General features: G+C 40.1%; 59 protein-coding genes and 5 tRNA genes (2 of these 64 cut by a window edge). 48 read left to right on the forward strand and 16 right to left on the reverse strand.

What is annotated here, in order from left to right:
* From BUA96_RS12930 to yidC, 4 genes are all read left to right on the forward strand, one after another.
* Positions 1–15, forward strand: the final stretch of a protein-coding gene (locus BUA96_RS12930) for a pentapeptide repeat-containing protein (RefSeq protein WP_072983697.1). It extends 552 nt beyond the left edge of the window; only the last 15 of its 567 coding nucleotides appear in the window; its start codon lies off the left edge, out of view; the stop codon is at positions 13–15.
* A gap of 2 nt (positions 16–17) precedes the next feature.
* A complete protein-coding gene (locus BUA96_RS12935) occupies positions 18–260 on the forward strand; it encodes a DUF3820 family protein (protein ID WP_084673160.1) in 243 nt (80 codons plus the stop codon).
* Between the two features lie 108 nt (positions 261–368).
* Positions 369–2,009, forward strand: coding sequence for a CTP synthase (locus BUA96_RS12940; protein ID WP_072983701.1), 1,641 nt, complete (start codon positions 369–371; stop codon positions 2,007–2,009).
* A gap of 101 nt (positions 2,010–2,110) precedes the next feature.
* Complete coding sequence (yidC, locus tag BUA96_RS12945; RefSeq protein ID WP_072983896.1) at positions 2,111–3,976, forward strand: membrane protein insertase YidC; 1,866 nt, start codon at positions 2,111–2,113, stop codon at positions 3,974–3,976.
* 82 nt (positions 3,977–4,058) lie between these two features.
* Here yidC and BUA96_RS12950 read toward each other — a convergent pair whose 3' ends face one another.
* Positions 4,059–5,024 (reverse strand): fasciclin domain-containing protein, encoded by a 966-nt coding sequence (locus tag BUA96_RS12950; RefSeq protein WP_072983897.1) that lies wholly within the window; start codon positions 5,022–5,024, stop codon positions 4,059–4,061.
* Positions 5,025–5,213: 189 nt separating this feature from the next.
* Here BUA96_RS12950 and mnmA point away from each other — a divergent pair, with 189 nt between their 5' ends.
* Together mnmA and BUA96_RS12960 are read left to right on the forward strand one after the other, a co-directional pair.
* Entirely contained in the window at positions 5,214–6,413 is a 1,200-nt protein-coding gene (mnmA, locus tag BUA96_RS12955; RefSeq protein WP_072983703.1) for a tRNA 2-thiouridine(34) synthase MnmA, read from the forward strand.
* Between the two features lie 6 nt (positions 6,414–6,419).
* Positions 6,420–7,355, forward strand: a complete 936-nt coding sequence (locus BUA96_RS12960) for an NAD(P)H-dependent flavin oxidoreductase (RefSeq protein WP_072983705.1) — start codon at positions 6,420–6,422, stop codon at positions 7,353–7,355.
* Positions 7,356–7,406: 51 nt separating this feature from the next.
* Here the strand turns inward: BUA96_RS12960 and BUA96_RS12965 are convergent, their stop codons facing one another.
* Both BUA96_RS12965 and BUA96_RS12970 read right to left on the reverse strand, forming a co-directional pair.
* Positions 7,407–8,000, reverse strand: coding sequence for a hypothetical protein (locus tag BUA96_RS12965; RefSeq protein ID WP_072983706.1), 594 nt, complete (start codon positions 7,998–8,000; stop codon positions 7,407–7,409).
* A 212-nt stretch (positions 8,001–8,212) separates the two neighbouring features.
* The gene (locus BUA96_RS12970) at positions 8,213–9,067 is read right to left on the reverse strand and encodes an AraC family transcriptional regulator (RefSeq protein WP_072983708.1); all 855 of its coding nucleotides are present in this window, start codon (positions 9,065–9,067) and stop codon (positions 8,213–8,215) included.
* Positions 9,068–9,219: 152 nt separating this feature from the next.
* On the opposite strand from BUA96_RS12970, the gene BUA96_RS12975 reads away from it, so the two are divergent.
* From BUA96_RS12975 to BUA96_RS12990, 4 genes are read left to right on the forward strand one after another with little or no spacing between them, the layout of a single operon-like run.
* On the forward strand, positions 9,220–9,612 hold the full coding sequence (locus BUA96_RS12975; RefSeq protein WP_072983710.1) for a DoxX family protein: 393 nt from the start codon (positions 9,220–9,222) through the stop codon (positions 9,610–9,612).
* 15 nt (positions 9,613–9,627) lie between these two features.
* Complete coding sequence (locus BUA96_RS12980; protein ID WP_072983712.1) at positions 9,628–10,422, forward strand: SDR family NAD(P)-dependent oxidoreductase; 795 nt, start codon at positions 9,628–9,630, stop codon at positions 10,420–10,422.
* Between the two features lie 2 nt (positions 10,423–10,424).
* Entirely contained in the window at positions 10,425–11,255 is an 831-nt protein-coding gene (locus BUA96_RS12985; protein ID WP_072983714.1) for an MBL fold metallo-hydrolase, read from the forward strand.
* Positions 11,256–11,272: 17 nt separating this feature from the next.
* On the forward strand, positions 11,273–12,220 hold the full coding sequence (locus tag BUA96_RS12990) for an aldo/keto reductase (protein ID WP_072983715.1): 948 nt from the start codon (positions 11,273–11,275) through the stop codon (positions 12,218–12,220).
* An 87-nt stretch (positions 12,221–12,307) separates the two neighbouring features.
* Here BUA96_RS12990 and BUA96_RS12995 read toward each other — a convergent pair whose 3' ends face one another.
* From BUA96_RS12995 to BUA96_RS13005, 3 genes are all read right to left on the reverse strand, one after another.
* A complete protein-coding gene (locus BUA96_RS12995; protein ID WP_072983717.1) occupies positions 12,308–13,528 on the reverse strand; it encodes a DUF4998 domain-containing protein in 1,221 nt (406 codons plus the stop codon).
* A 192-nt stretch (positions 13,529–13,720) separates the two neighbouring features.
* Positions 13,721–14,254: a DUF421 domain-containing protein gene (locus tag BUA96_RS13000; RefSeq protein ID WP_072983719.1), complete on the reverse strand. Its 534-nt coding sequence runs from the start codon at positions 14,252–14,254 to the stop codon at positions 13,721–13,723.
* Between the two features lie 86 nt (positions 14,255–14,340).
* The gene (locus BUA96_RS13005) at positions 14,341–16,089 is read right to left on the reverse strand and encodes a glycoside hydrolase family 13 protein (protein ID WP_084673161.1); all 1,749 of its coding nucleotides are present in this window, start codon (positions 16,087–16,089) and stop codon (positions 14,341–14,343) included.
* Positions 16,090–16,289: 200 nt separating this feature from the next.
* On the opposite strand from BUA96_RS13005, the gene menA reads away from it, so the two are divergent.
* The 7 genes from menA to BUA96_RS13040 all read left to right on the forward strand — a co-directional run bounded on the left by menA (position 16,290) and on the right by BUA96_RS13040 (position 23,078).
* A complete protein-coding gene (gene menA, locus BUA96_RS13010; protein ID WP_072983720.1) occupies positions 16,290–17,192 on the forward strand; it encodes a 1,4-dihydroxy-2-naphthoate octaprenyltransferase in 903 nt (300 codons plus the stop codon).
* 83 nt (positions 17,193–17,275) lie between these two features.
* Entirely contained in the window at positions 17,276–17,956 is a 681-nt protein-coding gene (locus BUA96_RS13015) for a metal-dependent hydrolase (RefSeq protein ID WP_072983722.1), read from the forward strand.
* A gap of 11 nt (positions 17,957–17,967) precedes the next feature.
* The gene (locus BUA96_RS13020; RefSeq protein WP_072983724.1) at positions 17,968–19,002 is read left to right on the forward strand and encodes an o-succinylbenzoate synthase; all 1,035 of its coding nucleotides are present in this window, start codon (positions 17,968–17,970) and stop codon (positions 19,000–19,002) included.
* 3 nt (positions 19,003–19,005) lie between these two features.
* The gene (locus BUA96_RS13025) at positions 19,006–19,989 is read left to right on the forward strand and encodes a CPBP family intramembrane glutamic endopeptidase (RefSeq protein WP_072983726.1); all 984 of its coding nucleotides are present in this window, start codon (positions 19,006–19,008) and stop codon (positions 19,987–19,989) included.
* Between the two features lie 10 nt (positions 19,990–19,999).
* On the forward strand, positions 20,000–21,076 hold the full coding sequence (locus tag BUA96_RS13030) for an AMP-binding protein (protein WP_072983728.1): 1,077 nt from the start codon (positions 20,000–20,002) through the stop codon (positions 21,074–21,076).
* Between the two features lie 80 nt (positions 21,077–21,156).
* Positions 21,157–21,621 (forward strand): hypothetical protein, encoded by a 465-nt coding sequence (locus BUA96_RS13035; RefSeq protein WP_128755703.1) that lies wholly within the window; start codon positions 21,157–21,159, stop codon positions 21,619–21,621.
* 134 nt (positions 21,622–21,755) lie between these two features.
* Positions 21,756–23,078, forward strand: a complete 1,323-nt coding sequence (locus BUA96_RS13040) for a M24 family metallopeptidase (RefSeq protein WP_128755704.1) — start codon at positions 21,756–21,758, stop codon at positions 23,076–23,078.
* A gap of 35 nt (positions 23,079–23,113) precedes the next feature.
* On the opposite strand, the gene BUA96_RS13045 is transcribed toward BUA96_RS13040, so the two are convergent.
* Positions 23,114–24,289 carry an MFS transporter gene (locus tag BUA96_RS13045; protein ID WP_072983733.1) on the reverse strand — a complete coding sequence of 392 codons (1,176 nt, stop codon included), beginning with the start codon at positions 24,287–24,289 and terminating at the stop codon, positions 23,114–23,116.
* Between the two features lie 166 nt (positions 24,290–24,455).
* Positions 24,456–26,084 (reverse strand): acyl-CoA carboxylase subunit beta, encoded by a 1,629-nt coding sequence (locus BUA96_RS13050; RefSeq protein WP_072983734.1) that lies wholly within the window; start codon positions 26,082–26,084, stop codon positions 24,456–24,458.
* A gap of 236 nt (positions 26,085–26,320) precedes the next feature.
* Here BUA96_RS13050 and BUA96_RS17210 point away from each other — a divergent pair, with 236 nt between their 5' ends.
* From BUA96_RS17210 to BUA96_RS13065, 4 genes are all read left to right on the forward strand, one after another.
* Positions 26,321–26,497 (forward strand): CAL67264 family membrane protein, encoded by a 177-nt coding sequence (locus BUA96_RS17210; protein WP_225599925.1) that lies wholly within the window; start codon positions 26,321–26,323, stop codon positions 26,495–26,497.
* Positions 26,497–26,967: a DinB family protein gene (locus BUA96_RS13055; RefSeq protein ID WP_072983736.1), complete on the forward strand. Its 471-nt coding sequence runs from the start codon at positions 26,497–26,499 to the stop codon at positions 26,965–26,967. The genes BUA96_RS17210 and BUA96_RS13055 overlap by 1 nt, the downstream gene beginning before the upstream one ends.
* 60 nt (positions 26,968–27,027) lie before the next feature.
* Positions 27,028–28,719 carry an energy-dependent translational throttle protein EttA gene (gene ettA, locus BUA96_RS13060; RefSeq protein WP_072983737.1) on the forward strand — a complete coding sequence of 564 codons (1,692 nt, stop codon included), beginning with the start codon at positions 27,028–27,030 and terminating at the stop codon, positions 28,717–28,719.
* Between the two features lie 95 nt (positions 28,720–28,814).
* Positions 28,815–29,507 carry an HAD family hydrolase gene (locus BUA96_RS13065; RefSeq protein ID WP_072983739.1) on the forward strand — a complete coding sequence of 231 codons (693 nt, stop codon included), beginning with the start codon at positions 28,815–28,817 and terminating at the stop codon, positions 29,505–29,507.
* 3 nt (positions 29,508–29,510) lie between these two features.
* Here the strand turns inward: BUA96_RS13065 and BUA96_RS17305 are convergent, their stop codons facing one another.
* On the reverse strand, positions 29,511–29,675 hold the full coding sequence (locus BUA96_RS17305) for a hypothetical protein (protein WP_164916934.1): 165 nt from the start codon (positions 29,673–29,675) through the stop codon (positions 29,511–29,513).
* Between the two features lie 229 nt (positions 29,676–29,904).
* On the opposite strand from BUA96_RS17305, the gene BUA96_RS13070 reads away from it, so the two are divergent.
* A complete protein-coding gene (locus tag BUA96_RS13070) occupies positions 29,905–30,789 on the forward strand; it encodes a hypothetical protein (RefSeq protein ID WP_072983740.1) in 885 nt (294 codons plus the stop codon).
* A 76-nt stretch (positions 30,790–30,865) separates the two neighbouring features.
* Here BUA96_RS13070 and BUA96_RS13075 read toward each other — a convergent pair whose 3' ends face one another.
* Both BUA96_RS13075 and BUA96_RS13080 read right to left on the reverse strand, forming a co-directional pair.
* The gene (locus BUA96_RS13075; RefSeq protein ID WP_072983742.1) at positions 30,866–31,660 is read right to left on the reverse strand and encodes a hypothetical protein; all 795 of its coding nucleotides are present in this window, start codon (positions 31,658–31,660) and stop codon (positions 30,866–30,868) included.
* Positions 31,661–31,754: 94 nt separating this feature from the next.
* Complete coding sequence (locus BUA96_RS13080; protein WP_072983744.1) at positions 31,755–32,486, reverse strand: class I SAM-dependent methyltransferase; 732 nt, start codon at positions 32,484–32,486, stop codon at positions 31,755–31,757.
* 35 nt (positions 32,487–32,521) lie between these two features.
* On the opposite strand from BUA96_RS13080, the gene BUA96_RS13085 reads away from it, so the two are divergent.
* Together BUA96_RS13085 and BUA96_RS13090 are read left to right on the forward strand one after the other, a co-directional pair.
* Positions 32,522–33,019, forward strand: a complete 498-nt coding sequence (locus BUA96_RS13085) for a YkgJ family cysteine cluster protein (RefSeq protein WP_072983746.1) — start codon at positions 32,522–32,524, stop codon at positions 33,017–33,019.
* A 5-nt stretch (positions 33,020–33,024) separates the two neighbouring features.
* Entirely contained in the window at positions 33,025–34,011 is a 987-nt protein-coding gene (locus BUA96_RS13090; RefSeq protein WP_072983748.1) for a DUF1028 domain-containing protein, read from the forward strand.
* Positions 34,012–34,090: 79 nt separating this feature from the next.
* Here the strand turns inward: BUA96_RS13090 and BUA96_RS13095 are convergent, their stop codons facing one another.
* The 4 genes from BUA96_RS13095 to BUA96_RS13110 all read right to left on the reverse strand — a co-directional run bounded on the left by BUA96_RS13095 (position 34,091) and on the right by BUA96_RS13110 (position 38,945).
* The gene (locus tag BUA96_RS13095; protein ID WP_072983750.1) at positions 34,091–35,641 is read right to left on the reverse strand and encodes a M20/M25/M40 family metallo-hydrolase; all 1,551 of its coding nucleotides are present in this window, start codon (positions 35,639–35,641) and stop codon (positions 34,091–34,093) included.
* Between the two features lie 138 nt (positions 35,642–35,779).
* A complete protein-coding gene (locus BUA96_RS13100; protein WP_072983752.1) occupies positions 35,780–37,060 on the reverse strand; it encodes a serine hydrolase domain-containing protein in 1,281 nt (426 codons plus the stop codon).
* 99 nt (positions 37,061–37,159) lie between these two features.
* Positions 37,160–37,537, reverse strand: a complete 378-nt coding sequence (locus BUA96_RS13105; protein WP_072983754.1) for a carboxypeptidase-like regulatory domain-containing protein — start codon at positions 37,535–37,537, stop codon at positions 37,160–37,162.
* 136 nt (positions 37,538–37,673) lie between these two features.
* On the reverse strand, positions 37,674–38,945 hold the full coding sequence (locus BUA96_RS13110) for an exo-beta-N-acetylmuramidase NamZ family protein (protein ID WP_072983900.1): 1,272 nt from the start codon (positions 38,943–38,945) through the stop codon (positions 37,674–37,676).
* Positions 38,946–38,952: 7 nt separating this feature from the next.
* Between BUA96_RS13110 and BUA96_RS13115 the strand changes: the two genes are divergently transcribed.
* The 3 genes from BUA96_RS13115 (at position 38,953) to BUA96_RS13125 (ending at position 42,062) form a co-directional block, all read left to right on the forward strand.
* Entirely contained in the window at positions 38,953–40,182 is a 1,230-nt protein-coding gene (locus BUA96_RS13115) for an ABC transporter permease (RefSeq protein ID WP_072983755.1), read from the forward strand.
* Positions 40,183–40,282: 100 nt separating this feature from the next.
* Positions 40,283–40,939, forward strand: coding sequence for a DUF2306 domain-containing protein (locus tag BUA96_RS13120; RefSeq protein WP_072983757.1), 657 nt, complete (start codon positions 40,283–40,285; stop codon positions 40,937–40,939).
* Positions 40,940–41,081: 142 nt separating this feature from the next.
* Complete coding sequence (locus tag BUA96_RS13125; RefSeq protein ID WP_072983759.1) at positions 41,082–42,062, forward strand: PLP-dependent cysteine synthase family protein; 981 nt, start codon at positions 41,082–41,084, stop codon at positions 42,060–42,062.
* Between the two features lie 7 nt (positions 42,063–42,069).
* Here BUA96_RS13125 and BUA96_RS13130 read toward each other — a convergent pair whose 3' ends face one another.
* Positions 42,070–42,600 (reverse strand): NTF2-like N-terminal transpeptidase domain-containing protein, encoded by a 531-nt coding sequence (locus BUA96_RS13130; RefSeq protein ID WP_072983761.1) that lies wholly within the window; start codon positions 42,598–42,600, stop codon positions 42,070–42,072.
* Positions 42,601–42,685: 85 nt separating this feature from the next.
* Here BUA96_RS13130 and BUA96_RS13135 point away from each other — a divergent pair, with 85 nt between their 5' ends.
* From BUA96_RS13135 to rplJ, 21 genes are all read left to right on the forward strand, one after another.
* Entirely contained in the window at positions 42,686–43,972 is a 1,287-nt protein-coding gene (locus BUA96_RS13135) for a DUF2851 family protein (protein WP_072983770.1), read from the forward strand.
* A 59-nt stretch (positions 43,973–44,031) separates the two neighbouring features.
* Complete coding sequence (locus tag BUA96_RS17410) at positions 44,032–44,259, forward strand: PspC family transcriptional regulator (protein ID WP_072983773.1); 228 nt, start codon at positions 44,032–44,034, stop codon at positions 44,257–44,259.
* A 3-nt stretch (positions 44,260–44,262) separates the two neighbouring features.
* Positions 44,263–45,270 (forward strand): potassium channel family protein, encoded by a 1,008-nt coding sequence (locus tag BUA96_RS13145; RefSeq protein WP_072983775.1) that lies wholly within the window; start codon positions 44,263–44,265, stop codon positions 45,268–45,270.
* A gap of 91 nt (positions 45,271–45,361) precedes the next feature.
* Positions 45,362–47,047 carry an alanine/glycine:cation symporter family protein gene (locus BUA96_RS13150; protein WP_072983781.1) on the forward strand — a complete coding sequence of 562 codons (1,686 nt, stop codon included), beginning with the start codon at positions 45,362–45,364 and terminating at the stop codon, positions 47,045–47,047.
* 274 nt (positions 47,048–47,321) lie between these two features.
* Positions 47,322–48,986 carry an alanine/glycine:cation symporter family protein gene (locus tag BUA96_RS13155; protein WP_072983902.1) on the forward strand — a complete coding sequence of 555 codons (1,665 nt, stop codon included), beginning with the start codon at positions 47,322–47,324 and terminating at the stop codon, positions 48,984–48,986.
* Positions 48,987–49,001: 15 nt separating this feature from the next.
* Positions 49,002–49,868 carry a ComEA family DNA-binding protein gene (locus tag BUA96_RS13160; RefSeq protein ID WP_072983785.1) on the forward strand — a complete coding sequence of 289 codons (867 nt, stop codon included), beginning with the start codon at positions 49,002–49,004 and terminating at the stop codon, positions 49,866–49,868.
* A gap of 77 nt (positions 49,869–49,945) precedes the next feature.
* Positions 49,946–51,115 (forward strand): acyl-CoA dehydrogenase family protein, encoded by a 1,170-nt coding sequence (locus tag BUA96_RS13165; RefSeq protein ID WP_072983792.1) that lies wholly within the window; start codon positions 49,946–49,948, stop codon positions 51,113–51,115.
* Between the two features lie 90 nt (positions 51,116–51,205).
* Entirely contained in the window at positions 51,206–51,400 is a 195-nt protein-coding gene (gene rpsU, locus BUA96_RS13170) for a 30S ribosomal protein S21 (RefSeq protein ID WP_009781174.1), read from the forward strand.
* A gap of 243 nt (positions 51,401–51,643) precedes the next feature.
* A complete protein-coding gene (locus BUA96_RS13175) occupies positions 51,644–52,540 on the forward strand; it encodes a tyrosine-type recombinase/integrase (protein WP_072983795.1) in 897 nt (298 codons plus the stop codon).
* Positions 52,541–52,577: 37 nt separating this feature from the next.
* A complete protein-coding gene (gene hpf, locus BUA96_RS13180) occupies positions 52,578–52,880 on the forward strand; it encodes a ribosome hibernation-promoting factor, HPF/YfiA family (RefSeq protein WP_072983797.1) in 303 nt (100 codons plus the stop codon).
* A 98-nt stretch (positions 52,881–52,978) separates the two neighbouring features.
* Positions 52,979–53,052: transfer RNA gene (locus BUA96_RS13185), tRNA-Thr, on the forward strand.
* Positions 53,053–53,125: 73 nt separating this feature from the next.
* A tRNA-Tyr gene (locus tag BUA96_RS13190) sits at positions 53,126–53,208 on the forward strand.
* A gap of 49 nt (positions 53,209–53,257) precedes the next feature.
* Positions 53,258–53,330 (forward strand) — tRNA-Gly (locus BUA96_RS13195).
* 167 nt (positions 53,331–53,497) lie between these two features.
* Positions 53,498–53,569, forward strand: a tRNA-Thr gene (locus BUA96_RS13200).
* A 137-nt stretch (positions 53,570–53,706) separates the two neighbouring features.
* Positions 53,707–54,894: an elongation factor Tu gene (gene tuf / locus BUA96_RS13205; protein WP_072983799.1), complete on the forward strand. Its 1,188-nt coding sequence runs from the start codon at positions 53,707–53,709 to the stop codon at positions 54,892–54,894.
* Positions 54,895–54,992: 98 nt separating this feature from the next.
* Positions 54,993–55,065, forward strand: a tRNA-Trp gene (locus BUA96_RS13210).
* Between the two features lie 96 nt (positions 55,066–55,161).
* Entirely contained in the window at positions 55,162–55,359 is a 198-nt protein-coding gene (secE, locus tag BUA96_RS13215) for a preprotein translocase subunit SecE (protein WP_072983801.1), read from the forward strand.
* A 10-nt stretch (positions 55,360–55,369) separates the two neighbouring features.
* Positions 55,370–55,924 (forward strand): transcription termination/antitermination protein NusG, encoded by a 555-nt coding sequence (nusG, locus tag BUA96_RS13220; protein WP_009781169.1) that lies wholly within the window; start codon positions 55,370–55,372, stop codon positions 55,922–55,924.
* Positions 55,925–55,993: 69 nt separating this feature from the next.
* Positions 55,994–56,431 (forward strand): 50S ribosomal protein L11, encoded by a 438-nt coding sequence (gene rplK / locus BUA96_RS13225; RefSeq protein ID WP_009781168.1) that lies wholly within the window; start codon positions 55,994–55,996, stop codon positions 56,429–56,431.
* Between the two features lie 21 nt (positions 56,432–56,452).
* Positions 56,453–57,151: a 50S ribosomal protein L1 gene (rplA, locus tag BUA96_RS13230; protein ID WP_072983803.1), complete on the forward strand. Its 699-nt coding sequence runs from the start codon at positions 56,453–56,455 to the stop codon at positions 57,149–57,151.
* A 10-nt stretch (positions 57,152–57,161) separates the two neighbouring features.
* Positions 57,162–57,495, forward strand: partial view of a 50S ribosomal protein L10 gene (gene rplJ, locus BUA96_RS13235; RefSeq protein WP_072983805.1) — the 5' portion only. 188 nt of this gene lie beyond the right edge of the window; 334 of the gene's 522 nt are visible here — the first part of the coding sequence; the start codon lies at positions 57,162–57,164; its stop codon lies off the right edge, out of view.

Here is a 57,495-nt window from a genome sequence, read left to right on the forward strand (position 1 = left end):
ATTAAAATTGTTTGATCTTGAACCCGGAAAGCCTTATCGAACTTGCCTATTATAAAATGCCGTTTGGTAAATACCAAGACCGGTATCTTGTAGAAATTCCCGAGTATTATTTCACTTGGTTTAAGCAAAAAGGCTTTCCTGAAGGGAAACTGGGTTTTATGATGCAGCAAATGCACGAGATTAAAATCAATGGCTTAGAAGAGCTTATTTTTAAAATCAAACGACAATACCCAGCGCCTCAGCCTAAAAGAAAACCTTAAAAATTATCCTAAAATCCGCTTAAAAGGTTCGTCAATAAATCGCTATCTTTGCATCCCGTAGACGCGCTCTTCATGTTAAAAAGAGCTTAAAAAATAATCAGGATACAGATGGCAGATACAAAGTACATCTTCGTCACGGGCGGGGTTTCTTCTTCATTAGGTAAAGGTATAATCGCAGCTTCATTGGCTAAATTACTTCAGGCTAGAGGCTATAGCGTGACTATTCAAAAATTAGACCCATACATTAATGTTGATCCGGGAACACTTAACCCTTATGAGCACGGAGAATGCTATGTTACCGATGATGGTGCAGAAACCGATTTAGATCTGGGGCATTACGAGCGCTTTTTAAATGTGAATACTTCTCAGGCTAATAACGTGACCACAGGTCGTATTTATCAAAGCGTTATTGAAAAAGAACGCCGCGGTGAGTTTTTAGGTAAAACCGTTCAGGTGGTGCCGCACATTACTAATGAAATTAAAGAGCGTATCAAACATCTTGGGAATACCGGAGATTATGATATCGTGATCACTGAAATAGGCGGGACCGTTGGGGATATTGAGTCGTTACCGTATATCGAATCGGTACGTCAGTTAAAATGGGAATTAGGTGATGAGAATGCTTTGGTAATTCATTTAACGCTGGTTCCTTACCTCTCAGCAGCAGGTGAATTGAAAACCAAGCCTACGCAGCATTCGGTAAAAACTTTGATGGAAAGCGGAATCAAAGCTGATATTTTGGTTTGTCGTACCGAGCACGAATTGAGCGACGATCTCCGTGAGAAGTTGGCGCTGTTTTGTAATGTACGCAAAGAGGCGGTGATTCAGTCTATTGATGCATCAACGATTTATGATGTGCCTAACTTGATGTTAGAAGAAGGGCTTGATACCATCACGCTTCAGAAGCTTAGCTTATCTCAGGAGAATGAGCCGGAACTTATCCGCTGGAATGAATTCTTACGCAGACATAAAAATCCAAAGGCTGAAGTAACTATTGGTCTTATTGGTAAATACGTTGAACTTCAGGATTCGTATAAGTCAATTCTTGAGGCCTTCATTCACGCCGGTGCTGAAAACGAAGTAAAAGTACGTGTAGAGCCTATTCATTCTGAATTTATTTCGCAGGATGTGATTCAGAATAAAATTTCAAAACTCGATGGTTTGCTTGTTGCTCCAGGTTTTGGTGAGCGCGGTATCGAAGGAAAGATCAAAGCGGTGCAATATGCCCGTGAACATAAAATTCCGTTTTTAGGAATTTGCTTAGGAATGCAAATGGCAGTTATTGAATTCTCGCGCAACGTCGCAGGATTAAAAGATGCCAATTCTACCGAAATGCAAAAAGATACTTCGGCTCCTGTAATCTCGTTGATGGAAGATCAAAAAGACCTAAAGCATATGGGCGGAACGATGCGTTTAGGGGCTTGGGATTGTAAATTGGCTGCGGGTAGTATCGTTGCTGATGTTTATGATGCAGAAATGATCACCGAGCGTCACCGTCACCGTTACGAATTCAACGATTCTTATAGAGAAACGCTTGAAAAAGCCGGACTTAAAATCACCGGGACCAATCCAAAAACGGGCTTGGTAGAGATCATTGAGATGGAAGATCATCCTTGGTTTGTAGGAGTACAATACCATCCTGAATATAAGAGTACTGTGGCGAATCCGCATCCGCTTTTTGTGGCGTATGTTCAGGCTGCAGTAAAATACAGTCAATCAAAAAGTTCCGACAATGTGGCACATAACTAATCTATGGGATTGTTATTGCTTCTAGCCACTCAAGCATTTTAGCCGGGTTTCCCGTAAACTAAATTACACACGAATACAATTAGGCGTAAGCCTCGATGATTATGGAAGAAAAGAAATTTGACAAACAGTCAATGATTGGGTTCCTTTTAATAGGAGCTATTTTATTATTTATGCTTTGGCAAAACCAGCCTTCTGACGAAGAGCTTGCTGCGCAGAAAGCACAAGAGGAGCAGGTGGAAGCTCATGAAGCAGCTGCGGAAAAAGCATCACAAACCGATGCTGTGGTTGAAAGCACCACGCCGCAAAATGATTCTTTGGCCTTGGAGCGCTACAAAGCTACTTTAGGGAGTTTTGCGTACTCAGCAACTTTACCTTCAGCGACAGACGATGTCACCGAACTGGAGAATGATGTGTTGGCGCTTAAAGTGAGTAACAAAGGCGGTTTTATTACCGAAGCGCGTTTGAAGAATTTTAAAAGTTATGATTCGGTTCCTGTTTATCTCATTAAAGATGGAAACAGCAGATTTAATTTAACTTTCAGTACCACTGACAACCGCACGTTGAATAGTGAGAACCTGTACTTTGAACCTTCATTATCAAAAGAAGGAGAGAATCAAGTACTTTCTATGAAGCTCAAAGTTTCAGATTCAGAATATTTAGAATACCGTTATACATTGAAGCCAGACGATTATATGATGGGCTTCGGTATAAAAACTGTTGGTTTACAAAATGTGGTTAATACCTCGCAGCCTATCAATTTAGATTGGCAATTGAAGGGCTATCGTCACGCAAAAAGTATTACTTATGAAAATCGTTACACACGCCTTACCTACGAATATGAAGAAGGCGATCACGATAAATTAAGCCAGACCGGTGACGATGATGCGATCGAGACCAATGTAGACTGGTTTAACTTCAGACAGCATTTTTTCAGTTCTATATTATTAACCGATCAACCTTTTGACGAAGTGCGGTTTTCTTCTAAAAACTTGGTTGAAGATGAAGAAGTGGATACCGTATATACCAAGCAGTATGCTGCAAATATGCAACTGAAGCCGGTAAATGGTGAGCTTAACTATGCGATGGACTTCTATTACGGTCCTACCGATTACCAAATCTTAAACAACTACGATCGTGATATTGATGAAGCGATGCCGCTAGGTTGGGGTATTTTTGGTGTGATCAATAAATACTTGATCATTCCGTTCTTTAATTTCTTGATTGCGTATTTCCCTGCGGGAATTGCTATTATTTTATTGACGATCTCTATCAAATTATTACTTTCTCCGGTGCAATACAAGCAGTACTTGTCTCAAGGGAAGATGAAGGTGTTAAGACCGGAGATCAATGAGATTAATGAGAAGTATGCAGATAACCCGATGAAAAAGCAGCAAGAAACGATGAAGCTGTATAGTAAAGCCGGTGCCAGCCCATTGAGTGGGTGTATTCCCGGATTGCTTCAGATTCCTGTGTTTTATGCTTTGTTTACCTTTTTCCCTTCGGCATTTGCATTAAGACATAAGAGCTTCCTTTGGGCAGACGATTTATCGAGCTATGATAAAATTGCAGACTTACCGTTCCATATTCCGTTTTACGGAGATCACGTGAGCTTATTCCCGATTTTAGCGTCTATTGCGATCTTTATTTATATGACGATGACCACCGGTCAGAGTATGCAGCAAGCGCAGCAACCGGGAATGCCTAATATGAAATTCCTGATGTATCTATCGCCGATTATGATGTTGTTTTTCTTCAACAACTATGCGAGTGGATTGAGTTTGTACTACTTTATTTCAAACCTGATCACCATCGGAATTATGCTTGTGATCAAGAATTTTATTTTAGATGAAGATAAAATTCACGCGAAGATCGCTACAGCTAAGGCAAAGCCGAAAAAGAAAAGCAAATTCTCTCAGAAGTTCTCTGAGATGATGGAGCAAGCTGAAAAACAGCAACGCAATAAGTAATCTTTTTTGTCCCAACTTAAATAGAAAAACCCTTCAAGAATTCTTGAAGGGTTTTTTGTTGCAATTTTTCTTTTTCAATGGATTATAAGCCCGGAAGCAAAACGGTATCAATAGCGTGGACCACTCCGTTAGAAGCTTGTACATCAGTTACTACGATAGTGCTCACTCTTCCGTTAGCATCTGTAAGCGTAGCATTAGAAGCATCTACTTCAATAGCACCGCCTAAAGTAGTTACTGTTCCCGTGGTAAGATCTTCAGCTCTTACATTAGCTCCATTCACCACGTGTAATGAAAGCGCTGCGGCAAGTACGCTTGTATCTAGATCACCAAAGCCTGAAATTTCAAGCTCTGCTAATAGATCAGCAAAAGCATCATTAGTTGGAGCGAAAACGGTGAAGGTTCCGGCAGAAGTCAGCGTATTTACAAAAGAGAAAGACGCATCTGCAGTAAGTGCTGTTTCTAATTGTGTAAAAGTAGGATCAGCCACTGCAAAAGTTGCAACGGTAGGCAATGTGATCACGGCGTCTACAGTATGCACAATTCCATTAGAGAATTCAAAGTCTGTTGCGGTTACATTAGCACCACCCTCAAGTTCAGAACCTCCATTAATAGTAACTACATCGCTATCTACATTGATGTACATACTTAGATTTGCATCTGTATCTGCATAGGTAGCCAAGTTATTTACATACCCGGTCGCCAAACTGCTAGCACGTGCTTCTACTGCTAAAACGTGATTCAATAAGATTTGCGTTAAATCTTCTACCGGAACATCTGCAACGGCAGTTCCGTCCAGATACGCCTCAAATGCAGCGTTATTGGGAGCAAACACCGTGTAAGTACCTTCTGCATCAAGCGTAGCAGTAAGTCCGGTGCGGTCTAGTGCTTCTGCTAAAGATGAATAATCTTCTTCACTTGCTACAAAATCTGCAATAGTTTCAGATTCTTCAGTGATCATCCCGGCATCATCGTCATCGCTACACGATGTAAACCCCGCTAGTAGTGCGGTAAACAGGATTAAATGGATTTTTGTTGTTAACTTTTTCATAGGATTTGATTTTTGATTTTGGTAAAAATAGAAGTTGTTCGCATTCAGAATGTTTAACAGATAGTTAAAAAGATTAAACAAAAACTTATATTTTTATACATGAGCTTCGATGTGGCCAAGCAGAAAAACTCTTTTAAACTTTCGTAATTTTGTACCATAGAATTCGACTTAGCATTCAAATTAAACAGTATGAAAACCGTAGTTGTAGGTCTTAGTGGTGGAGTGGATAGTAGTGTTTCTGCCTATTTGCTCAAGGAAGCCGGATATAATGTTATTGGCCTTTTTATGAAGAATTGGCATGATGATTCGGTGACTATTTCAGATGAATGTCCGTGGCTTGATGACAGCAACGATGCAATGTTAGTCGCCGAAAAACTAGGTATTCCTTTTCAAACGGTGGATTTAAGTGAGCAATATAAAGAGCGTATTGTAGACTACATGTTTCGGGAATATGAGATGGGCCGCACCCCTAATCCTGATGTGCTTTGCAATCGGGAGATCAAGTTTGATGTCTTTATGAAGATCGCCCTAGAATTGGGCGCAGACTTTGTTGCTACAGGGCATTATTGTCAGCGAGGCGAAACAGAGATTGATGGCAAATCGGTTTGTCAATTGCTTGCCGGGGCTGATGCTAACAAAGATCAGTCCTATTTCTTATGCCAGTTATCTCAAGAGCAGTTGTCTAAAACTTTATTTCCTATTGGGCATTTGCAAAAAAGCGAAGTGCGTAAGATAGCAAAGGAACAGGATTTGGTCACTGCAGAGAAGAAAGACTCTCAAGGCTTATGTTTTATAGGAAAAGTGCGTTTGCCAGATTTCCTTCAGCAGCAATTGAAGCCTAAAGAAGGGGTGATCGTTGAAATTTCAGCAGCTCGCGCCCAGGAAAAAATTGAAGATTTACACGAAAGTAGTGCTGCAGATGTGGCTGTAGAAGATGTTACTGTTTTAGCTAAAAAGCCAAAATACAGCTTAACCGATGGAAAAATCGTTGGAAAGCATCAAGGCGCACATTACTTTACAAAAGGACAGCGTAAGGGGCTCGCAGTAGGCGGGACTCCTGAGCCACTTTTTGTTATTGATACTGATGTTGAGGAAAATATCATTTACACCGGGCAAGGTAAAGAGCATCCGGGATTATTGCGCAAGGCACTTTTTGTACAGGAAAGTGAAGTGCATTATATTAGAGAAGACCTCAAGCTAGCAGAAGGTGAAGTTAGAGCAACAAAAGCACGTATACGTTACCGCCAGCCGCTAGAAAATGCGTGGTTGCACAAAGTGGAAAACGGTCTGTTTGTTTCGTTTGAAAATCCGCAAGCTGCGATTAGCGAAGGGCAATTTGTTGCTTGGTACGATGGCGCAGAATGTTTAGGCAGCGGTGTAATCTCATAAAGCTTTATTTTGAATATAATAACAGCACTTTTTGATATTGAATATCCATTAATTCAAGCCGGAATGGTCTGGAATAGTGGCTGGGAACTCGCCAGCGCTGTGAGTAATGCCGGAGGGCTGGGACTTCTTGGTGCAGGCTCTATGTATCCTGAAGTGTTACGTGAGCATATTCAAAAATGTAAAGCGGCTACCACAAAACCTTTTGGTGTCAACGTGCCACTGCTGTATCCTGATATTGATAAATTAATGCAAATCATTATCGAGGAAGGAGTACAAATCGTCTTCACCAGTGCCGGAAACCCTAAAACCTGGACTTCACATCTCAAAGAGCACGGTATAAAAGTTGTGCACGTAGTAAGCAGTGTAAAGTTTGCTTTGAAAGCCCAAGAAGCAGGTGTGGATGCCGTGGTTGCTGAAGGCTTTGAAGCAGGAGGCCATAATGGTCGGGAGGAGACAACGACCTTCGCGTTGATTCCCATGGTGAAAGAGGAACTTGATATCCCTTTAATTGCTGCCGGCGGTATTGCTACCGGAAAAGGAATGCTTGCTGCGATGATTTTAGGAGCAGATGGTGTGCAGATCGGCAGCAGGTTTGTAGCTACGCCCGAAGCCAGCAGTCATCAAGCATTTAAAGATCTGGTGGTGGAGGCAAAAGAAGGCGCTACCGAACTTACATTAAAAGAGCTTGCTCCAGTAAGATTACTTAAAAATAAGTTCTATACTGATGTGAAGCAGCTTTATGAAACTACGCCTACTAAAGAGCAACTCAGTGCTTTACTAGGCCGAGGAAGAGCTAAAAAAGGAATGTTCGAGGGTGATCTTGAAGAAGGCGAACTCGAAATCGGTCAAATCGCCGGACTCATTCACGAGATCAAGCCTGCGGCGGCTGTCGTAGACGAGATCATTTCAGAATTTCAGGCTACAAAACTCCCTGAGTTGTAAACATAGAAAAGGGCGCTCATAGCGCCCTTTTTACTTTTTAATTAATTCTTATTATACCGTTTCTTGCGACCAAGTCATCGATTCAAAAATCTCTTGAATCATCGCCTTATATTCAGCATCTGAATCACCTTTAACCGCCATTGAAAAGTCGGCATAAACCGGTTGTGAATCTCCTGAAGCATTTAATTGAATCAAGTAATGATCTACCTGCGCTGAACCAATACTGTTCAATGCTCGATAAGAATACACCTCGTATTCACCCATTTTCTCAGGGGTGTTGTTTTCAATTTTCTGCTCTAAAGCTTCATCGTTGCTCATTGTCATAGAAACGATGAATCCGTCAGTCAGACCACCGTAAAAGGAGTTGTCTTCTCCGGTGTATCTAATGATCATTTGTGTACCTGATCCTTCTACCGAAGCTCGCTCGGGATGTAAAAAGCTCAACTTCCAACCTTCCATAAGGCTCGGACTCTTATAAACTTCGTACCCTTCAGGAACTACTTCTTCAGCAGGTGGTTGCGGTTTAGTAAGTTCGGTTTCTGCAGGTTTGTTTTCAGCAAGATCTTTTTTAGTTGTTTGCGTATTACACGCCAAAATCGCTAATGAAAAAATAGCTGTGCCTGTATATATCAATAAACGTTTCATCTTTTTAGATTTTAATGTTTAGAGCTAAACTAGGGCTATATTCCACAGCCTAATGCTTAAGAAGTATTAAAAAAATTCAGGTTTTGTTAAGCTCTGTTAAGTGAAAATTCTAAAAATTCACATAATTTAAAATACTAATATGTTGATTAACAGATGAGTGTTTGATGTGCTTAATAAAAGCGGTTATGAATGTTAAATGTGCAAAAAGAAGACTACGCGCGTTCTGGTAAAATCTGTTTTTTAAGCTGAAGTAGACTTTTTCCTGATTGAGTCTTTACAAATTTATGCAGGTGACTTTCATCAGTAAACCCGAAATCAAGACTGAGTTGTTTGGTACTCAAGTGACCGTGTTTTAGACGCTGTTTTAATAAGTTGAAGCGATAATCCTGAATGTACTTTTTAAGCGAAGCTCCAATATTCTTTTTAAAAAGGATGCCGATGTAATTTGGTGAATAGTGAAAATGCTGCGCGATCTGCTTTTGAGAAACACTTTTAGGATCGTAAATGTTGAGCTCAATATATTCTAGCAAGGCTTCGGTGATATCTGAGTCGGCTCTTCGTTGTTGCTTTTTATCGCAATTCGGCCCATTTCTATTCAATACCAATAATATGGCTTTAAAGTGATGATTGACCAGCTTTTTGCTTAAAAGTGCATTACGTTCATATTCGGTTACAATGAGCTTAAACAGATCGTCAACAATACTAACATCCTCCTTGTTTCTTAGCAAATTCCGTTTTCTACTCCATTTTTTACTCAATAATTTATCAATATGTTGATTCCATACCGCCGGATTTTCGCCATCAAAGGTGTCAAAGTAAAGTTTGGTAAACTTAAAATAGACAAAGTTTGTAGTCTTTTCAATAATGAATTCGTGTTCGTCTTCGGGTCCTAGTAAATAAAGGTGCCCGGGCTCGTAAGGTACTAAACTATTGTTGAGATGGTGAATGCCGCTGCCAGACCTGATGAAGATCACTTCATAATGATTGTGGTTATGCAACGGATGCTGCCAAACATCAGTAGTAAAGTCGTCAACGATTAATCTGTTAAACTGAGTATAACGTTTCATAATGTAAAATTACAGTTTAATCATTTGTTTTTACAAGAAAGTTGAGGTCGTTCTGTTGTTATTTCGTAGAAAAGAAAAACAGCTAATGCTTAAAACTGAAGAACTGTCCCAAACAGCAGGACTTCAATATAGCCTTAACCCACCTCACAGTTATGACTAAGAAGCAAGCAGCCTATACGTTGGCGCGATTGCCTATCGGGTTTAGTTTTTTAGGACACGGTTTTATACGTATCCCTAAACTCACGGCTTTTGCGCAAGGTATGACCAACTCCTTTGCCGAAACCTATTTGCCGGTTGAACTCGTTAAGCCTTTCGCCCTTATACTTCCATTTGTCGAGTTGTTATTGGGAATAGCGCTTATCATTGGTTTTAAAGCAAAGGAGACTGCTGCTGTGAGTATTGTACTAGTGTGCGTACTTATTTTTGGCAGCTCGTTTCAAGAGAATTGGTCGGCGGTTGCGATTCAACTTTTTTACGGGTTGTACCTCGCAATCCTCTTCTTGTTTTCAGAACACAATCAAGGCGTTTTAAGCAAAAGCAACTAACAATAAAAAAAAGCTATGGATTTACAGTTAAAAGGAAAGTCTGCATTGGTAACCGGTTCTACTGCCGGAATAGGAAAAGCTATTGCCAAAGGTCTGGCGCAAGAAGGTGCGCACGTAATTATCAATGGAAGAAAAGCCAAGGATATCGCAGAAGTTATTAAAGACTTGAAGAAAGAAACCGGAAACGAAGAAATTACTGGCATCGTTGCCGACTTCGCAAAAAAGGAGCACATAGATCATCTACTAGAGGAGATTCCTGATGTAGATATTCTCGTGAATAATGTGGGGATATTTAATCAGGTTGATTTTGAGAATATCACAGATGACGAATGGTTTGAGATGTTTGAAGTGAATGTGATGAGTGGCGTACGTCTCGCGCGTCATTATTTCCCTAAAATGTTGAAGAAAAATGAAGGCCGAATTATTTTCATCTCAAGTGAATCTGCGCTGAATATTCCAACCGAAATGGTACACTACGGCTTCAGTAAAACTGCCCAACTTGCGATCTCAAGAGGTCTAGCAAGGCTGAGTAAGGGAACTAATGTGACCGTAAACAGTGTATTGCCGGGGCCAACAATGAGTAGAGCAAATGCCAATGATCTCGAGGAAACCGCCAAAGAACAGGATACTTCAGTAGAAAAAGTTGTTGAAGCATTTTTTGAAGAGCGCAGACCAACTTCCCTCATTCAACGATTTGCAGAGACAGAAGAGGTAGCTAATATGGTCGTTTATGTTGCGAGTCCGCTTTCAGCAGCCACAAATGGGGCAGCATTACGTGTAGATGGCGGTGTGGCAAACTATATTGTATAGCTATGAGGAATACAATCACAGTAGCTATTGCCATCCTTTTTGGAGTTTTAGTTCGTGCACAGGAAATGAAGACGATCAAGGTCGAAAACAACTTGTATATGGTGGGCGACCGTACCTATTCTTGTTTTTATGTGACTGATGATCAAGTTGTGGTTATAGATCCCTTAGATGCACGACACGCTGAAGCCACGATGAAGGCTATAAACAAGGTGACTGATTTGCCGGTTAAAACAGTGTTTTACAGTCATAATCATTGGGATCATATTAGCGGAGCTCAAATTTTTAAAGCAGAAGGTGCAACAATCATTAGTCACGAGAAAGCGGCAGAAACAATTACGCCCAATCCGGATGTTTTGATGCCTGATCAAACCTGGACGGGAAGCGATACCATTTATTCCTTTGGAAATAAGCATATCGAGTTATTTTTCTACGGAAGAAATCACGGAGACGGAATGACCGTATTTAGATTTCCTGAGCATAACATCGTTTTTACCATTGATCTCGTTGTGCCAGATCGCGTGCTTTATGCATATCTCCCGGACGCTGACCCTAAAAACTGGGTGGCATCGCTAAAAGAGATTCAGCAGTTGGATTTTGATACTTTATTGATGTCGCACGTGCGCGCCGTAGGTACGCGCAAAGACCTCACGCTGATGCAAAATTACTTTGATGATTTGTATGCGGCAGTTGAAACAGAGCTGGATAACGGGACTAATCTGTTTAAAATTCCGAATAAGGTTGAGTTGCCAAAATACAAACATTGGAAAAATTATGAAGAATGGCTGCCTATGAACGTGTGGCGCATTCTTATGGAAAAATCAATAGGACAATAATTAGAAAATTAAAAGCAATGAAAAAGATACAAATAGGAACCACCGATTTACATGTAGCACCTATTAATTTAGGAGGAAATGTTTTTGGCTGGACCTTAGATGAAAAACAATCATTTGAAATTCTGGATGCCTTTGTAGATCAAGGTTTCAACTTTATTGATACCGCAGATATGTACTCGTATTGGGTAGATGGAAAAGATGGCGGTCAGTCTGAAACCATATTAGGTAAATGGATGAAATCTCGCGGAAACAGAGATCAAATCATAATGGCGACTAAAGTAGGAGGAGAAACCGGAACACATCCTGTTGATACCAGCAAGAAACATATTCTGGAAGCGGTTGACAAATCCTTAAAGCGCTTACAAACAGATTATATTGATTTGTATTATACGCATTTTGATGATGAAAAAACTCCGGTGGAAGAAACGCTTGAGGCATACGATGAAATCATAAAAGCCGGAAAGGTGCGTCATATTGCGGCTTCAAATATTTCACCAGAACGATTAGAAGCTTCCTTTGCAGCTTCAGAAAAAAATAATCTGCCTAAGTATCAAGCCTTGCAACCGCACTATAATTTAGTAGAGCGCGAAGGCTACGAGAGCAACTATGCACCTTTGGCCGAAAAATATAACTTTACAGTATTTCCGTATTGGTCATTAGCCGCAGGCTTTTTAACCGGTAAATACCGCTCTGAGGACGATCTGAATAAGAGCGTACGCGGAGATAGTGTAAAAAAATATCTAGATAAGAAAGGACTCGAAGTTTTAAAAGCCTTAGATCAAGTTTCTGAAAAGCATAACACATCTCAAGCGACGGTCTCCTTGGCTTGGTTGATGGCGCAACCACATATAGGCGCTCCTATTGCCAGCGCGACGAGTGAAAAGCAATTGAAGACCATTTTTGAAGCACCAAAATTAAAATTAGATTCTGAAGATCTTGCTGTTTTAAACACAGCGAGTAAGTAAGTTTAGTTAGTTGTTTTGATTTTAAAAAGGGGAACTTTACACTAAAGTTCCCCTTTCTATTTGGATGGCTAGTTCAAATAAATAATCTTAATTACCGGGCACAATTTCAAAAGAGAAAATATTGCAGAAACGTCCTGGTGTTTGTCCCCATTGTGTGGTGACCTGACCGATGGTAATGGTTGTAGCTTCTTCTATGGTATAAGGAATGCTGTAGACTTCCGGGGTGCCGGAATTAGCAGTAGTATGTATGCGTTCGTAAGCAAGAACTTCGGCAGAGGTTGTTACATCAGCCACGTCAGGTAATGTTGTTCCTTTAGCGATCACAAAATAAGCACCGCCTTCATCACTCTCACTGTGGTTACTGTCTCTTACAGAAACTTCTAACGCAAATTCGCCGGGACCGGTCATTACTGATTGGTAAACTTTTCCATTTGTGATAGCAGGAGCTCCCCAGCCAGATTCAATATTAAAAATATTGTTGTTCCACTCATCCCAACCGCCGTGACCGTTATGAATGAGCACGGGATCTGTAGTAGTCCAATCTTCAAGAATTCCCCAGCGACCGCTTATAGAGCTTGCCGCAAAAGGTACAGCAGCATTTACGAGTTTAGGAAACTCAATAGGCATATAGCTCGCATTGTCTGTATAAAACGTATCGACAGCCACAGGAGAGGGCACAAATACGCTGCGATAGCTGTACGACGTACCCGCTTTGAAGTCTGTGATTTTAAGATCGTTTTTACTTACCGGAATAAAAAGCTCTTCTTGGGAACCTTCGGTAGTTTCATAATTGAGTTGTGTACCGATGACACCGGTACTTAAATCCATCTCACCAAATTCGATAGTTAACGAACTTTCTTCAAGAACATTGGCGTTAACAGGACGATTAAATAAAAGGTTGCTGTAATTATCGCCGTAAACTTCTGAGCCTCCTTTTAAGAGGATTGAGCCATCTCCGGCGGCGGTTACTGTTTGCACCTCAAATGCATAAAATTTTTCATCTAGGTTTTCGATATACGTTGAAATTTGCTGCGCTTCAGAAGAAGAGGAGACCGCAATGGTCTTGGAATCTGATTGCTCATTCCAGTAAATTCTAATTTCAGCAATATTGGCATTGGCAGGAACTGTTCCTTCTACAAAAACTCGGTTTTTTCCTGGTTTGACCGAAAAGGATTGCAGCTGAGCAACCGTAGCTTCTTCTGGTTCTACCGGTAAGGTATCGTCTGAATCACAAGATACCATAAAGGTGCTTCCAAGTGCCAGAAAACTCAAAATGAAAAAAGGATGTAAGCGTAATTTTAATTTCATGTGTACTACGTATGATTAAACTTTATTAGCGATATCGATTGCGAAGAACATGGTGTTCGCTCATATCCCCGTAAAATTAATTAAGGGTTCGCATTTGTCTAACCTGTAGTGTCCTGCTTAAATCAACTGAAATTCAAAGGATTATTTGAATAATAGAAGGAGCGTACTTCAAGCAAGCGTTTGAAAAGTCATTTACTTTTGCCTGATCACGTCGCCCATAATGTAATCTTCGATCGTGATGCTTTGATCATTGCTATGCAATACACTTATTTCTCCGGTAGTTTCTAAAATCACCGCTTTTACCTGACTCAATCTGATCACATTAGCTTCGCGTAATTTAGACTGCAATTCGGCCTGAGTCACTTTACTGGCTTTCATATTTTCTTCTAATATTTGACCGTTTTCCATCAGCAGCAAGGGATCGTTGTCAATAAGGTCTTCAGCTTTTTTTGACTTGAAGCGCAATAGGGTTACCGCGTAATTCAAAGCAAAAAGTGCGAGTAATATAAAAGCCCCCAAAAGAATTGCCGGTTTACTCGAGTTGATGCTCATCCCAATAATGTTACCAATGGCAACTGTGATGACAAAATCAAAGCCGGTCATTTTACTAAAACTTTTCAGTCCAAAAATTCGCGTCAATACAACAACGAGCAAGAAAATAAAAAGCGTTCCCAGAAAAACTTCAGGGATCATAGTTAGGTTTTTAAAAAAGTAAGAAGTATCCATAGTAGCGGTGTTAGGTTGCGTTTGAAGTTACTTATTCAACGTGTTGCAACCGCTTTTAGCGCTATTAAATAATTTCTAAAGCGTAGCTAAGATTTTGCCAAAATTACCGCTTGATACGGTTCAAGCTGGAGCTCGTTAGCTTTTTTATTCAGATTAGAATAATTGTTGATTTTTAGCTCTGAAAAATTGCCGAGCTCTTCAAGTATTACCGAAACTTTTTCTTTGCTAAAATTGAGAATAACAAGAAACTGCTCGTCGCCTAAACTGCGTGTGTACGCATGTACATGAGGATGTTCGGGTAATAAAAGCGCGTAGTCTCCATAAATCAAGACATCTGATCCTCTTCTTAGAGCAGTCATCTTTTTAAAATGATTTAATACCGAATTTTTATCGGCTAGTTCTGCTTCGGTATTTACGTCAACATAATTAGGATTTATAGGCAGCCAAGGATTCCCGGAGGTAAAGCCTGCATGTTCTGAAGCATCCCATTGCATCGGGGTTCTGCCGTGGTCGCGGGAGCCAAAGCGTAAATTCTGTATAAAAGTTTCCATATCTTCACCTTGACTTTTTGCTTTTTTGTATCCGTTAATGGCGGCGATATCCTGGTAATCTTCAATATTTTGAAGTTTTGGATTATTGGTCATTCCCAATTCGTCCCCAAAATAACAATAGGGTGTACCACGCATACTTAAAATAAACGTGTTGAGCATTTTTGCAGATGGAGCACGATACGGCAGACTGTCATTTGCATACCTACTTACCATACGGGCTTGGTCGTGATTAGACAAGAAAATGGAAATCCACCCTTTGTCTGCAAAAGCACTGTCCCATTTTGAGAAGGTTTCTTTAAAAGTTGAAAGTTTATACCCTTCTGCTTTAGGAATATCGACTCCGTCAAAGGCGTATGCCATATTGATCTCGTTACGGTCTGCATCAACGAGTTCGTGTGCTTCTTCAAGCGTTCTACCTGCGCCTTCGGCCACGCTCATCACGTCATATTTGCTAAAAACTTGCTCATTCATTTCCTTTAAATAATCGTGCAGACCATCTTGCATGGCGTAATACTGAATGAAGTTTTTCTCAAAACCTTTAGGAAACTCAGGAAATGTGGTGTCTTTTGCTGCAAACTGAAAAGCATCAAGTCTGAAACCATCAACACCTTTTTCTGCCCAATACGTCATAATATCGTAAACTTCTTGCCGCACTTTTGGATTCTCCCAATTTAAATCAGGTTGTTTTTGAGAGAAGTAATGCAGATAGTAGGCGTCGGTTTTTTCGTCATACTTCCAAGCGTTTCCTTCTGCATCAAAAAGACTGTAACGGTAAGGTGGTTCTCCTTTTTCTGCCGGCCACCAGTGGTAATAATCGCGATAAGGGTTGTCTCGAGAGCTACGACTTTCTTTAAACCACGGGTGTTCATCGCTGCTGTGATTTACTACAATATCCATCACGAGCTTTATGTCTCTGGCGTGCATCTCAGAAAGCATCGTGTCAAAATCTTCCATAGTGCCAAAATCACTCATGATGTTTCTATAATCGCTCACATCATACCCGTTGTCATCATTGGGCGAGCTATAAATCGGATTGAGCCATACCGCCGTAACTCCTAGATCTTTCACGTAGTCTAGCCGGTTGATGATTCCTTGTAAATCTCCTACACCATCACCATCAGTGTCTTGAAAACTTCTTGGGTAAATTTGATAAACGATGGCTTCTTTCCACCATTTTTTGTCAATGGATTGCTCTGGTTCTGTTGAAGTATTTGACGTTTTTTTATTTTCATTACAGCTAATAATAACAGAAAGTAGCAAACTAAAAAGTAGAAGTTTTTTCATAGTTATCTTTTAAACAGTGGTTGTAAATTCAAGGTGTTAATTTTTGTCTTGAACTGATAGTTCATTCAAAATCAGGTATAAAATACTATTTTTAGAAATCACTACAACGCTTTCGATATCTTTTTTTAAGCATTTAAAATTATAATTGCTCGTTTCTTTAAACCCTTTTATAAGCGTATTTTTGCACTAAAGATTCATTTATGACACCAGTTAAGGCGTGGGTTTCTGCAGCCCGAATTCGTACTTTGCCGCTTTCCGTTTCAGGGATTATTGTAGGAAGCTCAATGGCGTATAACTCCGGATTTTTTAGATGGGATATTTGTATTCTGGCGTTATTGGCAACTTTGGGATTTCAGATTCTATCTAATTTTGCCAATGATTATGGCGATGGTGTTAAAGGGACCGATAATCACGAACGCATTGGTCCTGCAAGAGCAATGCAAAGCGGACTGCTTACAGCCAAGCAATTAAAAAACGGAATGGTTTTTACCGCTTCGGTAACGCTTTTGATCAGTATCGCACTAATTTATACCGCATTTGGCTCAGAACGCTTTTTAGAATCTGTGTTGTTTTTTGTGTTGGGTTTGTTGGCCATTCTCGCTGCCGTAAAATACACAGTTGGTAAAAGTGCTTACGGATATATGGGACTTGGAGATTTGTTTGTATTTATCTTTTTTGGCCTTGTCGCAGTAGCAGGGAGTTACTACTTATATGCGGCACAGCTGGATGCTGTTGTTTTTCTTCCGGCATTAACTGTTGGCTTTTTGAGCATAGCGGTCTTGAACCTCAACAATATGAGAGATCGGTTGAGTGACGCTCGTGCAAAAAAGAATACATTGGCTGTTTTTCTAGGGCCAAAAAAATCGAAGTTCTATCACTACTTTTTAATCGTGGGAGCGCTAGTGGCGAGTTTACTATTTTTCCATTTTACCAATACCTATTTGTGGTCTGTAATTGCCTGTGTTGTTTTTATTCCGTTAGGAAAACATCTGGCGTATGTGGCGCAAAATGAAAGTCCGGCGTTGTTAGATCCTGAACTCAAAAAAGTAGCACTGGCCACGTTTTTCTTTTCGGTCTTATTTACCTTAGGTTTTTTATTTTAAATCGTTTTTTAACGAAAACTTATAGTTAGGGATTTTCTGTTGTGCTTTAGCTTATCGAAATTTAATTGCAAAAATTTACAACTATGAAAATTACCTATTACGGGCAAAACTGTTTTGGCCTTGAAACAAAGGAAGCCACCATTCTTACAGATCCCTTTATAACCGGAAACGAACTCGCTAAAGATAAAATAGACATCGCAGATCTTAATCCGGATTATATTTTTTTGACCCACGCACACCAAGATCATACCTTAGATGCTGAGACTATCGCAAAACAAGCGGATGCGATTATCGTAAGTAATTTTGAGATCGCTAATCATTACGGCGAAAAAGGTATTGAAACGCACCCGATGAATCATGGCGGAAGCTGGAAATTTCCATTCGGTAAAGTAAAATATGTAAATGCCATTCACACAAGCTCTTTTCCTGACGGAAGCTACGGCGGGCAACCCGGTGGTTTTGTGTTCAGCATAGATGATAAAACCATTTATATGGCAGGCGATACTGCACTTACGATGGATATGAAACTGATTGGGATGGAGTTTGATCTTGATCTAGCTATTTTGCCAATTGGTGACAATTTTACCATGGGGATCAAAGATGCCGTTTTAGCCAGCGATTTTATAGAATGCAACAACATCATAGGATGTCATTATGATACCTTTGGCTATATAGAGATTGATCATGAAGGCGCTAAAAAAGCCTTTGATGCCGTCGAAAAACAACTTACCCTTTTAGAAATAGGAAGTTCGTACGAACTCTAAACACGTGATTTTTGACAGCATCTTATAAAAAATTCATTTTAAATTTTAAACGCCCCAGCGGAACATCGCGGGGCGTTATGAATGTAAAAGAGACATGGTTTCTTAAAATCGAAGAGCTAGATAAAGTCGGTTTTGGAGAATGCGGGATTCTACGCGGCCTTAGTATTGACGATCGTCCTGATTATGAAGATACCTTAAAATGGGTTTGCGATAACATTCATCTGGGGGAAGAAACGCTTTACGAGCGGCTTACTGACTTCCCGAGTATTCAATTTGGCGTAGAAATGGCTTTTAGATCATTTCACGCTAAAAATCCTTTTGAACTTTTTCCTTCTGCATTTACGCAAGGAAATGAGGGGATCGCCATTAACGGTCTCATCTGGATGGGATCGCCTGAATTCATGCAAGACCAGATTACCGAAAAACTCTCGGCAGGATTTGATTGCATTAAAATGAAAATTGGAGCCATCGATTTTGATGCTGAAATTGAACTGCTTCAGGGAATTCGAGACCGTTTTCCGAAAGAAAAAATTACGCTGCGTGTCGATGCTAATGGTGCTTTTGCTCCAGCCGAAGCGTTACAGAAATTAGAACGTCTTGCAGCATTAGATTTACATTCTATCGAGCAGCCTATCAAACAGCAACAGGAAGATGCGATGGCACAGTTATGCGCAACAACCCCGTTGCCGATCGCGCTAGATGAAGAATTGATAGGTGTTTTTGGCTATGCTAAGCAAAAGGAGTTATTGCAAAAAATAAAACCTCAATATATTATTTTAAAACCCAGCTTAGTTGGTGGTTTCCGCGGATGCGATACTTGGATTCAACTCGCGGAAGAGCAGGGTATAGGATGGTGGATCACTTCAGCATTAGAAAGCAATATTGGGCTCAATGCCATTGCACAATACACCTATACTAAAAGTACTAGTATTCCACAAGGTTTGGGTACTGGTGCGTTATATACAAATAATGTATCTTCCCCATTAGAAATTAAACACGGTGAATTGTGGTATATGCCTGAGAATCGCTGGAGTTTTCAATTTTAATTTATGTTTATAGTACAGGCGTTTAAAGCGTTACACGAGTTCTGGAGATATCTTGTAGGTTCAGTTCTTATAATTGCTGCATCAACTATAGGTCAAATACCATTTACTCTTGCCATTCTAGGAAAACTATGGATGGATAATCAAGGTAGTCCTGAAGAATTAGGAAATGCAATGGGCAGCCTGGATCAAGCTACGCTGATGGGTGTATTGGATAAAAACTTGACCTTGTTCTTATTGTTATTATCTTTTGTGTTTGCTCTAGGTGGTGTTTTTCTTGCTGTAAAATATCTGCATAAGCAGAAGATGAAAGATATTATCACTACGCGGAAAAAGTTTGACTGGGGACGCGTATGGTTTGCGTTTATAATGATTACCATTTACACAATAGGGACGACTTTACTTTCCTATTATATAGCTCCGGAAGAGTTTGAGGTCACCTTTGACTTGATTCCATTTTTAATTTTATGTGTGGTTGCTATTCTTTTTGTGCCCATACAAACCAGCGTAGAAGAGTTCGTTTTTAGAGGATATTTAATGCAAGGATTTGGGGTTTTAGCAAAAAACAGATGGTTTCCTTTAGTGATGACTTCGTTTATTTTTGGAGGTCTTCATTATTTTAATCCAGAAATTGGTGCCATGGGTGACATTGTTATGGTATTTTATTTCGGTACCGGTTTGTTACTTGGAATAATGACCTTGATGGATGAAGGAATGGAACTTGCCTTAGGCTTTCACGCAGCAAACAATTTAATTTCAGCGTTATTAGTTACCGCTGATTGGACAGCCTTTCAAACCTATTCTATTTTCAAAGACATCTCTGATCCCACCGCCGGAATTGTAGATGTATTGCCCGTTTTTATAATTTATCCTATCTTTTTAGGGATTTTGGCTTATAAGTATAAATGGACCGGCTGGAAAGAGAAACTCTTCGGTCTCGTTAAAAAACCAAAAGAAACACAACTTGAAGATAATTTAGTGCCTGATTAAATTTGATGTGATGTCTAAATATCCTGTACACCCCGAATTTCAACTCAACGGAATGTCTCTCAAAGCTGCCAGCTTACGAGAATTTGCTCAAGAAATTCAGAAAACAGGAGAGCTTTATGAGCAAGAACTAGGCGAATTTATTCTAGACTGGCTTAACGATAAAGACTACGTACTCGTCAATACTTCGGGATCTACCGGTGCTCCTAAAAGCATCAAATTGCTTAAAAAACATATGGTCAACAGTGCCAAAGCCACCGGCAAACGCTTTGATCTAGAAGCCGGGGCAACTGCTTTACATTGCTTACCTACTCGATTTATAGCAGGTAAAATGATGTTAGTACGAGCAGTGATTTTAGGTTGGAAACTTGATGTGGTACCGCCTAAATCAAATCCGTTAGATCAGGTATTAAAGCGTTATGATTTTTCGGCAATGACTCCTTTTCAGCTTGATAATAGTATTGCTAGAATGCATCTGCTGGCTAAACTCATTGTAGGTGGCGGTCCGTTTTCACAAACCTTAAAAGAATTGGTTCAGGATTGCCCAACCAAGATCTACGAGACTTACGGTATGACCGAAACGATCACCCATATTGCGGTACGTCGGGTAAATTCTAAAAAAAATAGAGAAGGGGAGCCGCCGTTTAAAACCCTGAGCAAGGTTACGGTAAGCAAAGACGAGCGGGGTTGTCTGGTGATCAAAGCGCCTAGAGTGGCTACAGATCCTATCGTTACGAACGATCTAGTAGATCTTATATCCTATAAAAAGTTTCACTGGCTGGGCCGCATAGATAACGTGATCAACAGTGGCGGGATTAAACTTTACCCGGAGTCGATTGAAAAAAAACTGGCCCATCAAATAGATGTTCCGTTTATTATTGGTGCCGAAGAAGATGCGGTTCTTGGTGAGAAATTGATCTTGGTTATCGAGTGTGATAGTTTTGATGCTTCTCGCCTCAACTTTGAAGTTTTGGGTAAGTATGAAACGCCAAAACGTATCTACTGTACGCCAAAATTTATTCGCACAAATAACGGTAAGGTCAAGCGTGGCGCTACGCTTAAATCCCTCACGGCAGCCGAAGAGATTTAGGCGCAATTTGTGTTTAGGCCTTAACACAGAACATTCTCAGATTTAAAACGAACTTACTATCTTTGGCAAAATTTTATATTATGCGCTATCTTTTTATCATCGCAATCACTTTGTTTTCAATGCAATCTATCTATGCTCAGTACGGTTACGGTAGGGGATATGGTGGTTATGGAGGCTATGGCCGCAGTCGTATGGGAAGTATGATGGGAGCCAGTCAAACGCCACAAGGTCCTACGGAAGAACCTCCAACAGCTGCTGAAATTGCTGAAGAGCGTTTGCCTGATTATGTAGCAGAATTTGAACTAGATCCTTTTCAGACTGAAGTTCTTCGCACGTATTTAGAAGATTATTTCAATAAGGTAATGGGGCTTCAAAAAGATGAAACCAAAGATGCCGAAACGATGCGTAAAGATTTTGAGCGTATGCAAAATGAATTTAAAGCAGATCTTAAATCAATCCTCACCGAAGAAGAAGTAGAAAAACTCATAGCGATGGATTTCTCAAATTCGGCGGTGCGGAAACGAAAGAAAAACCGTGATAATTAAATCATTATAACCAGCATTGAGATTTACCGATTTTTAGTCTAATTGAATCTCAAAACGGAATTTAAAAGGTGCCTAGAGCACCTTTTTTTATTGGGGTTTAATACGTAATTTAGAGTTGATTTTAAACTCTTATAATGCGTAAAATACTTCTCCTACTTGTTTGTCTTTTCTTCTTAAATATACCTTTTTCTTACAGTCAGATTTTACCGGAACGCGACCGGGCAGTGCTCGTTGATAAAATTCTTTCTGAGCGTTTTAAGCGGGTTTTGCCTGATGTGATGTCGCGCAGCGACATTGATATGTGGGTGCTCATTACACGAGAATATAATGAAGATCCGGTAGTGCGTACGATGTTGCCGGCAACGTGGCTCAATGCAAGAAGACGCACAATGCTCGTTTTTTATTGGGACGAAGATCGCTTTAAGTTAGAAAAATTGGCGGTAGCCCGATATAATATTGGTGACAACATTACTTCGGCGTGGGATAAGGAAAAGGAGCCGGATCAATGGAAAGCGTTGATGGAGCTTATCACAAAATACAATCCGCAAAAAATAGGTTTAAATTATTCTGATAACTACGGAATTGCAGACGGAATTTCAAAAACAGATTATGAGCTGTTTATGAATACACTTCCCGAAAACTATAAGAACAAGGTAGTTTCGGCTGAAGATCTCGCGGTAGGTTGGATCGAAACCCGCACGGCTCTTGAAATGCAATTGTTTGAAGAATTGGTGGGGATCACGCACGATATTATTCGAGAGGCATTTAGTTCAAAGGTGATTACACCGGGAAAAACAACCACCGAAGACGTGGTGTGGTTTCTAAGACAAAAAGTTACCGATATGGGACTAGAGACTTGGTTTCACCCAACTGTGGACCTTCAACGTGACAGCGAACCTTTAGAAAGTCATATCACAGCCTTTACTAATCACAGCGAAGGCCAAGTAATTCAGCCGGGAGATTTATTGCATTGTGATTTTGGGATCACCTATTTAGGCTTAAATACAGATTGTCAGCAGCACGCTTATGTCTTAAAAGATGGTGAAACTCAAGCCCCGGAATTTTTAAGGGAAGCGTTTAAAAAGGGCAATCAACTTCAAGACATACTAACCGGTAATTTCGCAACCGGAAAGTCGGGTAATGCAATTTTAAAAGAATCACTTGAAGAAGCTAAACAAGCCGGACTTCAGCCTTCTATCTACACCCATCCACTAGGCTTGTATGGGCATTCTGCGGGGCCAACCATTGGGATGTGGGATGCACAAGAGGGCGTACCGGGATCTGGTGATTACCCTTTATATGAGAATACGACCTATGCGATAGAATTAAACACCACGGTGACGCTGCCACAATGGGATAAAGACATTCGCATTATGCTCGAAGAAGATGGCTTTTGGGGTGCTAACGGATTCAAGTATATCAATCAACGTCAAGAAGCTTTGCTGCTGCTGAAATAAAGCATTCTTTACTTTAGAAGACTGCTTCAGCTTGTTTATGCTTCCTGGGCAGTTAATTTTGCACGCTTTTTTCGCAGAAGCATTACACTAATTGATAATAATATTCCGCCAAAGGCGAGACAAGCACCTACTAATTCAGGAGCCGTATAGCCATAACCCGCTGCAATAGGTAAACCTCCTAAATAAGCGCCTACCGCATTGGCGATGTTAAATGCAGCTTGATTCACAGAAGAAGCAAGCATTTCAGACTCTTTAGCAGATTTGATCATCAACATTTGTATGGAAGGTGCAGTAGAAAACGCAAACGCGCCGGTAACAAACACCATCAACAACATCGCCCATTGAATAGGAGCGATCAGCGAAATGGTTATCAAACAAAGCGTCATCGCGCTCAGTAAAATAGCAGTAGCTTTTATAGGAGAAAATGTATCGGCAAGTTTTCCTCCCAGAACATTTCCGCAGGTCATTCCTAATCCTGCAAGCATTAAAATGAAGATCACCATATCATTGTCAAAGCCACTCACTTCAGTAAGCAGTGGGGTGATGTAGCTGTACCACGCAAAGAAACCTCCGGTACCAATAGCGGTAATCCCTAAAATAAGCCAGAGTTCTGTACGCTTAAAGATTTTCAATGCTTGTTTTATAGGAATAGGTTCAGATTTTTCAATCTTCGGAAGCCAAAATCGTATGGCTAAAACCGTAATCAGTCCTATTACTACTACGATCATAAAAGTGTAGCGCCACGAAATATTATGCCCTACGTAAGTCCCTAGCGGAATCCCAATGATATTGGCAACGGTTAGTCCGCTAAACATCATAGCCACGGCACTTGCTGCTTTTTCCTTTGCAACAAGCCTACTGGCAACAACGGCACCAACACCAAAAAACGCTCCGTGCGGTAAGCCCGAAAGCAATCTTGAGATCAGCATAAGTCCGTAGCTTGATGCAAATACAGATAAAGAGTTAAAAACGGTAAAGGCTATCATTAGCGAAAAAAGAATCTTTTTAGGCGAATAGTTGCCTGCGATTCCCACAAGTATTGGTGCGCCAATAACTACGCCTAGCGCATAAGCAGAAATAAAATGCCCCGCCTGCGGAATGGTTATATTCAAGTCTTTAGCAACGTCAGGTAAAATACCCATCATCACAAACTCAGTCATACCAATACCAAAACCACCTATTGCTAATGCGATCAGACTCTTTTTAAACATGTAAAGTGTTTTTAATTACCTGTCAAACCAAATGACAGGATACAATCTGGCAAAGATAGGATAGTTATTTGGGCTTAAACTATGTTGACTTAACCGATTTAGTCACTAAAAAAGTGCAAAATACAACAGGTTTCTTTTAGAATGTTCAGTTTGTGGAGGTTGCCTGCTAAACTTGAATTACTCCTAAATTGAATTTCTTTTCAATAGGAGCGTGGTTAGCAGCTTCAATACCGGTAGAAATCCATTTACGCGTATCTAATGGATCAATAATGGCGTCAGTCCAAATTCTGGAAGCTGCATAATACGGTGAAACCTGCTCATCGTAGCGTGCTTTAATTTTGTCGTAAAGTTCCTTTTCCACTTCGGGCGTAATCTCTTTACCCTGCTTTTTGAGCGAAGCCGTCTCAATTTGAAGTAAAACTTTTGCAGCGCTATTTCCGCTCATAACTGCCAATTCCGCAGAAGGCCAAGCAGCGATCAGTCGGGGATCATACGCTTTTCCGCACATCGCATAATTTCCGGCACCGTAAGAGTTACCAACTACAATGGTGAATTTAGGAACCACGCTATTACTAACGGCATTAACCATTTTCGCTCCATCTTTAATAATGCCGCCGTGCTCACTTTTGCTCCCCACCATAAAACCGGTAACATCTTGTAAGAAAACAAGCGGTATTTTTTTCTGATTGCAATTGGCAATAAAACGAGTGGCTTTGTCTGCACTGTCGCTATAAATCACTCCGCCAAACTGCATCTCGCCTTTTTTGGTTTTTACGATCTTACGTTGATTGGCCACAATGCCTACCGCCCAGCCGTCAATGCGCGCATAGGCAGTAATGAGCGTTTGACCATATCCTTCTTTGTATTCTTCAAATTCAGAATTATCAACCAGACGCTTTATGATTTCGGTCATATCATATTGGTCGCTGCGTTTGGCAGGCAGGATTCCGTAGATATCTTGAGGATCTTCCTTAGGTTTGGCTGCATCAATACGATTAAAACCGGCTTTTTCAAAATCACCAATTTTACCCATTATATTTTTGATTCGAGTGAGTGCATCCCGATCGTCTGTAGCTTTATAGTCGGTTACACCGCTAATCTCGCAGTGTGTGGTTGCGCCGCCCAGCGTTTCATTATCTATAGTTTCGCCAATGGCAGCTTTGACAAGGTAGCTTCCGGCGAGAAAAATACTCGCCGTTTTATCTACGATCATTGCTTCATCGCTCATAATAGGTAAGTAGGCGCCACCGGCGACACAACTGCCCATTACCGCACTTATTTGCGTAATGCCCATACTACTCATCACCGCGTTATTTCTAAAAATGCGGCCAAAATGTTCCTTATCAGGAAAAATCTCATCTTGCATTGGTAAATACACTCCTGCACTGTCTACCAAGTAAATAATGGGCAGTCTATTTTCGATACTAATCTCTTGCGCGCGTAAATTCTTTTTTCCGGTGATCGGGAACCAGGCACCTGCCTTTACCGTAGCATCATTAGCAACAACAATACATTGCTTACCGCTGATGTGGCCCATTTTTACCACCACGCCACCACTGGGGCAGCCCCCGTGTTCTGCATACATTCCTTCACCGGCAAAAGCGGCGATCTCAATGGCTTTTTCGGCGTCGTCCAATAAAAAATCAATACGTTCTCGAGCTGTTAATTTTCCCTTTTCATGATGTTTTGCGATGCGCTTTTCACCACCACCCAATTGCACTTTAGCAAATCGGCGTTTTAAATCAGAAACTAAAAGTTTGTTATGGTCTTCGTTTTTATTGAACTTAATATCCATTGAAATAATATGTAAGAGTATTTTTTAGATTGCTAAAAAATACTTGTGAAGTGTATTAATGTGTGTGAACGAAAATACGAAATCACGGGCTTATGAAATCGTTATACTTATGTGAAAAACGCGATATTTGCGTTTAAATGGAATTCCCGGTGATGCGTTGTGCGCTTATGAAACTTAGGTTGTAGTATTGCATTCTGGGCTGTAACTTCCCAAAATAGAATAAATAAACGATTATGATGAATAAGAATACAGTATTGGGCTGGGCAACTTTTATAATGATTGTTGTAGGGCTTGGTCTTATTGCAATGGGCGCTTTTAAATATTCTGAGGTTGCCGGTTGGGGTTTTGCTTCGGTAGGTATTGGTTTTTTTGCAATCGCCTGGGTTTTTAATGCATTAAAAGGAAGGGTTTAATGGAAGAAGCACTTTTAAAAGAACAGCTTCTGAAACATCTCAAAGGGGGTGAAGCCTTTACTCCGGTAAGCGAGTTGCTAGATAAAATTTCCTTTAAAAAATCAGGAAAACGACCGTTAGGGCTGCCGTATTCTTTTTACGAAGTTTTTTATCATATGGTCTATGCGCAAAAAGATATTTTAGACTTTTGCATTGCCGAAGAATATAATACGCCTTCTTGGCCTAAAGATTACTGGCCGGGGAGCAATACCGCTGCTACCAAAGAAGAATGGCAGGCATTGCAACAGCAGTTTTATACAGATCAGGAAGCCTTGCGGGAGTTTATCGATACAACAGATTTGAGTCTGTTGGATACCCCTAAGCACGGCAAGGAACAAACTATAGTGCGCGAGCTCGCGTTAGTCCTAGAACACAATGCTTATCATACAGGCCAGCTTGCTATAATTCTTAGGTTATTGGGCTTACTATAACACGTATTTTTGCGTTAGGTTCAACAGCATATTTTTAATTTTAGATTTAAACAAACGACTATGAGTGACGATAAAAAAATAATATTTTCAATGACCGGGGTGAGTAAAACCTTTCCCGGTGCCAATACTCCGGTACTTAAAAATATCTATCTGAGTTTTTTCTACGGAGCAAAAATCGGAATCCTGGGGCTTAACGGTTCGGGGAAATCTACTTTGCTCAAAATCATTGCAGGTATAGACAAGAACTATCAGGGGGATGTTACTTCAGATAAGGAGTTTTCTGTTGGCTATTTAGAACAAGAACCACAACTGGATGATGAGAAAACGGTGCTTGAGGTGGTTAAAGAAGGAGCCGCAGATACCGTTGCGATCTTAGACGAGTACAACCAGATCAATGATCAGTTTGGCTTAGAAGAAGTATATAGCGATCCTGATAAGATGGAAAAACTGATGAACCGTCAGGCAGTGCTTCAGGATGAGATAGATGCACGCGGGGCGTGGGAATTAGACAATAAACTAGAAGTCGCGATGGATGCGTTACGTACGCCTCCTGCGGATCAGAAGATCGGTGTGCTATCTGGTGGTGAGCGCCGCCGTGTAGCCCTTTGTAGACTGTTGCTTCAAGAACCTGATGTGTTACTTCTTGATGAACCTACCAACCACTTAGACGCAGAAAGCGTTCACTGGTTAGAGCATCATTTGGCGCAATATAAAGGGACGGTAATCGCTGTAACGCACGACCGTTATTTCTTGGATAATGTAGCCGGTTGGATTTTAGAACTTGACCGTGGAGAGGGAATTCCGTGGAAAGGAAACTACTCTTCTTGGTTAGACCAGAAGTCCAAGCGTATGGCTCAAGAGCAAAAGCAAGCAAGCAAGCGTCAAAAAACATTAGAACGGGAGTTAGAATGGGTGCGTATGGCTCCAAAGGGGCGTCAAGCCAAGCAAAAGGCACGTTTGAGCAATTATGATAAATTACTTTCTCAGGATCAAAAACAAACCGATGAGAAATTAGAGATCTATATTCCTAACGGGCCGCGTTTAGGTACTAACGTGATCGACGCTAAAGGCGTGAGTAAAGCCTTCGGCGAAAAGTTGCTTTATGAAGATTTGAATTTTGTGCTTCCGCAGGCAGGAATCGTTGGTGTTATAGGTCCTAACGGTGCCGGTAAAACCACGATTTTTAAAATGATTATGGGAGAGACCGAGCCAGACAAAGGAGCGTTTACCGTAGGAGAAACTGCAAAAATAGCATACGTAGATCAGTCGCATAGTAATATTGATCCGGAGAAAACCATTTGGGAAAATTTCAGCGATAAGCAAGAATTGATTATGATGGGCGGGCGCCAAGTGAATAGTAGAGCGTATTTAAGCCGATTTAATTTCAGTGGAAGCGAACAAAACAAAAAAGTAAGTATGTTATCTGGTGGTGAGCGCAACCGTTTACACTTAGCGATGACCCTTAAAGAAGAAGGGAACGTACTTCTACTTGATGAGCCTACTAACGACCTTGATGTAAACACGCTGCGTGCACTTGAAGAAGGTCTTGAGAACTTTGCAGGTTGCGCGGTAGTGATCTCTCACGACCGTTGGTTCTTAGACAGAATTTGTACGCATATTTTAGCTTTTGAAGGAGATAGCCAGGTATATTTCTTTGAAGGTGGTTTTTCTGATTACGAAGAAAACAAGAAAAAACGTCTGGGCGGCGATCTCATGCCTAAACGTATCAAGTATAAAAAGTTGGTGCGATAATCTAAGCACTAAGCGTATTCAAAATCCTCACGTGATTCTTCGCGTGAGGATTTTTATTTTAAGTATTTTTAATCAGAATCATAAATCAATTTAGTGTGAGTCTTAAAGATTTAAAAGTCACTGCTTTTGACGCCGATGACACCTTATGGGTCAATGAAACCTTTTTTAGAGATGCCGAAGTGGCATTCGCCAAACATTTATCTGCTTATGGCGATGAGGATGAGATCGTTCAAAAACTTTTAGATACCGAAATAAAAAACCTGGACACCTATGGTTACGGCATTAAAGGGTTCACCTTATCTATGCTAGAAACTGCGCATAGATTAATGGGAGATCAAATGCAGGCCGATACGATAGATTTTATTCTCAATAAGGGGAAAGAGATGCTCGCCGAGCCGGTAGAATTGCTTCCGCATATAGAAGAGGTGCTAGAGCAACTTGCTAAGAAATATAAACTTGTAGTTGCAACCAAAGGCGATTTGCTAGATCAAGAGCGCAAGTTGATTAAAAGCGGACTGATCGATTATTTTCATCACGTGGAGATCGTTTCTGATAAAAAGGAAACGCAATACAAGAAACTTGTCAAGCATCTGGATATTGCGCCCCATGAGTTTTTAATGATCGGTAATTCGCTAAAGTCTGATGTGATCCCGGTACTGGCTATGGGCGGTTATGCGTTTCATATACCCTTTCATACTACGTGGTCTCACGAGCAGATAGATGATGAAATCAATCACTCCAAATTTAAAGCGCTTAAAAGTGCCTACGAACTTTTAGACCTCTTGTAATTGTTATTGCCTGCGCGGAAGAAAACTGCGCAGAATATAAATAAGCACAGCGATACCCAGACCAAAGAGTAAGCCTTTGCCAAAACTGGGTTGAAAAAAACAGATAATGATCGCAAAAGCGGCTAATACTGCAAATAAAATGGCCGCGCGTTTGTGTTCTTCTTTCATAGAATCAAAGATACAGATATGCGATTTTAATTATAAGGTATTAATAAAAAATTAAAAGAGCTGCATTAGTCTTTTTTGTATGTTTGACCCCGATTTCAAATGCAGGTTTTGCTGTTTTTTACGTTAAAAAACAGTAAATTAAGAGGTCTTTGTGATCGCTTTTGTACACTTTTGAATCAGCTTTAACGTTAATATTTAAAACCGAATCTAATCAAAGCATTATTTATTTATGGAGAATGAAAATAAAAACACAGGTATAAAGATCGTTACCGGTATTCTTGCCGTACTTCTTGTGGTTGCCGGTGCATTTGCTATTAAACTGTACAATCAGGAAAAAAATACAAAAGCCGAACTGACCGAAGAAAAAGAACTGGTTCTTAATGATCTTAAACAAATGGTTACCAAGTACGACGCGGTAATTGAAGAGAACAATCTAAAAGACACCGAACTCAATCAGGCAAGAGATCGTATTCAAGTGTTGATCGATTCTGTACAGCAGATGGATGCGAGTATCTCAGTTTTACGTCGCTACCGCGATGAGGTGTATAAGCTTAAAAAGGAACGCGAATTTTTATTTGCGCAAAACGATAGCTTAAAAGGAATGAACAAAATGCTTGCGATGCGTGTTGACAGTACAAGCTACGAACTTGAAGTGTCCAAAATGAAGCGCGACAGTCTGGCGATGGTAAAAGAAGAGTTGGCTGAAAAAGTAGCCCTTGGCGCAAGTCTTGCTGCTAATAAATTGGTAGGAACGGGAGTAATTGTCAGAAACAGCGGGAAGCTTGTAGAAAACGATAATGCGCGTCGTGTAGATCGCATCAGAGCGTGTTATACTGTACCGCAAAACCGTATCGCCGATGCCGGAGATAAGCAATTGTACGTTCAGGTTTTAGACCCTCAAAACAATATTTTAGGTGAAAATAAAACCGTTAAATTAGATAGTGTTACTTCGGTAACATACAGTGCGATCTCTAAATTTTACTATGAGAAAACCGCTTTAGATATCTGTGAGAACATCGCTCCTAAAGGTGGCGAATTTGCAAAAGGTCTTTACAAGATCAACATCTTTGACGGTGGAAGAATGATCGCAACCACTAACTTGGTTTTAGATTAATCCTGTAATCATTCAGTATAAAAAAAGCTTCGGATAACCTCCGAAGCTTTTCTTTTTTAAGACTGTTTATATAAATCTATTTTCCGCCATTGGCGCGTAAATCTTCTAAGCAGAACTCACCAAAAGTGGGTAGATTATTCATTGCAGTACTGGTCGCATCAGCAACCGTCTGAAAATACATCAGGCAATCTTCTTGATCACAATGTTTATTTGGAGTTTCGCCTCCATCGTCATCTGCAGTTTCATCTTCGTGGTCACGTACCATTTCTGTACCTAGATTCACTAGACCAAATAAATGCCCAAATTCGTGCTCGGTAGTAATGGTTTCCAGTTGTGTTAGGCTAGGTCCTGTAATGCCACGACTAAACTCTCTCAGTGTAGTACCAAAAATAATGCACGACGTATTGCGATAGGCAGTACCTAAAATGCGGCTGTTACCTTCATCGCTTTCAGAATTCTGATCGGCAAAAAATACCCAAACGCCTAAAGCATCGCCTTCGTTAAAAACGGTTCGGTTATCATTTTCGATCGCAACATATTCATCGCGGTTGAGCGATCCTACGCTCGTAGCGGGTACCACAGTTTCTGTAAAAGTCACACCATCAGGTTTGTTTAGGCGCTCAGTAAAAAAGGATCTCAAATTATTCAGCGTAGTTTCTGAAGGTTTAAAACCATCTACATAAGCGATCTCTACATTCATTGATGTGAATTCTTCGGCGCTTAAAAAGTCTCTCGCCGAACTTCCCAAAGCTTGTTTGTTAGCCTGTGTAGGATCAGTAGGGGTGTTGTCGCTATCGCTTCCACTAGAACACGATAAAATTAAAAAGGTGAAAAGTAGGGTGAAGTAGGGGGTAATCTTGTGTAAAGTCATTGTTTAAATTTAAGTGCGGCTAAAATAACTAAACGTTTTAGCTTAAGGTCTTGTTGTATAGGGTTTATGATGTTTTTAATACTTACGTGGTTTTTTACGAAGTAGTTTTTATTAGTCTTGCAAGAAAATCATAATGCGGTCCGTCACAGATTTTTTCACACGTAAAACCTGCTTTTTTTGCTTCGGTTTTCAAGGTTTTGTAATCGAGGTATAACCAGTCAAAAGCAAGAGAAGTTTGCTCTTTGTATTGAATTTTAAAAGTGACTTCGCCATAATAATCCCGGCTTGCATCACGCCAATAACTCCCGTCTTCTTCCTCATACATAAAAGCAATATCGCTAGAGTCTACAAGGATCTGACCGCCGGGTTTGAGTAGGCTGCGTAAATGGCTTAAATACCCTTCGGTATTTTTAAGTGTTTGAAAGATACCGGTACCATTCATCATTAACAAGAGGGTGTCGTAACCGTTTTCATCATAATCCAATACATCAGAAACAACCGTATTTTTAACACCGCGATTCTTGCAAACTTCGATGGCACCTTCTGAGATGTCTAAGGCCAAAACATCAATACCCTTATCTTGAAGATAAAGCGAATGGCTGCCGGCGCAAGCGCCAATATCCAGGGTTTTTCCTTGGGCGAGCTCGAGTGCCTCTTGTTCAACCAGAGGCATTTCTTCATAACTGCGGAAAAGATAAGGTACAGGTATCTCGTCATCTTCGGTAAGCGAGGAGATCACCGTAATGTCTTCTGTATAGTTTTCGTTATAAAAATCAAGAAGTGCTTGACCAAATATATCCGGGTTTTGAGAATCTTTTTCGGCCATAAACTAAGGGGGCTTTAAATGCTTATTTTTACGGTATGGATGAATTTATTGAGCAGCTGCCCAATCTTGCCAAAGATAAGCATAAAGAGACTGCTGCCTATTTTAAAAAGCTGAAGCGAAAACCGCCCAAAGATCTGGATTATCAAATGCAGGAATTGCATGATGAGGAATTTGAGCGTACCGATTGTCTCACCTGCGCAAATTGCTGTAAGACTACTGGTCCGCTTTTTACCGATAGAGATATTTCCCGAATCGCGAAGCATTTTAGAATGAAAGACGCGCAATTTATAGATACTTATTTACGCATTGATGAAGACAACGATTATGTGCTGCAAGAAGTGCCGTGTACATTTCTGGGAGCAGATAATTATTGTATGATCTATGATGTTCGCCCAAAAGCCTGTGCCGAATTTCCTCACACAGACCGAAAGAAATTTCAGCAAATCACAAATATCACTTTAAAGAATGTTGCTATTTGTCCGGCCGCGTATAACATTGTTGAGCAAATGAAAGAACGTATCAAACTCAAATAATTCCTATGAAAAATATTATAAAAATTCTATTTCTAGTCTCGACTGCAACAGGTTTTAGCCAACAGATAGATGCTGATAAAAGTGCCTTCGCTCATACGTTTTCTATTGTGGCACGTGATACTGAGACCGGTGAAATGGCGGTAGCTGTGCAAAGCCATTGGTTTAGCGTGGGTTCGCTAGTGAGTTGGGGAAAGAGTGGAGTAGGAGTAGTTGCTACTCAGTCTTTTGTTAATCCTTCCTATGGGCCTAAAGGTTTAGCATTGATGCAGGAAGGAATGTCTGCGGAAGCTGCACTTGAACAGCTTATCGGCGAAGATGAGGGTAAAGCCTATCGGCAAGTTGCTTTCTTAGATGTTAACGGAAATGCTTCAGCCTACACGGGTGAAAAATGTGTGGTGTATGCGAGTCAAATAACCGGAGACAATTTTTCGGTGCAGGCCAATATGATGTTGACGGATCAAACGGTTCCTGCGATGGCGGAAGCTTTTGAGAAGTACAGCGAACTTCCGTTAGCAGAGCGAATGGTTGAAGTTTTAAAAGCAGCACAGGCTGCCGGTGGCGATATCCGCGGAAAGCAATCTGCAGCATTGATCGTAGTAGGGCCAGAATTGGTTGAGAATCCTTGGGAAGAATATAAGATCAATTTGCGTGTAGATGATCACCAAAACCCCATTGAAGAATTAGACCGTTTACTGAAGGTTGCCCGAGCATACGAGTATATGAATCGTGGTGATCTGGCTGTAGAAGCAGGCGATATGCCCGAAGCGTTACAACAATATAGCACCGCCGAAACGATGTTTCCTGACAATTTGGAAATGAAATTCTGGAAGGCGGTAGCGATGGCCAATGACGGTCAGCTTGAAGAAGCTAAACCAATTTTTAAGGTGATTTTTGAACAGGATGAAAATTGGCGCGAAATGATAGGACGCTTAGTAAAACCGGGATTGCTTACCGTGAGTGCATCTGAAGTAGCGGAAATTCAGAAATTATAATTCAATTTATAGTTTTTAGAACGCATAAAAAATGCCTGAGTACGTTACTCAGGCATTTCTATTTTATATTTAATCGACTCTAGTCGTCTAGACCGCCGCGACGGTTTCCATCACGAGGTTCAGGCCAAGTCATTTGCTCACCTGTTCTTTTGTTAACCGGTAGTACAATTTGCTCACGAGAAGTTTTCTCATCGTCTTCACTCGCCATATACGCTAAGACAGCGGTCAGGATCGCATTGTTTTGCACGTCATCCCAAACGATCTTATCATAGGTATCGCGGTTGGTATGCCACGTGTAGTTCCAGTAATTCCAGCTTAGCGAGCTTAGGTTAAATGCAGGAGCGCCAGCCGCTACAAAAGAAGCGTAGTCAGAACCACCACGACCAGGAGCTCCAGGGAAATGCGTTTCAATTGATGCTACTTCATCAGGAACTGCATTTAACCAACGACCTAGATAGTCGTAAGCATTTAAAAATCCGTTACCTGAAATATTAGCCACGCGACCTGTACCATTATCTTGATTAAATACCGCTTGAACACCCGCTACGATTTCCGGATGATCTTTTACAAAAGAACGCGACCCGTTAAGTCCTTGCTCTTCACTGCCCCAATGTCCAACGAGAATGGTACGCTTTGGGTTAGGGTATACTTGCTTCAAGATGCGCATAGCTTCCATCATTACCAAAGTTCCGGTACCGTTATCTGTTGCGCCTTGGCCACCATCCCAAGAATCAAAATGCGCAGAAAGAATTACATACTCCTCAGGTTTTTCACTTCCTTTTATTTGAGCAATGGTATTAAACGTGGGTTGTTCACCTAATTCTTCAGACTCTGCAACCACTTTGATCACAGGCTTGTCGCCATAATCTGCAAGACGGTAAAGCAGGCCGTAATCTTCTAAAGCGATATCCACCATCGGGATTTCTTCAGTATAGGCAGAAAATACCTTGTTCACTCCAAAACCGCGTGACCAGTTGCTGGTGATCACACCAACAGCTCCTGCTTCTTCTAATATTTTAGGAAGTTCTCTTGAAGAATATCCTGTAGCTTTAATGCGTGCATTCCAGGCGTCATTGAGTGCGTCACGATCTTTTTTCATTTTCTCAAAAGACTCAGGAGTTGCCCATTCTTCCCAATTATCGTCAGGTCTACCGGTAGGTTGTGGCATAGAAACCAAAACAAATTTCCCCGCTACTTGAGACAGCATATTTTTAAAACTAACCGAATCTTTAGCCTCCGGAAGTACTATAACTTCGGCTTCTACACCTTTTGATTTGGTTGCAGGAGACCAAGCCAATTGCATACCTTCAAGGCTTACCCGGCGTGGACTTACCAAATCGATGTGTGTGATCCCACGATCCCAACCTTTCCAAACACCCCATTGTTGATTTTCAGCATCGATGCCCCAATCAGCATAGGTTTCAACAGCCCAATCGTGCGCGTGCTTCATTTCTGGAGAGCCTACCAGACGTGGTCCAACTACATCTAGAAGTTGGTGCGCAAGAAGTTTAAGTTGTGAATTTTCGGTGGCTTCTTTTACGATCGCCTCAACCGTTTCTTCTTGCGTTTGAGCAAAAAGCCCTGTGCTTAGGCTAGCGCCAAGCAAGCATAAGTAAAACGTTTTTTTCATTTAAATAAAATTAAGTGCTAAATAGTGTTAGACCTTAAAATTAAGACTTCGAACGCTACGGTTGACTAAAAAGATGCAATAATAGCAGGTATCTTTTTATGGAATAAAAGAATAGTCCCGAATAGAAAAAAATCAGAATCAATCAGCGATGGCACTTAAGACGATGTTTCTGAATTTCCAGCCGGTTTCGTCACCGCCAACTTTTTGGGTTTGCTTCATAATGATCCCAATGAGTTGCTCTTCAGGATCTGCAAAATACTGGGTGTTGAAGTAGCCGCCCCACTCAAAAGTGCCTGCACTTCCTTTGCCGCCTTTGGCAGCACCTAGATCATCAACAACGCTAAACGCAAGGCCGTGATGCGACCCATTACCTTTCCATATTTCACCTATTTGATTACTCAAAATAAAATCAACCGTTGTGCGGCTTAGTATTCGGTTTCCATTGAATGTTCCTTTATTGAGATACATCTGAAGAAATTGTGCATAATCTACTGGCATACTTGATAACCCTGCTCCACCGGAGAAGAAAGTCATTTTTCCTTTTTTAGGATAATCAGGATCATAAAAAGTTGTCGGGAAATCAATCCATCTTCCATCCTTTTTAGTTTGAACAGCTACCAGTAGATCTTGCTTTTCTTTGGGTAGGTAGAAGTAGGTATTGTGCATGGCTAAGGGCTCAAAGATTTCTGTTCTAAAGAATTCGTCAAGCGGCTTCCCTGAAATAATTTCGATAAAATAACCCAATACATCAAGCCCTTCGCTATAGGTGAAGTTGTCGCCCGGATTGTGATGCAGTGGCAATTTTGCCAGTTTTTTGACACTTTCTTCAATTGTGATTTTTTCGGTGGTAAAAAGATCAGTCACACCAGCAGCATCATAGATTTTTTTGAATCTGGGATCACCATCAATTTGACCGTAACCAATTCCTGATGTATGGGTAAGCAAATGTCTAATAGTTATAGGGCGCACAGCGGGATGAGTGGTGTAGCTTCCGTCAGGTAAAAGGGAGTCCAGAACCTGAGCATCTTTAAACTCCGGAATGTATTTAGAAATGGGATCGTCGAGTTGAAATTTTCCGCGTTCCCAAAGAATCATTACTGCGGTTGAGGTGATGGCTTTGGTTTGAGATGCGATCCTAAAAATTGAATTACTATCAAGCGCTTCGCCCTGAGCATTAGCAGCGCCAAAGGCTTTATGATAAACAAGCTTTCCATTGCGGGCTACTAAAGCTACCATTCCCGGCACTTGTTTTTCTGCGAGAGCTTCAAGCGCCATCGTATCAAGATAAGCGAGTCTAGAACTGCTCATTCCGGCTGCTTCGGGTTGTACTTTGGGGAGCAGATTTTCTTGTGCAAAGAATTGAATATGAACGAGAATTGCGCAAATACATAGCCAGCGCAGGCTAAAAGATTTTTTCATAATGGAATGGGTTAGTTGCAAAAAAAATACCTCAGAATTTCTTCTGAGGTATAAATTTAAACTTAATTCAATTCAAAAATTAATATATCGTTTGCGTGATCACTTAATGCTGCTGTTCGCTTTGCCCAACGTAATCACCCGATTGCTGCCTTTAACCGGCTTACTATTGATGAACTTCTCTTCAACTAAACGTACTTGTTTATTTTGAGTTTCGTACTGCGCTAACGTCAACTTTAAAGTATGATACCCAACCATATTAAAGAGAATGGTGTCTTGCTGCTCCAGTCCGTGTGCCTGCTCGAAGTAAAATATACCGTCGTTTTTAGAAGTCACTCCTTTTTTGATAGACTTGATAAAAACATTAACCCCTTCAATAGGTTCTTGTGTTTTAGCATCGGTAATCGTACCGTACAGACGTTGCCCGTAAAATGGGGCGCTGAAAAAAAAGGCACAAACAAGAATTATAATGGATTTCATAGCTCAATCGTTATCGGATTTGTATTCAACACGGATTCAGAAAACTAAATCAGCGGATAAATATAACTATTTCGTTGTAGATAAAAAGTTAATTCTTCAGATAAGTACGTTAAACCCCAGTTAGCCGATGTTTGCTCTATGGATACAAGACATATTTTTGGCGAAGTACTTTGAAAGCTTCTAGGCCATCCTGCCAACTTACTCTAATCTCCTGCATGGTAGCTCCACTTTCTATTTGCTGTTGTAACTGTGCGGTGCCGGCGTGTGCCGTGAAATTTTTAGTGTTAAAGAATTCCGCTTTCTTTTCATAATTGCGGTAGGCATCTATAATAAAATGAAGATCAACTTTTTGAAGTTTCGGGAGCATTCGCAAGTCTAGACCATTGCAGGTTTCGCCTTTGAATTTTGGGTTTTTAGAGCCAAAATTAGGTTGCGGCGTATAACTAAACGTATATTGTTCTTGTGGAAGAAACGGAGAGCCAATGACTTGAAACTGCATTTCGGTCCCGCGACCAGCATTTAACGTTGTGCCCTCGCATAAGCCAAGACTAGGGTAAAGCATAATCGATTGGTCGTTGGGTAAGTTAGGAGAAGGGCGCACCGGTAGGGAGTAAGTTAAATTGTGCGTATAATTTTGCATAGCGACCACGGTAAGTTTTGCCGGGTGTGCTGTTTGAAGCCAGCCTTCTTGATTCATCATCTGCGCATATTCGCCAATGGTCATCCCATGTACGAGCGGAACACCCGCATGCATTCCTAAAAAACTGGTATGCGCTGCTTCCATAATGGGTCCGTCTACATAGCTTCCATTAGGATTGGGCCGATCTAAAACAATTACAGGAATCGAAGCTTCAGCTGCAGCCTGCATGACATAATGTAAAGTAGCTATATAGGTGTAAAATCTAACGCCTACATCTTGAATATCAAAAACGATAACATCTACTCCGGCCAATTGCTCTGGCTTTGGTTTTTTATTGTTTCCGTATAAAGAAATCACCGGTAAACCGGTTTTAGGATCTTTCCCGTCTTTGACCGCTTCCCCTGCATCTGCAGTGCCTCGAAAACCGTGCTCCGGCGAAAACACTTTTACAATATTGATCTCATGTGCGACCAAAGAATCTACTAAATGAGTATATACTTTTTCGCTTGATGATGAGGTTTTAAGAATAAGGGAACTAGGGTTGCCAACAACTGCAACCTTTTTGTCTTTTAATAAGGGGAGATAAACTTCCGTGCGATTGGCGCCAAGGACGATTGGTGCAGGTTCTGGAGTTTTAGTTTTTGCCAGCGCGTCATTTTGTGACTCGGGAGATGGCAGGCTTTGATTTTTAGTACCGGGCGTGTTTCCGCAGGAAATACTAATTACAAAAACTAAAAAAAAGGTACTTTTGAATAAACGAAACGCCATAGGACGATTGAATTTTGAATATTTTACAGCTAAACGCATAATTGGCGCCAAGAAGTATAAAAGTACTGCTTCAACCCCTATAATTAAAATTGCAATCATCGCAATAATTCTAGGCGTGGTCATGATGATGATTACCATCGCTACCGGCGTGGGGCTTCAGCAAAAGATCAAAGAAAAAGTTTCAGCCTTTAATGGGGATATTATTATTTCTCAATTTGACGGAAATAACAGCGATATCACGCTGAACCCTATTCCAAAAAACCAAAATTTTTATCCCGATTTTGATGCCGTTCCTGAAGTAACTCACGTGCAGGTTACCGCTACAAAGGCTGGTGTGATTCGCACTGCGACTGATTTTGAAGGGATTATTGTAAAAGGCGTAGGCGACGATTACCGTTGGGATTATATGCAGGATTTTCTTATTGAAGGTCATGTTCCTGATTATACCGAAAATCTAAATACAGAAATTCTCGTAAGCCGATATCAAGCCAACCGATTGGGGTTTAAAAATGGAGATAAAGTAATTGTTTTCTTTTTGAAAGAGGATGGCGGTTTTTTAAATCGAAGGTTTGACATCGTAGGTATTTATGACAGCGGTTTTCAAGAATTTGATGAAAGTTTCATTTTTGCAGATATTAGGCACGTTCAAAAACTTAATAATTGGGAGGCAGATCAAGTAGGTGCGTTTGAGGTTTTTGTAAGCGATTTTGATCGGCTCAACGAGATAGGCACAGCGATCTATGAAAACACAGATTCGTTTTTAAATACAATGACCATCACCCAGAAGTACTATTCTATTTTTGAGTGGTTGTCTTTATTTGATTTCAATATAGCACTTATTATCGTGGTGATGATTATCGTTGCGGGGATCAATATGATCGTAGCCTTGCTCGTGTTGATTCTGGAGCGTACACCTATGGTGGGTATTCTTAAAGCGCTGGGGGCAAACAACTGGAGTATTAGAAAGATCTTTATGTATAACGCATTGTATTTAGTAGGCGTTGGTTTATTCTGGGGAAATGTCATAGGATTGGGCTTACTCTTATTACAGCATTATTTTGGACTGATCACACTAAATCCTGAGACCTATTATGTGAGTGAGGCTCCTGTTTATATCGATTGGTATTATATCGTGTTGCTTAACGTAGGCACATTTTTGCTTTGCGCCTTAATGCTGTTGATTCCGTCTTATGTGGTTACGCGTATCTCTCCGGTGAAAACCATCAAGTTTGAATAATGCCGTTTTTACAATTGAGTAGCTCCATACAACAGTTGAGTGTTTTCTAATTGAATAGGTGACTTCTAGCCTTCATCTTTGAGGTGTTAAAACTTCAATTATGGAAACAGCAATACGCACAGCGATTTACATTCACGCTTTTTTTGGTGGAATAGGTTTACTTTCAGGAACCCTCAGTTTAGTCACAAAAAAGGGAGGAAAAGTCCATATACAATCCGGAAAATGGTTTGTAATAGGAATGTTAGTCAGTTCTGGACTGTCGTTGCCTATCGCTTGTATGCCGGGACATCACAATCCTTTTTTGTTCTTAATAGGTGTTTTTACCATCTATATGGTTTTGGTAGGCAAGCGCGTATTGCGCTTTAAGCGTAAGACCGCTCAGGTTTCTAAATTAGATTGGGGGATTACCATCACCATGACGCTGCTTTCGGTTTTGATGATCTTATGTGGAATCTTAAATAGCTTTGGAAACAACGTCCTTTTCATTTTCTTCGGAATCATTAGCTTGATGCTGTGCTTTCAAGATTTTAGATTTTGGCGGAAGCCGAGAAGGTCAAAAACAGGATGGCTGGCACAACATATAGGTAAAATAACCGGTGCCTATATTGCTTCGGTGACCGCTTTTCTCGTGGGCGGTATGAAAATGCAAGGGCTTATGGTCTGGATTCTACCTTCAGTCATAGGTAACACCTTTATCATTTACTATATCATTAAAGTACGCGGAGGTTTCAAAAAGCGAAAAAAAGTCACTTCTTAAATCTTCTTGAGAAAAACTCAAATTGTTGTTAAACCTTCAGTTGGGGTCGGTTTTTATCTCTAATTTTTGAGAATAATTAATCAGTTGTTGATCTTAATAGAAAATCTTCAAATAGCTGAAAAATTAAAAGAAGACCGCCTGTATGCAATACGCCGAAAATATATTAGAAACCATTGGCGAAACGCCTTTGGTCAAAATGAATAAACTCACTGCAGACCTTCCGTGTTTAGTATTAGCCAAATACGAAACCTTTAATCCGGGGAATTCTACTAAAGATCGAATGGCTTTAAAAATGGTTGAAGACGCCGAAGCGCAAGGCCTAATTAAACCCGGCGGTACAATCATTGAAGGAACTTCTGGAAACACAGGTATGGGGTTGGCGCTGGCAGCCATCGTAAAAGGTTATACTATGGTCTGTGTGATTTCTGATAAACAGAGCAAAGAAAAAATTGACATTTTAAAAGCTGTAGGGTGCGAGGTTGTGGTTTGTCCCACAGATGTAGATCCAGACGACCCTGAGTCCTATTATAGTACTTCTAAGCGGTTGGCTAAAGAAACGCCTAACTCGTGGTACGTAAATCAATATGATAATCCTAGTAATGCTCAAGCGCACTTTGAATCTACGGGCCCTGAAATCTGGGATCAAACTGATGGGAAGGTCACCCATTTTATTTGCGGAGTAGGAACCGGCGGAACCATTTCTGGAGTAGGAAATTTTTTGAAAAGTAAAAATCCCGACATTAAAATTTGGGGTGTAGATACTTATGGTTCGGTCTTCAAAAAATACCACGAGACCGGTATTTTTGATGAAAATGAGATCTATCCCTACATCACTGAAGGAATAGGAGAGGATATTCTTCCTGAAAATGTGGACTTTAAAATTATTGATGGCTTCACCAAAGTAACCGATAAAGATGCAGCCGTTTATACACGACGACTAGCACGAGAAGAAGGATTCTTCCTAGGAAATTCGGCTGGTGCAGCGGTCAAAGGCTTGCTGCATTTGAAAGATAAGTTTACTAAAGATGATGTGGTAGTAATCCTTTTTCACGATCACGGAAGTCGTTATATCAACAAAATGTACAACGATGAGTGGATGCGTGAAAAAGGATTTTTAGAGTAACTCTTTTCTAACTTTCTTCACGAGTCATAGTCATCCCTTGAATTTTATAATCTGCGTCTTCCTCGCTACTCTTGACGATCATTGCAGAGCCGTTATACGACATCGTGTTTCCATCTTTGGTAAGAATGGTATATCTAAAGGGTAACTTCACATCTGTGCCATTTGCGCCTTTTACTACTTGAGGATCTGTGGTGTAGCTTACTGTTGCCGTTTCTACATTGGCGTGTTTCTCAGCAAATTCAGAAGGCGTTGTTCTTTCACTATTTGATTGAGATAATACTTCGTAAGCTTCGTTGGTTTCTCCACGTTCTAAGGCGTCAAAATAATCATTAATGACTTTTTTAGCGCTGTTGATTTCGGCTAGATCTTCGGGAGAAGTTTCTCCTTCCTGTCCTGAGGTTTGAAACATATCTTCAGGGGTAACCTGTTGATTTTTTTCTTCGAGTTCAACCTCGCCGTTATCGTTGGTTTTTCGATCTACACAAGAAGCGAAGATCATTGAAGTAGCTAAAGCTAAGGTTAGCATTGAATTTTTCATAGTTGTATTAGTTTTTGATAAAATTAATCAGCCTTAAGTCTTGAGGCTATTAAGGTTATGCTAAAATTGAATTAACTTTAAGCTAATGAAAGAGGCTTTTTTGCACTATTTATGGCAGTTCAGAAAATTTGAAGGCGCTACTTCAACTGGGTTACCGTTGTCTGATGAGCAAAGAAGTATTCAGGTGATTCATCCCGGGAGTTATAACGAACTTGCTGGCCCTGATTTTTTTAATGCGCAGATACGCATTGGCGATCAGTTATGGGCCGGAAATGTTGAAGTGCATTTAAAAAGTTCAGATTGGTATCTGCACCGGCACGAGCGCGATCAAGCATATTCAAACGTAATTCTACACGTGGTGTGGGAGGACGACTGCGAGGTTTTTGATGCAGCAAATTTGCCGATTCCTACTTTGGTATTAAGCGATAAGGTCTCTCCACAAATGTTGCAGAGTTACAAGGCTTTGCTTGAAGCAAAATCCTATAGGTTTATCAATTGTGAGCAAAATTTTGCAGAGGTTGATACAGGTCTTTTTGAGCATTGGATTGAGCGGTTATATTTTGATAGGCTAGAGCGTAAAGTAAGTCATGTTCTAGGCAAATTAGAGTCGGTAACCGGCGATTGGGAAGCTGTTTTGTTTATGACGCTGGCGCGGAATTTTGGGACGGTGATCAATGCGGATGCTTTTGAAGAACTCGCTCAGATTATTCCGTTTTCAATAGTGCGCAAGTTGGGCCAACAACCGGGACAACTCGAAGCCGCGTTGCTGGGACAAGCGCAAATGTTAGCTGATGATCCTATTGAACAGCAACCAAAACTTTGGAAGAAGGACTATTTATATATAAAACACAAATTTGAATTGTCTGAAGGAATTCGGTATCCGATGCAGTTTTTTAAGTTGCGTCCTCCTAATTTTCCGGGCATCCGAATTTCGCAACTTGCGCAATTGTATGAGCAACATCAAGATTTGTTCTCAAAATGTATGGCAGCGCAAACCCGATCAGAACTTCAAAAGTTACTTAAGGTAAGTACTTCAACCTATTGGGAAACCCATTATACTTTTGGAAAACCTCATAAACCACGAATTAAAAAATTGTCTGATGCCTTTATCGATGTGCTTATCATAAATAGTATAATTCCGTTGAAGTTTGCTTATGCTCAGGCTAAAGGCCTAGATGTGCAAGAGCAATTGTTGGATTTGATGCGCAGCATTCCGCTAGAGAAAAACAGTGTTGTAAGCACGTTTGAAAAACTCAAGACTTTTGAGCGTGACGCGTTGCACAGTCAGGCTTTGCTACAATTAAAAAGAGAATATTGTGATCTCAATCAATGTTTAAAATGTGAAATAGGTAATTATTTAATTTCGAATTAAGTTTGATAGAATGATTGTTTTTGAAGTGTTGTATTTTGCAGCAGAATAACAGGAAGGCGATGAAGTTTATATATGCAATAAGACATTTTTTTGAGCGAAACGGCTTTTACGTAAGTTCAAGACTGGCCGATAGGTTAGGGATTCGCGCTAAAAATGTGCGTTTATTCTTTATTTATTTGTCTTTCGCGACTGCGGGTCTCGGGTTTGCTGTGTATCTGGTTTTAGCGTTTTGGCTAAAATTGAAAGATTTGGTGTACACTAAACGCACTTCTGTATTTGATCTATAATCTATGCTGAAAATTTTTAGAAGCCGAATTTACGTAGCCATACTTTTAATCATAAGTATGCTGATGCTTGGTGTTTTTGGGTTTCGGTTTTTAGCAGAATACACCTGGACCGATGCGGTGTATATGACGATGATCACGATAAGTACGGTAGGTTTTGGTGAGGTACAACCGCTTAATGATTCTGCTAAAATTTTTACGGTAATTTTAATTTTAGTTAGCGTGATCGTGCTGGGTTATGCAATATCTATCATCACCGAATATATATTGAGTCGCAGTAATTTTGAACTTATAAAACAACGTAGTGTGCAAAAAAAGATAGACAGTTTAAATAACCACGTGATCGTTGTGGGGTTTGGTAGAAATGGTAAGCAAGCAGCTCAAAAACTTACGACCTACGGTCGCCCATTTGTGGTGATCGAGCGCGATGAAGAAATCGTAAATAAGTTTCACTCAGACCAGATATTGTTTGTGACAGGAAATGCTAATGAAGACGAAGTGTTAGTACAGGCAGGAGTAAAACGGGCATCCACTTTAATTTCGGCATTACCAGATGACTCAGATAATTTGTTTGTGGTGCTATCGGCGCGGCAGATAAATCCTGATCTAAAAATCATCAGTAGAGCTTCAGAAGAAACTACGTATCAAAAGCTAAAATTCGCCGGAGCAGATAATGTGATCATGCCAGATAAAATAGGAGGCGACCATATGGCGTCATTGGTTGTGGTGCCAGATTTAGTAGAGTTTTTAGATAATCTACAAGTCGCTACTGAAGGTCGTGTCAATGTACAGCAGGTAACTTTTGAAGCGGTCTGCCCCGATCTTAAAACCAGGTCTATCAGAGATATTGACCTTAGAAATAAAACCGGATGTTCTATTATAGGCTATAAATCTGCTGATGGTGATTATATCATAAATCCTGAAGCTTCTTTAAAATTAGAGCGAGGCTGTATCTTAATTGTGATTGGAAGACCTGAACAGATTGAAAATTTACATAGAGAATTTGCGATTTAGTATTATGTTTACGGTTCAGTAGTGAGCTATACATATTTTTTTAATGATTGTAAGGCCGCTTCAATCTTTAACTAAACTATTTTGCTTGCGCATGAAACACAAATTATCCCTACTCGTTTTCCTATTTACTTCTTTAATTGGTTCTGCTCAGGAATCAGCTCCTATAGGAATAGATGATCAAATTGATCAGGCATTTGCACCGGTTTCAACGTTCTTTTCTAATGTTGTTTTCTTCACCATTTTTGATATTCCGTTTGTATTAATTCTTCTCGTTTTTAGCGCCTTATTCTTCACAGTTTATTTTGGTTTTCCCAACTTTAGATATTTCTGGCGTGCGATTCAAACGGTACGTGGTAAATATGAAGATATTGAGAATCACGGAGCTAAAGTTCTTTATGGAGAGGACGGAATCGCAAATGGTGTAGATCTTAATAAAGTTGACATCGAGGAGCATATTGAGGCACTTGATGATGATCTGGCTGTTGATGGCGATATCGTAGATACGATACGTGACGAATCTTCAGCAGGTGAGGTAAGCCACTTTCAGGCACTTGCTACTGCAGTTTCAGGAACTGTTGGTAACGGAAATATCGCCGGGGTAGCTTTAGCTATCGCACTTGGTGGTCCCGGAGCTACTTTCTGGATGATCATCTGCGGACTCTTAGGTATGTCTAGCAAATTTGTTGAATGTACGCTTGGGGTTCAGTACCGAGATGTAGGTGAAGATGGTACCGTTTATGGCGGTCCTATGTTTTACCTGACCAAAGGTTTAAAAGAAAAAGGTTTTGCTACTTTAGGAAAAATTGCAGCAGTTGTTTTTGCTATTTTCTGTATTGGAGGTTCTTTTGGTGGTGGTAATGCCGCGCAAAGTAATCAAGCCACCATTGTAATTAAAGAGCTTTTTAACTTAGAAAGTACAGGCGCAGGATTCTGGATTGGTGTTGTTATTGCAATTTTAGTTGGTGTGATCATTATTGGCGGTATCAAGCGTATAGCACAGGTTACTGAAAAAGTAGTGCCTTTTATGGCGGTGATGTATCTGGTAGCTTGTATTTACATCATTGGATTGAATTTTTCCCTGATTGATGATGCAATTGCGCTTATTGTAGAAGAAGCCTTTAATCCTACTGCCTTTGGTGTTGGTTCTGTTATCGGTGTTTTATTAGTTGGATTTAAACGTGCGGCATTTTCTAATGAGGCCGGCGCAGGTTCAGCATCTATTGCGCACTCTGCGGTGCGTACCAAGTATTCTGCAAGTGAAGGTCTTGTGGCCTTGTTAGAACCTTTTATTGATACTGTTGTTATTTGTACTATGACCGCACTTGTGATCATCATTTTTAACTTTGGTGGTTTCTTTGAGTATGGTGGTGATGGCTCTGGTGCAGTGATTATTGATGGCTTATCGTATGAAGGAGCCGGGATCACTTCAAAGGCTTTTGCTGAGTATATTCCTTTTTCAAATATATTCCTGACTGTAGCGGTAGTTTTATTTGCTGTCTCTACGATGATCTCTTGGTCTTACTATGGGATTCAAGCGTGGAAATTCTTATTTGGAAGAGGTAAGGTGGCAGATATGGTTTATAAACTGTTGTTCCTAACTTTTATCGTAATTGGCGCAGCTGCAAACATGAGATCGATCTGGGATTTTTCAGATGCGATGATATTTGCGATGATTTTCCCGAATATGGTAGGTTTATTCTTTTTATTCCCGGTTGTTAAGAAACAACTTAACCGATATCTTGATGCGATCAAATTAAAACGTGAGGCTTTAAAATAATAGAAGGTTACTCGATAATCGAGATTTGACCATATTGAAACCCCCAAACCGGTAACGGTTTGGGGGTTTGTATTTTAGGACTTTTGATATTGGTTTTTCAAGTGTACCAAAGGGACTTAAAATACCTCGTGAAAAGAAGTAAAACCTTTTGGTAATATTACTGCGAATTATGCAACGAAATACTATTTTAACGGGCTTTACCTTTGAAAACGCTTAATTTTTTAGCATCTTGCTGCTTTTACTTCAAAAATTTTATTCAAATACAAAAGTACTTATGAAGAAAATTATGTTTTCTATTTGTTGTCTAATGTTTCCTATTATGACGTTTGCTCAGGAAAGTATGAGTGTGGGGGAATCAATTAACGCAGCTTTCGAAAAATATACTACCCCAATTGTTGAAACTATAATGTACCCTGTGGTCATTGCCGGAAAAGAATTACCTATCGTAATTCTTATTTTACTTTTAGGGGCTTTGTTTTTTACACTTTACTTCAAAGGAGTTAATCTAAGATATTTTAAAGACAGTATAAAAACCGCTTGGGGGAAGTATGATGATCTTGATCATTATGTGCCAGCGGAAGAAGAAATTGTTGTTGAAGATGGTAAAGTAAAAGATACTGTAAAGCTTACGGGTGAGGTGCAAGGAGAGGTAACGCATTTTCAAGCGTTGACCGCTTCACTTTCTGCAACAGTAGGTTTAGGGAATATCGCCGGTGTGGCCGTGGCAATTGCTATTGGTGGTCCGGGAGCGACAGTATGGATGATCATTGCAGGGCTCTTAGGGATGGCTTCTAAATTTGTTGAGTGTACCCTTGGTGTAAAATACCGTGAAGTTGATGAGAACGGTAAAACCTACGGTGGTCCTATGTACTACCTTTCTAAAGGTTTGAATGAGATGAAGATGAAAGGGCTAGGTAAAGTGCTGGCTGTTTTCTTTGCAATTATGTGTATTGGAGCTTCCTTTGGCGGCGGTAATATGTTTCAGTCTAATCAGGCGTCCTCACAGTTGATCCAGATGACCGGTTGGGATAATCCTAACGCAGGTTTATATTTAGGTATCATAATGGCGGTGATCATTGGTTTAGTGATCATCGGTGGAATTAAAAGAATTGGTTCTTTTACAGAAAAAGTGGTTCCTTTTATGGCGATCATTTATGTATTAGCTGGCTTTATAATTATTGCGATCAATATAGATATGGTTGGATTTGCTTTAGGTCAGATTTGGGATGGTGCGATGAACCCTAATGCTGCTTTTGGTGGTGTTGTAGGTGTAATGATCGTTGGGTTTCAGCGTGCGGCATTCTCTAATGAGGCTGGTGTAGGTTCTGCTGCAATTGCGCACTCTGCTGTAAAAACACGTTATCCTGCTAGTGAAGGTTTAACAGCTTCTTTAGGTCCGTTTGTTGATACCGTAATTATCTGTACGATGACTGCAATTGTGATCATTATTACAAATGCTAAACATAACTTGTTTACCTACGGAAATCTAGATGCAGCAAGTAACGTGATGCTTAACGAAACCAATGAGCCTATTAATGGTGTAGATCTTACTTCGGTAGCTTTTGATTCTGCAATTCCTTATTTCTCTATTGTTCTTACGATCGCTGTGGTGTTGTTTGCAATTTCAACCGCAATCTCTTGGTCGTATTACGGACTTCAATCTTGGAAGTTTTTATTCGGAAAAGGAAAAGTAACCGATATTGTATATAAAGTATTGTTCTTGGTTTTTGTAATCGTAGGAGCTTCATCAAGTCTAGGTGCGGTAATCGCTTTCTCTGATGCGATGATATTTGCAATGGTGTTTCCTAACATTATTGGGCTTGTGCTCTTGTCCCCAAAAGTTCGGCGAGAACTTCAAGCGTATCTCAATGCGATTAAAATTGGCAGAATGGACGCTGTCATCGACAAAGACTCTAAGAGTACTAAAAAGGCCTCTTAATTTTAATAGCCAATTATGAAACTGAAATCCCACTTCTTTCTGGACAGCAGACAACGGAGTGGGATTTTACTTTTGGTGCTCATTCTTATGCTGAGCTGGGGCGCTTATTTTTTTAAGAACAGCTTTCAGCAGAAGGAAAACGTTTCGGTTATTGAATTAGTCAACTATGAGCAGCAATTAGATTCTTTAGTTCAATTGAAAGAAGAATTGAATAAGCCTGAGATTTATCCTTTCAATCCTAATTTCATCACCGATTACAAAGGCTATACTTTGGGAATGAATACAGAAGAGGTTGATAAGTTATTGCGCTTTCGCGAAAAGAATAATTGGATTAATTCTGCAGAAGATTTTCAACGTGTTACCGGAGTTTCTGATTCGCTTCTGGCTTTAATTTCGCCCTATTTTAAATTTCCTGAATGGGTGACTCAGCCCGCTACTAAAAAAAGAAGGTATTCTACATCTGTTAAACCCAATCCGACAAAAGATTTAAATACTGTTGACTTTAAGGCGTTGATGGCTTTGGAGAATATGAATGAAGCCATCGCAAAGCGCATTCTTTCTTACCGAAGAAAGCTTGGTGGATTTTTAGAAGATAATCAACTCTACGATGTTTATGGTATTAAAGCATCGCAGGTGAGGAGCATAAAGGAGGTCTATACAGTGCTTTCAAAACCTGAAATCGTAATGATCGATGTGAACAAGGCCAATGCTTCAGACCTTTCAACTGTTCCGTTTGTAACTTTTGATATCGCGCGTGATATTATAGATTATAGAACCCTGCACGGGGCGATAACCAACCTTGACGACTTGCTTAAAATAGACGGAATAACCGCATATAAATTAGAGCGAATTAAATTATATTTGTCAACCAATCAAAACTGAGTAGGCTTAAAGATTAAGTAGTTCCTACTGGCAAAACTTCCTTTCCAACTGCCTATTTATTAATTAAAAGAGATTAAATGAACAACGTTTATTTTTCAGAAGAGCATAAGCTCTTTAGAGAAAGTTTGAGAGATTTTTTACAAAAGGAAGTGGTTCCGCATATTGAGAAATGGGAGAAAACGGGCGAGATTGAGCGTTTTATCTGGACCAAAATGGGGGAGATGGGTTACTTTGGTTTGGCCAGTCCTGAAGAATATGGCGGACTAGATCTTGATATTTTTTACACCGTAATTTTTCTTGAAGAGTTGCAGCGTATTAATAGCGGTGGCTTTGCTGCAGCAATGTGGGCTCATGCGTATCTAGCAATGACGCATTTAAAGGCAGAAGGAGATAGCTTTATAAAAGAGAAGTATTTAGCGCCTAGCATTACCGGCGAGAAAATAGGGTGTTTGTGTATTACAGAGCCTTTTGGTGGTTCAGATGTTGCCGGTATGCGCAGCACTGCAGTTTTAGAAGGAGATCATTACATTCTTAATGGTTCAAAAACCTTTATCACAAACGGAGTATATTCAGATTACCTGGTGGTAGCCGCTAAAACAAGTCCGGATAAGGGAAATAAAGGATTGAGCATTTTTGTGATCGATCGTGACGCAGAAGGAGTAAGCGCCACTAAGTTGGATAAATTGGGCTGGAGAGCGTCAGATACCGGTGAAATTGCATTCAATGATGTGAAAGTACCTGTTGCTAATTTGATGGGCGAAGAAGATAAAGGCTTCACGTATATTATGCAGCACTTTGCTTTAGAGCGCTTGATTATGGGAGTAAATGCACATGCCCGTGCAGAATTTGCTTTAGAATATGCAATGCAATATATGAGTGAGCGAACGGCTTTTGGCAAAACCATAGACCGTTTTCAGGCGCTGCGTCATAGCGTAGCTGAGATGGCGAGTGAGATCGAGATGGTAAAAGCGTTTAATTACAGTATAGCACATAACTTAAATACCGGAGATTATGTGGTAAAAGAGGCAAGTATGTCTAAGCTCTTATCTACAAAAATTGCAGATGAGGTTATTTATAAGTGCTTGCAGATGCTGGGTGGTTACGGTTATATGGAAGATTATCCATTGGCGCGTATGTTTAGAGACAGTAGGTTAGGACCTATTGGCGGCGGTACTTCTGAGATTTTAAAGGAAATTATCGCTAAAATGGTTATCGATAAAAAGGAGTATAAACCGGCTACAAAATAAATATTTTAAAAGCAGCTTGTTAGTTTTAAAGTTTAAACTATCTTTGCGGCCTGAAAACTGAAAAGAATTTTAAAGAAAGGAGGTACCACTATGTTAATTATACCAGTAAAAGACGGAGAAAATATTGATAGAGCGCTGAAGCGTTTTAAAAGAAAATTTGATAGAACGGGAACTATGCGTAAGCTACGTGATCGTCAAGCTTTCACAAAACCTTCTGTAGAGCGTAGAAGAGAGATTCAGAAAGCGTCTTATATTCAAGGCCTTCGTGATCAAGAGAATATTTAATAATTTCCGTCAGTAAGCGCTTAGCTTGCTATGGTTATTAGCAGAAAGACTAATCCTCTTTCAAAATATTGAATCCGCTAAGATTTCTTAGCGGATTTTTTTATGCCTGAATTTTAGCTGTTGCAAAAGCTATGCTGGTAGTATATAAAACGCATTTAGCTAAAACAATTGCTTTGAATAGAAGAGCGCCTTAAACAAGAGATAATTCTTGTACATTACTTATCTTACTTTAAAATTTGCTCTATGTACTTAAATGCATTTATAGATTATCTCGAATTAGAGCGAAAGTATAGTGCGCACACCGTTCTGGCTTATCAAAAAGATCTGGAGGCTTTTTTTCGTTTCGTGAAAGAGCTTTATGAGGTTGAAGATCCAAAAATGATCAACTATACCTTTGTAAGATCGTGGATTGCACAACTTACCGAAGCCGGAGTATCACACCGAAGCATAAATAGAAAGATTTCTTCTTTAAAAGCCTTTTATAAATTCTTGCTTAAAACCGGCAATATCACGCATTCTCCATTAGCCCAGCACAAGTCGCTTAAAATGAAAAAGGAAATCCAAGTACCTTTTTCTGAAGCAGAAGTTGATACGGTTCTTAAAGCACTACAGGCGAGTGAAGAATTTTCAGATTTAAGAGATCTGGCGATTGTTTCATTGTTTTATGCAACCGGAATGCGAAGAAGTGAATTGATTAATCTTAAAATATCAGATGTAGATTTTAGTGCGCACAACATAAAAGTACTTGGAAAACGTAACAAAGAGCGAATTATTCCATTAATTTTTTGGGTTGAAGAAGGCTTGAAAAAATATCTGGAAGCTCGAGAAAATTATGGGGTTGATAAAAATAATCCGTTTTTATTGCTGACCAATAAGGGTGACAAATTATATGAAACGTTTGTTTACAGAATCATAAATGATTATTTTAGTAAGGTGTCCCAAAAAACTAAAACGAGCCCGCATATGCTTAGGCATACTTTTGCGACTCATTTGCTGAATAACGGGGCCGATTTAAATGCTGTAAAAGAATTATTAGGTCACGCTAGTTTAGCTTCTACTCAAGTTTACACACATACAAGTATTGCAGAGTTGGGAAGAGTCTATAAAAATGCACACCCTCGTAATTTTAAAAAACAGTAGATTTTCAATTAATAGTAACCTTTTAACATGTGGATCTATGAAAGTAAATGTGCAAACACCCCATTTTGTAGCAGATCAAAAACTCATCAACTTCATCCAAAAAAAGATGGATAAGTTGGAAAAATTTTATGATCACATAATTTATGCTGATGTTTTTTTAAAATTAGAAAATACCAGTGATCGACAGAATAAAATTGTCGAAATTTTGCTCAGTGTTCCAGGTAACGAGTTGATAGTGAAAAAACAAGCAAAGTCCTTTGAGGAGGGCGCTGACAATTGTGCACATTCTTTAGAGCGCTTGTTGATGCGGCGAAAACAAAAAATTCGTGCTTCAGCGTGAAAAAAAATTGAAAAAAGTTTTGTGAATAGTAAATTTATTCTACATTTGCAGTCCGTTAGAAATAGCGGACTTTTTTATGCCTCACGGGGCGATAAAAAGCCGATGTAGCTCAGCTGGCTAGAGCAGCTGATTTGTAATCAGCAGGTCGTGGGTTCGAGTCCCTCCATCGGCTCTTTTTAAAGCTCAAATTAGAGCTTGCGCGGAGCGCAGTCGAAGCGTTTTTTGAAATATTGAAAATACCAATCGGGGAGATACTCAAGCGGCCAACGAGGACAGACTGTAACTCTGTTGTCATTAGACTTCGCAGGTTCGAATCCTGCTCTCCCCACTTTTATTTTGCTAGAATTAAAATTTGTTTTAATTTTGGCGCCCACAATGCGGGAGTAGCTCAGTTGGTAGAGCGTCAGCCTTCCAAGCTGAATGTCGCCGGTTCGAACCCGGTCTCCCGCTCTTAATTATCTTAAATAGATATTTATTTTAACCGAAGTTTTTCGGTTTTGTTTAAACCAAACCTGATAGGCTTTGGTTTTAGTCATTAGATGACTTTTAAAGCCCTTTAGCTGAATAGGTCAGCCCGGGCAATTCAGACTTCGGTCGTTTTGATAGGGTAAATATAAGCCGACGTAGCTCAGGGGTAGAGCGTTTCCTTGGTAAGGAAGAGGCCACGGGTTCAAATCCCGTCGTTGGCTCAACAGCAGTCGCTGCTACTTAAACTAGTACCCTTGGTGCTCGGTTTTTGTGCGTTTTAGAAAAACCATATAGCTGCGTATCAGGTAAGTTTAAAAATTGAACACTAATAATAACTAAGATTAAAATTATTTAAATCATGGCAAAGGCAACATTTGATCGTTCCAAACCTCACTTAAATATTGGTACTATAGGGCACGTTGACCACGGTAAAACTACCTTGACTGCTGCTATTACTACTGTACTTGCTAACGCAGGTCTTTCTGAATTAAGAAGTTTTGACTCTATTGACAACGCTCCTGAAGAAAAAGAAAGAGGTATTACTATTAACACTTCTCACGTAGAGTACGCTACAGCTAACCGTCACTACGCACACGTTGACTGTCCAGGTCACGCGGATTACGTAAAGAACATGGTAACTGGTGCTGCTCAAATGGATGGTGCTATTCTTGTTGTTGCTGCAACTGATGGTCCTATGCCACAAACTCGTGAGCACATCCTTCTTGGTCGTCAGGTAGGTATTCCTCGTATCGTTGTTTTCATGAACAAAGTTGATATGGTTGATGATGAGGAGCTTTTGGAGCTTGTTGAGATGGAAGTTAGAGATTTATTGAGCTTCTACGAGTACGATGGTGATAATGGTCCTGTTGTTCAAGGTTCTGCTTTGGGTGCATTGAATGGTGAGCAAAAGTGGGTTGATAAAGTTATGGAGCTTATGGAAGCTGTAGATAACTGGATCGAGCTTCCTGCGCGTGATGTTGATAAGCCATTCTTGATGCCTATCGAAGATGTATTCTCTATTACTGGTCGTGGTACTGTTGCAACTGGACGTATCGAAACTGGTGTTGCTAATACTGGAGATCCTGTAGAGATCATTGGTATGGGTGCAGAAAAACTTACTTCTACTATTACTGGGGTTGAGATGTTCCGTAAGATATTAGATAGAGGTGAAGCTGGTGATAACGTAGGTATCTTATTACGTGGTATTGAGAAAACTCAAATCTCTCGTGGTATGGTAATTACTAAGCCTGGTTCTGTAACTCCACACACTAAATTCAAAGCTGAGGTTTATATCCTTAAGAAGGAAGAAGGTGGTCGTCACACTCCATTCCACAATAACTACCGTCCACAGTTCTATGTACGTACAACTGATGTTACTGGTAACATTTCTCTTCCTGATGGAGTAGAGATGGTTATGCCTGGAGATAACCTTACAATCACTGTTGAATTGATCAACTCAATAGCAATGAACGTAGGTCTACGTTTCGCTATCCGTGAAGGTGGTAGAACTGTAGGTGCTGGTCAGGTAACTGAAATTCTTGAATAATCACGAATTATAGATTAATAAATTAAGGCGTTCGTGTAAACGAATGCCTTGATTTTTATAATAAAATTTAGGGTTGCTTTTGTGGTAACTCTAGTTTTACGGGTTTAGCTCAGTTGGTAGAGCACTGGTCTCCAAAACCAGGTGTCGGGAGTTCGAGCCTCTCAACCCGTGCAAAACGAAAATCAAATTTTAATTTGATTAGTATTAGTTAGGCTGCTTTTAGGTAGTCGCTAGAAGACAGAGTGTCTTTTTAAAGAGTTAAACGATATGGCTGGATTAATTAATTACCTTCAAGAGTCTTATAACGAATTGAAAAATCACGTTACCTGGACTCCGCTTTCAGAAGCACAACGTCTCACTGTTGTAGTTGTTGTTTTTACAATTGTATTTTCATTAGCGATTTGGGGGGTAGATACAGTATTTAGTAGAGCAATCAAGGCTTATTTTAATCTGGTAGGAGCTTAAAACAATCACAATGGCTATAGCAAACAATACCAAAGATTGGTACGTGGTAAGGGCCGTAAGTGGTCAGGAGAATAAAGTTAAGGGATATATCGAGCAAGAAATCTCTCGCTTTAATCTTGAAGATTATATCGAACAAGTACTTGTGCCTACTGAAAAAGTGGTACAGATACGCAACGGTAAAAAAATAAATAAAGAGCGTGTTTACTTTCCTGGTTATATAATGATTCACGCGAATCTAGGGGGTGAAGTAACACACATGATTAAATCAATCAATGGTGTGATTGGGTTTTTAGGTGAGACTAAGGGTGGAGATCCTGTGCCGCTTAGAACTTCTGAGGTGAACAGAATGTTGGGTAAAGTTGATGAGTTAGCTGTTAAAACAGATAACGTTGCTATACCTTTTGTTCTTGGTGAGACTGTAAAAGTGATTGATGGTCCTTTTAATGGTTTTAATGGAACTGTTGAAAAGATCAACGAAGAGAAGCGTAAACTTGAGGTAATGGTGAAAATCTTCGGAAGAAAGACCCCGTTAGAATTGAGTTATATGCAAGTTGAGAAAGTATAAGTGTTACACATATATAAGATATCGTTCTTCTGCTTCCACTAAAGAGCATATCAAACTAAATTTTTAAAAATGGCAAAAGAAGTAAGTAAGGTTGTTAAGTTGCAAGTTAAGGGAGGGGCTGCAAACCCTTCTCCCCCAGTTGGACCAGCTTTAGGTGCTGCCGGTGTTAACATCATGGAGTTCTGTAAGCAATTTAATGCTAGAACTCAAGATAAAGCTGGTAAAGTACTTCCTGTAGTTATTACTGTTTATGGTGATAAGTCTTTTGACTTTGTGGTTAAAACGCCACCTGCTGCCATCCAATTGATGGAAGCAGCTAAGATCAAAGGAGGTTCTGGTGAGCCTAACCGTAAAAAAGTTGCTAGTGTAACTTGGGATCAAATTAGAGCTATCTCTGAAGACAAAATGCCAGATCTAAACGCGTTTACTGTTGAGAGCGCAATGAGAATGGTTGCAGGTACTGCAAGGTCTATGGGAATAACTGTAAAAGGGCAGGCTCCTTTTTAACATCCAAAAAAGCAATTTAAAATGGCAAAAGTAACAAAGAAGCAAAAAGAAGCACGTGCTAAAGTAGATTCTGGTTCTACCTATACCTTAGCAGAAGCTTCAGCTTTAATAAAAGAAGTAAGCAAAGTAAACTTTGATCCTTCTGTTGACTTAGCTGTACGTCTTAATGTAGATCCGCGTAAAGCGAATCAAATGGTTCGTGGAGTGGTAACACTTCCTCACGGAACCGGTAAAGATGTTAAGGTTCTTGCTCTGGTAACTCCAGATAAAGAAGCTGAAGCTAAAGAAGCGGGAGCTGACTTTGTTGGTCTTGATGAATATTTAGAGAAAATCAAAGGCGGTTGGACAGATGTTGACGTTATCGTAACAATGCCAAGCGTTATGGGTAAATTAGGTCCTTTAGGACGTGTATTAGGGCCTCGTGGTCTTATGCCAAACCCTAAAACCGGTACAGTAACAATGGATATCGCTAAAGCGGTATCTGATGTAAAAGCTGGTAAGATTGACTTTAAAGTTGATAAGACAGGTATTGTACATGCAGCGATTGGTAAGGCGTCTTTTGATGCTGAAAAAATTGCAGCTAACGCAAGAGAATTGATAACCACATTAGTAAAATTGAAGCCTACTGCAGCTAAAGGTGTTTATATTAAAAGCATTTTTATGTCTAGTACTATGAGTCCTAGTGTTGAAGTAGATTCAAAACGTTTTGCTGAGCAGTAAAAGTTAAATTATGACAAGAGAAGAAAAATCACAAGTAATAGAAGATTTGACTGCGCAGTTGGCTGATAGTGCTAATATTTATTTAGCAGATATTTCAGGTCTTAATGCTGACACTACGTCTAAGTTGCGTAGAGCTTGTTTTAAGGCAAACGTAAAGCTAGCCGTGGTTAAAAATACATTGCTTGCAAAAGCAATGGAGAGTTCAGAAAAGGATTTTGGAGAATTGCCTGAAGTATTAAAAGGTAACACTTCAATTATGCTTTCTGAAACAGGAAATGCACCAGCTAAGGTAATTAAGGAATTTCGTAAGAAATCTGAAAAACCTTTACTTAAAGGAGCATTTA

Origin of the sequence: Leeuwenhoekiella palythoae (genome assembly GCF_900130045.1) — a bacterium.
In the GTDB taxonomy this organism is placed as follows: Bacteria; Bacteroidota; Bacteroidia; order Flavobacteriales; family Flavobacteriaceae; genus Leeuwenhoekiella; species Leeuwenhoekiella palythoae.

Coding starts and splice junctions, on each gene's coding strand:
- BUA96_RS12940 (WP_072983701.1), top strand. CDS start 369: ATGGCAGATACAAAGTACATCTTCGTCACGGGCGGGGTTTCTTCTTCA.
- yidC (WP_072983896.1), top strand. CDS start 2,111: ATGGAAGAAAAGAAATTTGACAAACAGTCAATGATTGGGTTCCTTTTA.
- BUA96_RS12950 (WP_072983897.1), bottom strand. CDS start 5,024: ATGAAAAAGTTAACAACAAAAATCCATTTAATCCTGTTTACCGCACTA.
- mnmA (WP_072983703.1), top strand. CDS start 5,214: ATGAAAACCGTAGTTGTAGGTCTTAGTGGTGGAGTGGATAGTAGTGTT.
- BUA96_RS12965 (WP_072983706.1), bottom strand. CDS start 8,000: ATGAAACGTTTATTGATATATACAGGCACAGCTATTTTTTCATTAGCG.
- BUA96_RS12970 (WP_072983708.1), bottom strand. CDS start 9,067: ATGAAACGTTATACTCAGTTTAACAGATTAATCGTTGACGACTTTACT.
- BUA96_RS12975 (WP_072983710.1), top strand. CDS start 9,220: ATGACTAAGAAGCAAGCAGCCTATACGTTGGCGCGATTGCCTATCGGG.
- BUA96_RS12980 (WP_072983712.1), top strand. CDS start 9,628: ATGGATTTACAGTTAAAAGGAAAGTCTGCATTGGTAACCGGTTCTACT.
- BUA96_RS12985 (WP_072983714.1), top strand. CDS start 10,425: ATGAGGAATACAATCACAGTAGCTATTGCCATCCTTTTTGGAGTTTTA.
- BUA96_RS12990 (WP_072983715.1), top strand. CDS start 11,273: ATGAAAAAGATACAAATAGGAACCACCGATTTACATGTAGCACCTATT.
- BUA96_RS12995 (WP_072983717.1), bottom strand. CDS start 13,528: ATGAAATTAAAATTACGCTTACATCCTTTTTTCATTTTGAGTTTTCTG.
- BUA96_RS13000 (WP_072983719.1), bottom strand. CDS start 14,254: ATGGATACTTCTTACTTTTTTAAAAACCTAACTATGATCCCTGAAGTT.
- BUA96_RS13005 (WP_084673161.1), bottom strand. CDS start 16,089: ATGAAAAAACTTCTACTTTTTAGTTTGCTACTTTCTGTTATTATTAGC.
- menA (WP_072983720.1), top strand. CDS start 16,290: ATGACACCAGTTAAGGCGTGGGTTTCTGCAGCCCGAATTCGTACTTTG.
- BUA96_RS13015 (WP_072983722.1), top strand. CDS start 17,276: ATGAAAATTACCTATTACGGGCAAAACTGTTTTGGCCTTGAAACAAAG.
- BUA96_RS13025 (WP_072983726.1), top strand. CDS start 19,006: ATGTTTATAGTACAGGCGTTTAAAGCGTTACACGAGTTCTGGAGATAT.
- BUA96_RS13030 (WP_072983728.1), top strand. CDS start 20,000: ATGTCTAAATATCCTGTACACCCCGAATTTCAACTCAACGGAATGTCT.
- BUA96_RS13035 (WP_128755703.1), top strand. CDS start 21,157: ATGCGCTATCTTTTTATCATCGCAATCACTTTGTTTTCAATGCAATCT.
- BUA96_RS13040 (WP_128755704.1), top strand. CDS start 21,756: ATGCGTAAAATACTTCTCCTACTTGTTTGTCTTTTCTTCTTAAATATA.
- BUA96_RS13045 (WP_072983733.1), bottom strand. CDS start 24,289: ATGTTTAAAAAGAGTCTGATCGCATTAGCAATAGGTGGTTTTGGTATT.
- BUA96_RS13050 (WP_072983734.1), bottom strand. CDS start 26,084: ATGGATATTAAGTTCAATAAAAACGAAGACCATAACAAACTTTTAGTT.
- BUA96_RS17210 (WP_225599925.1), top strand. CDS start 26,321: ATGAATAAGAATACAGTATTGGGCTGGGCAACTTTTATAATGATTGTT.
- BUA96_RS13055 (WP_072983736.1), top strand. CDS start 26,497: ATGGAAGAAGCACTTTTAAAAGAACAGCTTCTGAAACATCTCAAAGGG.
- ettA (WP_072983737.1), top strand. CDS start 27,028: ATGAGTGACGATAAAAAAATAATATTTTCAATGACCGGGGTGAGTAAA.
- BUA96_RS17305 (WP_164916934.1), bottom strand. CDS start 29,675: ATGAAAGAAGAACACAAACGCGCGGCCATTTTATTTGCAGTATTAGCC.
- BUA96_RS13070 (WP_072983740.1), top strand. CDS start 29,905: ATGGAGAATGAAAATAAAAACACAGGTATAAAGATCGTTACCGGTATT.
- BUA96_RS13075 (WP_072983742.1), bottom strand. CDS start 31,660: ATGACTTTACACAAGATTACCCCCTACTTCACCCTACTTTTCACCTTT.
- BUA96_RS13080 (WP_072983744.1), bottom strand. CDS start 32,486: ATGGCCGAAAAAGATTCTCAAAACCCGGATATATTTGGTCAAGCACTT.
- BUA96_RS13085 (WP_072983746.1), top strand. CDS start 32,522: ATGGATGAATTTATTGAGCAGCTGCCCAATCTTGCCAAAGATAAGCAT.
- BUA96_RS13090 (WP_072983748.1), top strand. CDS start 33,025: ATGAAAAATATTATAAAAATTCTATTTCTAGTCTCGACTGCAACAGGT.
- BUA96_RS13095 (WP_072983750.1), bottom strand. CDS start 35,641: ATGAAAAAAACGTTTTACTTATGCTTGCTTGGCGCTAGCCTAAGCACA.
- BUA96_RS13100 (WP_072983752.1), bottom strand. CDS start 37,060: ATGAAAAAATCTTTTAGCCTGCGCTGGCTATGTATTTGCGCAATTCTC.
- BUA96_RS13105 (WP_072983754.1), bottom strand. CDS start 37,537: ATGAAATCCATTATAATTCTTGTTTGTGCCTTTTTTTTCAGCGCCCCA.
- BUA96_RS13110 (WP_072983900.1), bottom strand. CDS start 38,945: ATGGCGTTTCGTTTATTCAAAAGTACCTTTTTTTTAGTTTTTGTAATT.
- BUA96_RS13120 (WP_072983757.1), top strand. CDS start 40,283: ATGGAAACAGCAATACGCACAGCGATTTACATTCACGCTTTTTTTGGT.
- BUA96_RS13125 (WP_072983759.1), top strand. CDS start 41,082: ATGCAATACGCCGAAAATATATTAGAAACCATTGGCGAAACGCCTTTG.
- BUA96_RS13130 (WP_072983761.1), bottom strand. CDS start 42,600: ATGAAAAATTCAATGCTAACCTTAGCTTTAGCTACTTCAATGATCTTC.
- BUA96_RS13135 (WP_072983770.1), top strand. CDS start 42,686: ATGAAAGAGGCTTTTTTGCACTATTTATGGCAGTTCAGAAAATTTGAA.
- BUA96_RS17410 (WP_072983773.1), top strand. CDS start 44,032: ATGAAGTTTATATATGCAATAAGACATTTTTTTGAGCGAAACGGCTTT.
- BUA96_RS13145 (WP_072983775.1), top strand. CDS start 44,263: ATGCTGAAAATTTTTAGAAGCCGAATTTACGTAGCCATACTTTTAATC.
- BUA96_RS13150 (WP_072983781.1), top strand. CDS start 45,362: ATGAAACACAAATTATCCCTACTCGTTTTCCTATTTACTTCTTTAATT.
- BUA96_RS13155 (WP_072983902.1), top strand. CDS start 47,322: ATGAAGAAAATTATGTTTTCTATTTGTTGTCTAATGTTTCCTATTATG.
- BUA96_RS13160 (WP_072983785.1), top strand. CDS start 49,002: ATGAAACTGAAATCCCACTTCTTTCTGGACAGCAGACAACGGAGTGGG.
- BUA96_RS13165 (WP_072983792.1), top strand. CDS start 49,946: ATGAACAACGTTTATTTTTCAGAAGAGCATAAGCTCTTTAGAGAAAGT.
- rpsU (WP_009781174.1), top strand. CDS start 51,206: ATGTTAATTATACCAGTAAAAGACGGAGAAAATATTGATAGAGCGCTG.
- BUA96_RS13175 (WP_072983795.1), top strand. CDS start 51,644: ATGTACTTAAATGCATTTATAGATTATCTCGAATTAGAGCGAAAGTAT.
- hpf (WP_072983797.1), top strand. CDS start 52,578: ATGAAAGTAAATGTGCAAACACCCCATTTTGTAGCAGATCAAAAACTC.
- tuf (WP_072983799.1), top strand. CDS start 53,707: ATGGCAAAGGCAACATTTGATCGTTCCAAACCTCACTTAAATATTGGT.
- secE (WP_072983801.1), top strand. CDS start 55,162: ATGGCTGGATTAATTAATTACCTTCAAGAGTCTTATAACGAATTGAAA.
- nusG (WP_009781169.1), top strand. CDS start 55,370: ATGGCTATAGCAAACAATACCAAAGATTGGTACGTGGTAAGGGCCGTA.
- rplK (WP_009781168.1), top strand. CDS start 55,994: ATGGCAAAAGAAGTAAGTAAGGTTGTTAAGTTGCAAGTTAAGGGAGGG.
- rplA (WP_072983803.1), top strand. CDS start 56,453: ATGGCAAAAGTAACAAAGAAGCAAAAAGAAGCACGTGCTAAAGTAGAT.